52 protein-coding genes (2 of these 52 running past the window's edge) are annotated in these 57,193 nt (G+C 70.4%); 38 read left to right on the top strand and 14 right to left on the bottom strand.

The genetic code is table 11. The features are described 5' to 3' along the window. The 4 genes in view from QQX02_RS01330 to QQX02_RS01315 are tightly spaced (at most 43 nt apart) and all read right to left on the bottom strand, a layout consistent with a single transcriptional unit that may run on beyond the window. Window positions 1–352, bottom strand: the 5' portion of a protein-coding gene (locus QQX02_RS01330) for a GNAT family N-acetyltransferase (protein WP_301140733.1). The gene continues 284 nt to the left of window position 1, outside the view; only the first 352 of its 636 coding nucleotides appear in the window; its start codon is at window positions 350–352; the stop codon falls past the left edge of the window. Further along, entirely contained in the window at window positions 349–972 is a 624-nt protein-coding gene (locus QQX02_RS01325) for a GNAT family N-acetyltransferase (protein WP_301140732.1), read from the bottom strand. Before QQX02_RS01325 ends, QQX02_RS01330 begins: the two co-directional genes overlap by 4 nt. Before the next feature lie 43 nt (window positions 973–1,015). Further along, window positions 1,016–1,522, bottom strand: a complete 507-nt coding sequence (locus QQX02_RS01320) for a dihydrofolate reductase (protein ID WP_301140731.1) — start codon at window positions 1,520–1,522, stop codon at window positions 1,016–1,018. Between the two features lie 16 nt (window positions 1,523–1,538). Beyond that, window positions 1,539–2,342 (bottom strand): thymidylate synthase, encoded by an 804-nt coding sequence (locus tag QQX02_RS01315; protein WP_301140730.1) that lies wholly within the window; start codon window positions 2,340–2,342, stop codon window positions 1,539–1,541. Window positions 2,343–2,514: 172 nt separating this feature from the next. On the opposite strand from QQX02_RS01315, the gene QQX02_RS01310 reads away from it, so the two are divergent. The 5 genes from QQX02_RS01310 to QQX02_RS01290 all read left to right on the top strand — a co-directional run bounded on the left by QQX02_RS01310 (window position 2,515) and on the right by QQX02_RS01290 (window position 10,592). Then, window positions 2,515–2,853, top strand: coding sequence for a cupin domain-containing protein (locus QQX02_RS01310; protein WP_301140729.1), 339 nt, complete (start codon window positions 2,515–2,517; stop codon window positions 2,851–2,853). 137 nt (window positions 2,854–2,990) lie between these two features. Next, the gene (dapA, locus tag QQX02_RS01305) at window positions 2,991–3,887 is read left to right on the top strand and encodes a 4-hydroxy-tetrahydrodipicolinate synthase (protein WP_301140728.1); all 897 of its coding nucleotides are present in this window, start codon (window positions 2,991–2,993) and stop codon (window positions 3,885–3,887) included. Between the two features lie 103 nt (window positions 3,888–3,990). After that, on the top strand, window positions 3,991–5,577 hold the full coding sequence (locus QQX02_RS01300) for a ribonuclease J (RefSeq protein ID WP_436968520.1): 1,587 nt from the start codon (window positions 3,991–3,993) through the stop codon (window positions 5,575–5,577). Between the two features lie 132 nt (window positions 5,578–5,709). Then, window positions 5,710–8,334, top strand: coding sequence for an FtsK/SpoIIIE family DNA translocase (locus QQX02_RS01295; RefSeq protein WP_301140726.1), 2,625 nt, complete (start codon window positions 5,710–5,712; stop codon window positions 8,332–8,334). Next, window positions 8,319–10,592: a putative bifunctional diguanylate cyclase/phosphodiesterase gene (locus QQX02_RS01290; RefSeq protein ID WP_301140725.1), complete on the top strand. Its 2,274-nt coding sequence runs from the start codon at window positions 8,319–8,321 to the stop codon at window positions 10,590–10,592. Before QQX02_RS01295 ends, QQX02_RS01290 begins: the two co-directional genes overlap by 16 nt. A gap of 19 nt (window positions 10,593–10,611) precedes the next feature. Here the strand turns inward: QQX02_RS01290 and QQX02_RS01285 are convergent, their stop codons facing one another. Beyond that, the gene (locus QQX02_RS01285) at window positions 10,612–11,940 is read right to left on the bottom strand and encodes a CapA family protein (RefSeq protein WP_301140724.1); all 1,329 of its coding nucleotides are present in this window, start codon (window positions 11,938–11,940) and stop codon (window positions 10,612–10,614) included. A gap of 49 nt (window positions 11,941–11,989) precedes the next feature. Here QQX02_RS01285 and pgsA point away from each other — a divergent pair, with 49 nt between their 5' ends. The 11 genes from pgsA (at window position 11,990) to QQX02_RS01230 (ending at window position 21,158) form a co-directional block, all read left to right on the top strand. Then, entirely contained in the window at window positions 11,990–12,604 is a 615-nt protein-coding gene (gene pgsA / locus QQX02_RS01280; RefSeq protein WP_301140723.1) for a CDP-diacylglycerol--glycerol-3-phosphate 3-phosphatidyltransferase, read from the top strand. Further along, on the top strand, window positions 12,591–13,079 hold the full coding sequence (locus QQX02_RS01275; protein ID WP_301140722.1) for a CinA family protein: 489 nt from the start codon (window positions 12,591–12,593) through the stop codon (window positions 13,077–13,079). The genes pgsA and QQX02_RS01275 overlap by 14 nt, the downstream gene beginning before the upstream one ends. Window positions 13,080–13,203: 124 nt before the next feature. Continuing rightward, complete coding sequence (locus QQX02_RS01270) at window positions 13,204–13,515, top strand: helix-turn-helix domain-containing protein (RefSeq protein ID WP_301140720.1); 312 nt, start codon at window positions 13,204–13,206, stop codon at window positions 13,513–13,515. A gap of 8 nt (window positions 13,516–13,523) precedes the next feature. Continuing rightward, a complete protein-coding gene (locus tag QQX02_RS01265) occupies window positions 13,524–13,757 on the top strand; it encodes a DUF3046 domain-containing protein (protein ID WP_301140718.1) in 234 nt (77 codons plus the stop codon). A gap of 216 nt (window positions 13,758–13,973) precedes the next feature. Continuing rightward, window positions 13,974–15,071: a recombinase RecA gene (recA, locus tag QQX02_RS01260; protein WP_301140716.1), complete on the top strand. Its 1,098-nt coding sequence runs from the start codon at window positions 13,974–13,976 to the stop codon at window positions 15,069–15,071. Next, window positions 15,071–15,604 (top strand): regulatory protein RecX, encoded by a 534-nt coding sequence (locus QQX02_RS01255; protein ID WP_436968491.1) that lies wholly within the window; start codon window positions 15,071–15,073, stop codon window positions 15,602–15,604. Before recA ends, QQX02_RS01255 begins: the two co-directional genes overlap by 1 nt. 27 nt (window positions 15,605–15,631) lie before the next feature. Beyond that, window positions 15,632–17,092 (top strand): ribonuclease Y, encoded by a 1,461-nt coding sequence (gene rny, locus QQX02_RS01250; RefSeq protein WP_301140714.1) that lies wholly within the window; start codon window positions 15,632–15,634, stop codon window positions 17,090–17,092. 2 nt (window positions 17,093–17,094) lie between these two features. Next, entirely contained in the window at window positions 17,095–18,627 is a 1,533-nt protein-coding gene (miaB, locus tag QQX02_RS01245) for a tRNA (N6-isopentenyl adenosine(37)-C2)-methylthiotransferase MiaB (RefSeq protein WP_301140712.1), read from the top strand. 7 nt (window positions 18,628–18,634) lie between these two features. After that, window positions 18,635–19,609: a tRNA (adenosine(37)-N6)-dimethylallyltransferase MiaA gene (gene miaA, locus QQX02_RS01240; RefSeq protein ID WP_301140711.1), complete on the top strand. Its 975-nt coding sequence runs from the start codon at window positions 18,635–18,637 to the stop codon at window positions 19,607–19,609. 21 nt (window positions 19,610–19,630) lie between these two features. After that, the gene (gene dapF, locus QQX02_RS01235; protein WP_301140709.1) at window positions 19,631–20,545 is read left to right on the top strand and encodes a diaminopimelate epimerase; all 915 of its coding nucleotides are present in this window, start codon (window positions 19,631–19,633) and stop codon (window positions 20,543–20,545) included. A 31-nt stretch (window positions 20,546–20,576) separates the two neighbouring features. After that, complete coding sequence (locus QQX02_RS01230; RefSeq protein WP_301140708.1) at window positions 20,577–21,158, top strand: YdeI/OmpD-associated family protein; 582 nt, start codon at window positions 20,577–20,579, stop codon at window positions 21,156–21,158. 34 nt (window positions 21,159–21,192) lie between these two features. On the opposite strand, the gene QQX02_RS01225 is transcribed toward QQX02_RS01230, so the two are convergent. Then, the gene (locus QQX02_RS01225; protein WP_301140706.1) at window positions 21,193–21,819 is read right to left on the bottom strand and encodes a class I SAM-dependent methyltransferase; all 627 of its coding nucleotides are present in this window, start codon (window positions 21,817–21,819) and stop codon (window positions 21,193–21,195) included. 61 nt (window positions 21,820–21,880) lie between these two features. Here QQX02_RS01225 and hflX point away from each other — a divergent pair, with 61 nt between their 5' ends. The 3 genes from hflX to QQX02_RS01210 all read left to right on the top strand — a co-directional run bounded on the left by hflX (window position 21,881) and on the right by QQX02_RS01210 (window position 25,738). Further along, window positions 21,881–23,374: a GTPase HflX gene (hflX, locus tag QQX02_RS01220; RefSeq protein WP_301140705.1), complete on the top strand. Its 1,494-nt coding sequence runs from the start codon at window positions 21,881–21,883 to the stop codon at window positions 23,372–23,374. Window positions 23,375–23,384: 10 nt separating this feature from the next. Beyond that, window positions 23,385–25,430 (top strand): ATP-dependent DNA helicase, encoded by a 2,046-nt coding sequence (locus QQX02_RS01215; protein ID WP_301140704.1) that lies wholly within the window; start codon window positions 23,385–23,387, stop codon window positions 25,428–25,430. Window positions 25,431–25,507: 77 nt separating this feature from the next. After that, a complete protein-coding gene (locus QQX02_RS01210; protein WP_301140703.1) occupies window positions 25,508–25,738 on the top strand; it encodes a hypothetical protein in 231 nt (76 codons plus the stop codon). A 45-nt stretch (window positions 25,739–25,783) separates the two neighbouring features. On the opposite strand, the gene lexA is transcribed toward QQX02_RS01210, so the two are convergent. After that, a complete protein-coding gene (gene lexA / locus QQX02_RS01205; RefSeq protein WP_301140702.1) occupies window positions 25,784–26,497 on the bottom strand; it encodes a transcriptional repressor LexA in 714 nt (237 codons plus the stop codon). A gap of 183 nt (window positions 26,498–26,680) precedes the next feature. On the opposite strand from lexA, the gene QQX02_RS01200 reads away from it, so the two are divergent. Next, window positions 26,681–27,079: a LysM peptidoglycan-binding domain-containing protein gene (locus tag QQX02_RS01200; protein ID WP_301140701.1), complete on the top strand. Its 399-nt coding sequence runs from the start codon at window positions 26,681–26,683 to the stop codon at window positions 27,077–27,079. Window positions 27,080–27,158: 79 nt separating this feature from the next. Then, window positions 27,159–27,617 (top strand): transcriptional regulator NrdR, encoded by a 459-nt coding sequence (gene nrdR / locus QQX02_RS01195; protein WP_301140700.1) that lies wholly within the window; start codon window positions 27,159–27,161, stop codon window positions 27,615–27,617. Window positions 27,618–27,772: 155 nt separating this feature from the next. Here the strand turns inward: nrdR and QQX02_RS01190 are convergent, their stop codons facing one another. Continuing rightward, the gene (locus QQX02_RS01190) at window positions 27,773–29,962 is read right to left on the bottom strand and encodes a DEAD/DEAH box helicase (protein ID WP_301140699.1); all 2,190 of its coding nucleotides are present in this window, start codon (window positions 29,960–29,962) and stop codon (window positions 27,773–27,775) included. A gap of 71 nt (window positions 29,963–30,033) precedes the next feature. Beyond that, window positions 30,034–31,230: a phosphoglycerate dehydrogenase gene (gene serA, locus QQX02_RS01185; protein ID WP_301140698.1), complete on the bottom strand. Its 1,197-nt coding sequence runs from the start codon at window positions 31,228–31,230 to the stop codon at window positions 30,034–30,036. A 100-nt stretch (window positions 31,231–31,330) separates the two neighbouring features. Between serA and QQX02_RS01180 the strand changes: the two genes are divergently transcribed. Further along, the gene (locus tag QQX02_RS01180) at window positions 31,331–32,128 is read left to right on the top strand and encodes a matrixin family metalloprotease (protein WP_301140697.1); all 798 of its coding nucleotides are present in this window, start codon (window positions 31,331–31,333) and stop codon (window positions 32,126–32,128) included. A 111-nt stretch (window positions 32,129–32,239) separates the two neighbouring features. Here QQX02_RS01180 and QQX02_RS01175 read toward each other — a convergent pair whose 3' ends face one another. Beyond that, window positions 32,240–34,450 (bottom strand): HelD family protein, encoded by a 2,211-nt coding sequence (locus QQX02_RS01175; RefSeq protein WP_301140696.1) that lies wholly within the window; start codon window positions 34,448–34,450, stop codon window positions 32,240–32,242. 208 nt (window positions 34,451–34,658) lie between these two features. Between QQX02_RS01175 and QQX02_RS01170 the strand changes: the two genes are divergently transcribed. Next, window positions 34,659–35,582, top strand: coding sequence for a PAC2 family protein (locus QQX02_RS01170; protein ID WP_301140694.1), 924 nt, complete (start codon window positions 34,659–34,661; stop codon window positions 35,580–35,582). Window positions 35,583–35,724: 142 nt separating this feature from the next. Further along, window positions 35,725–35,928, top strand: coding sequence for a cold-shock protein (locus QQX02_RS01165; protein ID WP_062134680.1), 204 nt, complete (start codon window positions 35,725–35,727; stop codon window positions 35,926–35,928). A 73-nt stretch (window positions 35,929–36,001) separates the two neighbouring features. On the opposite strand, the gene QQX02_RS01160 is transcribed toward QQX02_RS01165, so the two are convergent. Beyond that, entirely contained in the window at window positions 36,002–36,634 is a 633-nt protein-coding gene (locus QQX02_RS01160) for a spermidine synthase (protein WP_301140692.1), read from the bottom strand. 233 nt (window positions 36,635–36,867) lie between these two features. Here QQX02_RS01160 and QQX02_RS01155 point away from each other — a divergent pair, with 233 nt between their 5' ends. Continuing rightward, on the top strand, window positions 36,868–37,257 hold the full coding sequence (locus tag QQX02_RS01155; RefSeq protein ID WP_301140691.1) for an SCO2097 family morphological protein: 390 nt from the start codon (window positions 36,868–36,870) through the stop codon (window positions 37,255–37,257). Window positions 37,258–37,367: 110 nt separating this feature from the next. Here QQX02_RS01155 and QQX02_RS01150 read toward each other — a convergent pair whose 3' ends face one another. From QQX02_RS01150 to QQX02_RS01140, 3 genes are read right to left on the bottom strand one after another with little or no spacing between them, the layout of a single operon-like run. Beyond that, complete coding sequence (locus QQX02_RS01150; protein WP_301140690.1) at window positions 37,368–39,551, bottom strand: transglutaminase TgpA family protein; 2,184 nt, start codon at window positions 39,549–39,551, stop codon at window positions 37,368–37,370. 2 nt (window positions 39,552–39,553) lie between these two features. Continuing rightward, a complete protein-coding gene (locus tag QQX02_RS01145) occupies window positions 39,554–40,867 on the bottom strand; it encodes a DUF58 domain-containing protein (protein WP_301140689.1) in 1,314 nt (437 codons plus the stop codon). Further along, on the bottom strand, window positions 40,864–41,901 hold the full coding sequence (locus QQX02_RS01140) for an AAA family ATPase (RefSeq protein ID WP_301140688.1): 1,038 nt from the start codon (window positions 41,899–41,901) through the stop codon (window positions 40,864–40,866). Before QQX02_RS01140 ends, QQX02_RS01145 begins: the two co-directional genes overlap by 4 nt. 231 nt (window positions 41,902–42,132) lie before the next feature. Here QQX02_RS01140 and mraZ point away from each other — a divergent pair, with 231 nt between their 5' ends. The 13 genes from mraZ to ftsZ all read left to right on the top strand — a co-directional run. Continuing rightward, window positions 42,133–42,600, top strand: coding sequence for a division/cell wall cluster transcriptional repressor MraZ (gene mraZ, locus QQX02_RS01135; RefSeq protein ID WP_062137020.1), 468 nt, complete (start codon window positions 42,133–42,135; stop codon window positions 42,598–42,600). 109 nt (window positions 42,601–42,709) lie between these two features. After that, complete coding sequence (rsmH, locus tag QQX02_RS01130) at window positions 42,710–43,693, top strand: 16S rRNA (cytosine(1402)-N(4))-methyltransferase RsmH (protein ID WP_301140687.1); 984 nt, start codon at window positions 42,710–42,712, stop codon at window positions 43,691–43,693. Further along, window positions 43,690–44,154 (top strand): cell division protein FtsL, encoded by a 465-nt coding sequence (gene ftsL, locus QQX02_RS01125; RefSeq protein WP_301140685.1) that lies wholly within the window; start codon window positions 43,690–43,692, stop codon window positions 44,152–44,154. Before rsmH ends, ftsL begins: the two co-directional genes overlap by 4 nt. Then, the gene (locus QQX02_RS01120; RefSeq protein ID WP_301140684.1) at window positions 44,154–46,067 is read left to right on the top strand and encodes a peptidoglycan D,D-transpeptidase FtsI family protein; all 1,914 of its coding nucleotides are present in this window, start codon (window positions 44,154–44,156) and stop codon (window positions 46,065–46,067) included. Before ftsL ends, QQX02_RS01120 begins: the two co-directional genes overlap by 1 nt. Window positions 46,068–46,078: 11 nt before the next feature. Beyond that, complete coding sequence (locus tag QQX02_RS01115) at window positions 46,079–47,746, top strand: UDP-N-acetylmuramoyl-L-alanyl-D-glutamate--2,6-diaminopimelate ligase (protein WP_301140683.1); 1,668 nt, start codon at window positions 46,079–46,081, stop codon at window positions 47,744–47,746. Further along, window positions 47,743–49,143 carry a UDP-N-acetylmuramoyl-tripeptide--D-alanyl-D-alanine ligase gene (locus tag QQX02_RS01110; protein ID WP_301140682.1) on the top strand — a complete coding sequence of 467 codons (1,401 nt, stop codon included), beginning with the start codon at window positions 47,743–47,745 and terminating at the stop codon, window positions 49,141–49,143. Before QQX02_RS01115 ends, QQX02_RS01110 begins: the two co-directional genes overlap by 4 nt. Continuing rightward, the gene (gene mraY / locus QQX02_RS01105) at window positions 49,140–50,237 is read left to right on the top strand and encodes a phospho-N-acetylmuramoyl-pentapeptide-transferase (RefSeq protein WP_301140681.1); all 1,098 of its coding nucleotides are present in this window, start codon (window positions 49,140–49,142) and stop codon (window positions 50,235–50,237) included. Before QQX02_RS01110 ends, mraY begins: the two co-directional genes overlap by 4 nt. A gap of 3 nt (window positions 50,238–50,240) precedes the next feature. Continuing rightward, window positions 50,241–51,671, top strand: coding sequence for a UDP-N-acetylmuramoyl-L-alanine--D-glutamate ligase (murD, locus tag QQX02_RS01100; protein WP_367304221.1), 1,431 nt, complete (start codon window positions 50,241–50,243; stop codon window positions 51,669–51,671). Between the two features lie 9 nt (window positions 51,672–51,680). Next, window positions 51,681–52,895, top strand: a complete 1,215-nt coding sequence (locus QQX02_RS01095; protein ID WP_301140680.1) for an FtsW/RodA/SpoVE family cell cycle protein — start codon at window positions 51,681–51,683, stop codon at window positions 52,893–52,895. Then, window positions 52,888–54,003 carry an undecaprenyldiphospho-muramoylpentapeptide beta-N-acetylglucosaminyltransferase gene (gene murG / locus QQX02_RS01090; RefSeq protein WP_301140679.1) on the top strand — a complete coding sequence of 372 codons (1,116 nt, stop codon included), beginning with the start codon at window positions 52,888–52,890 and terminating at the stop codon, window positions 54,001–54,003. Before QQX02_RS01095 ends, murG begins: the two co-directional genes overlap by 8 nt. Further along, entirely contained in the window at window positions 54,000–55,394 is a 1,395-nt protein-coding gene (gene murC, locus QQX02_RS01085; protein ID WP_301140678.1) for a UDP-N-acetylmuramate--L-alanine ligase, read from the top strand. The genes murG and murC overlap by 4 nt, the downstream gene beginning before the upstream one ends. Beyond that, complete coding sequence (locus tag QQX02_RS01080; protein WP_301140677.1) at window positions 55,387–56,514, top strand: cell division protein FtsQ/DivIB; 1,128 nt, start codon at window positions 55,387–55,389, stop codon at window positions 56,512–56,514. Before murC ends, QQX02_RS01080 begins: the two co-directional genes overlap by 8 nt. Window positions 56,515–56,643: 129 nt before the next feature. Next, window positions 56,644–57,193, top strand: partial view of a cell division protein FtsZ gene (ftsZ, locus tag QQX02_RS01075; RefSeq protein ID WP_301140676.1) — the beginning only. It continues 623 nt past the right edge of the window; only the first 550 of its 1,173 coding nucleotides appear in the window; its start codon is at window positions 56,644–56,646; the stop codon falls past the right edge of the window.

Here is a 57,193-nt window from a genome sequence, read left to right as displayed (position 1 = left end):
TGGCGTACCCGCGCCGCACATGCGATGCGCCCACCCAGTATCCGATCTCGACGCGCTCCGGCGTCTTGCCCGTGACGAGCGCCACGCTCCCGAGCAGGCGACCGTCGTCGCGTCGGACCACTGCATAGTGCGCGGCCTCGCCGGCGGCGAACTGAGCGGCGAGCGTGTCGATCGCTTCTCGACGCTGCTCGATCGACACCGGCTCGTCAGCGGCCCACGGCTGCCACGGCGTCAGGTGGTCGATGCTCGCGGTGACCAAGGTGGTGAGCGCGTCGGCATCGGCCGCGTGAAAGGGCCGCAGCCTGAGTCGCGGCGTCTCGATGCGCGTCGGGGCGTTCCTGAGGAGAGTCACGCCAACCCCGGCTCGCGCTCGAGCGGCTCGAGGGTGGGGGTCGCGGTCGCCGCGACGGGTGACCCCGGGAGGTCCTCACGCCTCAGCTGCCAGATCTCGACGAGCTCGCGGTGCTGGTCGGCGCCACACTCATCGACCCGCGTGTCGACCAGGGTGAAGCCGAGCGACTCAGGAACGCGCCGTGAGCGCGCGTTGGCCGGATCGCAGCGAATCTCGACCCAGTCGGCCTCGAGGGTCTCGAGGGCGACCCTGGCTTGGGCCGCGACTGCCTCGCTCACGAGTCCCTGGCCCTCGCGGTCGGCGCGGATCCAGTAGCCGATCTCGAACGCGTCCGGGCCCAGCCGGGTGTGCATGCCGGTGCCGCCCACGTACTCTCCGGTCTCACGGTCGAACATGCCGAACGTGAAGTTCTCCCGCGTCTCGAACTCCCGAACGAAGGTGGCGACGAGTTCCGCTCGCGCCCGCGCTGTGATCGGTTCGGCCCGGGCCCACGGCATGAAGACGGCGAGGCGATCGCGCTCGGCAGTGATGACGTCGCTCATGGCGGCGAGGTCCGTGGGCTCATAGCAGCGCAGCGTCAGGCGCTCGGTGTCGATGCGGCGCGGCACGGGGTGGGCCATGGGGACCATCCTGCCAGCGCTGCGGCGGGGCCGCGGGGTGGGGTCAGCGCCGCGCGTAGGTGAGGAAGCGGTACCGAAGGCCGGTGCGCGAGGTCTGCCAGGGCTCCTCGGCGGCGAGCACCCACACGTCCGGATCGACCGGCGGGGCGAAGGTGTCGCCATCGACCTCGAGATCGATCTCCGTGACCTCGAGGCCGTCGAGGAGCGGCATCGCCTCGGCGTAGACCCGTCCGCCGCCGATGACCCACGCATCGGCCCCGTCGCCTCGCCGGACCGCGAGCTCGATCGCGGCGTCGAGCGAGCCAACCGTCGCATCGGCCCCCTCGATCGGTCCGCCACCGGTGATCACGATGTTCACGCGGCCGGGGAGCGGCCGGAACTGCTCGGGGAAGGATTCCCACGTGCGCCTGCCCATGACGACCGCCGCACCGGAGGTGAGGTCCTTGAAATGGCGAAGATCCTCGGGCAGGTGCCACGGCATGTCGCCCTGCGAGCCGATCACGGGCGTGCCCGCAGCGTCGTGAGCCTGCGCCCAGATCGCCTTCAGCACCGGATGCCGCCCGGGGTCAGACGGCCACCGGGGCCTTGATGCCCGGGTGGTGCTGGTAGTTCTCGACGTGGACGTCGTCGATGTCGTAGTCCGTCAGCGATTCCTTGGCCTCGAGGCGCAGAGTCGGATAGGGGTACGGGTCCCGCGCGAGCTGCGTCTGCACCTGGTCGAGGTGGTTGGAGTAGATGTGGCAGTCGCCGCCGGTCCAGACGAAGTCGCCGACTCCCAAGCCTGTCTGCGCCGCGATCATATGGGTGAGCAGCGCGTATGAGGCGATGTTGAACGGCACGCCGAGGAACAGGTCGGCGCTGCGCTGATACAGCTGGCAGCTCAGGCGACCGTCGGCGACGTAGAACTGGAACAGGGCATGGCACGGGGGCAGCGCCATGTCCTCGATCAGCGCGGGGTTCCACGCGCTCACGATGTGGCGTCGTGAGTCGGGGTTGGTGCGGATGGACTCGACGACCTGCGCGATCTGGTCCACGTGCGAGCCATCGGGCGCGGGCCATGACCGCCACTGGTAGCCGTAGACGGGTCCCAGCTCGCCGTCGGCATCGGCCCACTCGTCCCAGATCGAGATGCCGCGCTCCTGCAGCCACCTCACATTGGTGTCGCCCCGCAGGAACCACAGCAGTTCGCCTACCACCGAGCGCACATGTACCCGCTTGGTGGTGATGAGCGGGAATCCTTGGGAGAGGTCATAGCGCAGTTGACGGCCGAAGACGGACAGGGTTCCCGTCCCGGTGCGGTCGTCCTTGCGCGTGCCGGTCGCGAGCACGTCGCGCAGCAGGTCCTCGTACGGGGTCGGGATCGGTTCCACGGCATCACCCTACGCCCGGTGCGCAGTGATCCGGAGGCGCCGTTCCGGGGCGTGCCGCACCGGTGGGTCGACGTGTCGCGCTCACAGCTCGGGCAGCCCCGCATCCTCCGTCGTCGAGCACTGAAGGGCTACGGTGAACTGACCGGGAACCACTGACGAGGGAGAGTCCGCCATGGAGATCGTCGATCTGGAGTCGCTGGTCAGCGAGCAGCTGGCGCTCGCGTACGAGGAATCCTCCGGTCGCCATGCCGTGACGCTCGTGGGAGATCACGATCACGACCTGCGTCAGACCCTGATCGCGATCGCGGGCGGCAATCGGCTCAACGAGCACGACAGCCCTGGCGAGGCGACTCTGCAGGTGCTGCGCGGCGAGGCGACCCTGACGGTGGGGGAGCACGAGCTGGCCATGAGCGCTGGCGATCACCTGGCGCTGCCACCGGCACGCCACGGTCTCACCGCTGTCACGGACTGCGCCGTGCTGCTCACGGTGGCGACGCGAGGAGAGCGGTAGCGGCCCCAGCCGCGACACGGCGAACCACGGGACGCGCGACACGCCGCCGGATTCTCGAGGAATGTCGCGGGCAGCGGAGTGCCGTCCGTGGCCTTGGTTCAGACTGCCGGCGCGCCGTGTCGCGGTAGGTTAGGCGCATGAACGATCCGCGTCCGCTGGGGACGGTGCTCACGGCGATGGTGACGCCGATGCACGCCGATGGCACCATCGACATCGACAGCACCATCGTCCTCGCGAATCACCTTCTCGACCACGGCTCCGACGGCCTGGTCATCTCCGGCACGACCGGAGAGGCGCCCACCACCCACGCCCCGGAGAAGCTCGAGCTCACTCGGGCGCTGGTGGATGCAGTGGGACATCGCGCCACCCTCATCGCGGGAGCGGGATCGAACGACACCGCGCACGCCGTGATGATGGCGGAGCAGGCCACCGAGGCGGGCGTCGACGGCGTGTTGGCGCTGGTGCCGTACTACTCGAAGCCCTCGCAGAAGGGCGTCGTCGCGCACCTGCGCGCCATCGCGGGCGCCACTGACCTGCCGGTGATGCTCTACGACATCCCCGGCCGCACCGGCATTGCTCTGAGCGACGGCTCCCTCGATGAGCTCGCCGAGGTCGCGAACATCGTCGCGAACAAGGACGCCACGGCCGACGTGGCGGCGGCCAAGGACCGCATTGCACGCACCGGACTGGCCTGGTATTCGGGCGACGACCCGCTGACGCTGGAGTTCATGCGTGCCGGCGCCGCCGGCGTGGTCTCCGTGAGCGCCCACGTCGCAGGCGAGCGCATCGCCGCCATGATCGCCGCGCACGACGCCGGCGACACCGGTCTCGCGGACAGCCTCCACGACGCGCTGCTGCCCGTGCACGACGCCATCTTCAACGGCCCCGGCGCCTCCAACGCCAAGGCCGCCATGCAGTTGCTCGGGGTCATCCCGAGCCGCCATATGCGCTTGCCGCTGCTGCCGCTGGACGACGACGAGCTCGATGCTCTCGCCGCCGCGTTGCGTGCCGCCGGCGTGCCACTGACCCCCTAGGAGAACCGTGAACTTCCATCCCGAACTGACCCTCCCGAAGTCGCTTCAGAACGGCACCCTGCGCATCGTCCCGCTGGGCGGACTCGGGGAGGTGGGCCGGAACATGGCGGTGTTCGAGATCGATGGCCGGCTGCTCATCGTCGACTGCGGCGTGCTGTTCCCCGAGGACCACCAGCCGGGCGTGGACCTGATCCTGCCCGACTTCGGCTACATCGCGGACCGCGTGGACGACATCGAGGCGATCGTGCTGACTCACGGTCACGAGGACCACATTGGCGCCGTGCCCTACCTGCTGCGACTGCGTCAGGACATCCCGATCATCGGCTCGCAGCTGACGCTGGCCTTCATCGAGGCCAAGCTCAAGGAGCACCGCATCACTCCCATCACCCTCGCGGTGAAGGAGGGCCAGCAGGAGCAGCTCGGCAAGTTCGGCCTCGAGTTCGTGGCGGTCAACCACTCGATCCCCGACGCCCTGGCGGTGTTCATCACCACGGACGGCGGCACCGTGCTGCACACGGGCGACTTCAAGATGGACCAGCTCCCGCTCGACGGCCGCATCACGGACCTGCGCGGCTTCGCCAAGTTCGGCGAACGCGGCGTGGACCTGTTCATGACGGACTCCACGAACGCCGAGGCGCCGGGATTCACCACCTCCGAGGTCGAGATCACCCCGGTGCTCGATCAGATGTTCGCCAACGCGACCGGACGCGTGGTCGTCGCGAGCTTCTCGAGCCACGTCCACCGCGTGCAGCAGGTCATCAACGCCGCCCAGGCGCACGGCCGCCGCGTCGCCTTCGTGGGCCGGTCGATGGTGCGCAACATGACCATCGCCGCCGAGCTCGGCTACCTGAACGTGCCGCCGAACATCCTGGTGGACGCCAAGAAGGCCGACGACATGCCGTCGCACAAGGTCGTCTACATGTGCACGGGATCCCAGGGCGAGCCGATGGCCGCACTGAGCCGCATCGCGTCGCTCGACCACAAGCTCCGCGTGGGCCCCGGCGACCTGGTGATCCTCGCCTCGTCGCTGATCCCCGGCAACGAGAACGCCGTCTACCGCGTCATCAACGGCCTCATGCGCCTGGGCGCGACCGTGGTGCACCAGGGCAGCGCCCGCGTGCACGTGTCCGGCCACGCCAGCTCCGGAGAGCTCCTGTACTGCTACAACATCGTCAAGCCGAAGAACGTGATGCCGGTGCACGGCGAGGTGCGTCACCTGCTCGCCAACGGCAAGCTCGCGATGAAGACGGGCGTGCCGGAGAAGAACGTGGTGTTCGCCGAGAACGGCGTGGTCGTCGACCTCAAGGACGGCCGTGCCCGAGTGGTCGGCGCGGTCGAGACGCACAACGTCTACGTGGACGGCTCGTCGGTGGGTGAGATCACCGATGCCGAGCTCAAGGACCGCCGGATCCTGTCGGAAGAGGGCTTCGTGTCCGTGTTCGCGGTCATCGACTCGTCGAACGGCAAGGTCGTCTCCGGTCCTGAGGTGCACGCGCGCGGCATCGCGGAGGACGACAACGTCTTCGACGCCGTGCTGCCGAACATCAAGCAGGCGCTCGAGGAGGCGGCACGCAATGGCTCCACCGATCAGCGCCAGCTCGAGCAGGTCATGCGCCGCGTGCTGGGTCGCTACGTGGGCAACAAGCTGCGCCGCCGCCCGATGATCATCCCCATCGTCATCGAGTCCTGACAGCCCGCTCCGCGCGCGACGCACGGGGTGCGGGGCCAGGTCGACGCGAACCGGGCAGGGCGAGGACGGATGCGGCGCCGATGCGGGGTGGCAGCGCCCCTCGGGGCCGATGCGCGGGTACCGTCTTGAGGCATGGCTCAGTCACGCTCCACGAGCACGCGCCCCAAGTCCCCGGCGTCGCGCGCGAAGGCGCCTCAGAAGAAGCGCCCGCCGGCGCTGCTGCGCGGTGCGGCGGCGATCGGGCGCGGCACCTCCCACGCGGTGGGCGGCGGCGTCCGTCGCATCGGCCATGGCGCCCGTGAGGTGAGCCCTGAGGTGCGCCGCGACGGCCTTGCCATCGTGCTGATCATCGCCGCGATCCTGATCGCCGCCCGCGAGTGGTGGGGACTGTCATCGTGGGCCGGCACCGCGATCCACTGGGTCGTGGCCGGTACCTTCGGCATTCTCGCCGTCGCGATCCCCATCGTGCTGGTCGCGCTCGCGGTGCGGCTCATGCGCGCCCCGCAGGAGGAAGCGGCCAACCACCGCATCGGCCTCGGTGCGCTGATGCTCGTCCTGATGATCGACGGGCTGGTCCACATCGCCGAAGGCCGCCCGAGCCCGAGCGATGGGCTCGAGCCGGTGCAGGCCGCCGGGGGAGTCCTCGGCTTCCTCATCGGCACTCCGCTGGCCGCCGCGCTGACTCCGCCGCTGGCCGTCACGGTCCTGGTGCTGCTCGGACTGCTGGCGATCCTGATCATCCTCGGCATTCCGCTGCGCGAGGTCATCGCGCTCGCTGGCGCCGGCGTGCGCCGGCTGCTGGGTCGCGACCGCGCGGATGACGACGATCTGGATCTGCCCGAACATGGCACCTTGAAGCCCTCCGGGAGCCGTGAGACATCGGGGAGCCGAGCCTCCCTGGGCCGCAAGCGCCGAGGCTTCGGTCGCGGCAAGGACCGTGCCGGCGTCGACCACGATGGCATCGACCGCTACGAGGCTGATGAGGCCTTCGCCGCTGCGGCGAGCGTGGATCGCACGGAGTTCGACGACCTTCTCGATCCCCGTACGCCGGGCGGCGACACCACGGAGCTGCTCGACACCGTGGGGGCGACGCGCGTCCACGAGGGGCCGGTGTCGCCCTACGCCCCGGAGGAGGCCGCCGAGGAGTCGGCGCCCACGGGCGAACGTGAAGCGCCCCGCACCACCCGCATCGTCCCTCCGGGCGAACAGGGCGAGCTCGAGAACTCCTCTCCGTATGTTCTCCCCGACCTGGACGTGCTCGTCAAGGGCGCGCCGCACAAGACCCGGTCAGCGGCCAACGACCGCGTGGTCGAGGCGCTCACCGCTGTGCTCACCGATTTCGCGGTGAACGCGGAGGTCACCGGCTTCACTCGCGGACCCACCGTCACCCGGTACGAGGTGGAACTGGGCCAGGGCGTGAAGGTCGAGAAGATCACGCAGCTGTCCAAGAACATCGCGTACGCGGTGGCGAGCCCCGACATCCGCATCCTGTCGCCGATCCCCGGCAAATCCGCGATCGGCATCGAGATCCCCAATGTGGACCGCGAGACCGTGTCGCTCGGTGACGTGCTGCGGTCGCAGGCGGCGATCAAGAACGATCACCCGATGGCGATCGGCATCGGCAAGGACGTCGAGGGCGGCTTCGTGCTCGCCAACCTCGCCAAGATGCCCCACCTGCTGGTGGCGGGCGCGACCGGTGCGGGAAAGTCGTCGTTCGTCAACGCGATGATCACGTCCATCCTGATGCGCGCCACCCCGCAGGAGGTGCGCATGGTGCTCGTCGACCCCAAGCGCGTCGAGCTCACCATGTACGAGGGCATCCCTCACCTCATCACGCCCATCATCACGGACCCCAAGAAGGCCGCGCAGGCCCTCGAGTGGGTGGTGAAGGAGATGGACATGAGGTACGACGATCTCGCGCTGTTCGGGTACAAGCACATCGACGACTTCAACAAGGCCGTGCGTGCGGGCAAGGTGAAGCCGCTGCCCGGGTCGGAGCGCAAGATCCACACGTACCCGTATCTGCTGGTGATCGTCGACGAGCTGGCGGACCTGATGATGGTGGCCCCGCGCGACGTCGATGACTCGATTCAGCGCATCACGCAGCTCGCCCGTGCGGCGGGCATCCACCTGGTGCTCGCGACGCAGCGACCGTCCGTCGACATCATCACGGGAACGATCAAGGCGAACGTGCCGAGCCGACTGGCCTTCGCCACCTCGTCGCTCGCCGACTCCCGCGTGGTGCTGGACATGCCGGGCGCGGAGAAGCTCATCGGTCAGGGCGACGCGCTGTTCGTGCCCATGGGCGAGTCCAAAGCGATGCGCGTGCAGGGCGCGTGGGTGAGCGAGTCCGAGATTCACGCGGCGGTCGCGCACGTGAAGAAGCAGGCGAACCCCGAGTACCGCGACGACGTGACGAAGCCGCAGGGCGGGGGAGCGACGGTGGCCGAGGACATCGGCGACGATCTCGACGATCTGCTGGCGGCCGCGGAGCTCGTCATCACGACGCAGCTGGGGTCCACGTCCATGCTGCAGCGCAAGCTCAAGATGGGCTTCGCGAAGGCGGGTCGGCTGATGGACCTGCTCGAGACCCGCGAGGTCGTGGGCCCATCCCAGGGTTCGAAGGCGCGTGAGGTATTGGTCACTCCTGACGAGTTGGCGTCGACACTCGCTATTCTCCGAGGGCAATCACCCACTAGCGTGGGGGCTCCGGCGTTCGACGACGATGCTGAGGGAGACGAATGGGCGGGGCCATAGAGCTCTTCGAGCAGCCCGCCGTGGGCATCACGGTGACGGCGCTCCTGCTCGCGCTCGCCGGTCTGGCGTTCTACTTCTTCTGGCGGTCGCACCGCGCACGCACCTCTCGCGACATCGCGCTGGCGCGGGAGCGGCATCTGCGCGGACAGTTCGAGGCGGTGCTGTCCTCCGCCCGCGACGGCGTTCTCATCGTGACGCAGGCCGACGAGATCGCGCTGATCTCCGATGTCGCGGCCACCATCCTCAACGTCACTCGTGCGGACGCCGTCGGCCTGCCGATCGCGCGCCTGAACCTGCGCGCGTTCGACGAGCAGATGCACCCGATCCTCATGCGCGAGGCGTTCGGGATCGGCCACACGGACACCAAGCCCCGCATCGTCGGCGTTCCCGGCAGGCGCGGGGCCGAGGACGTCCGCTGGATCCAGGTCCGCGCGCGGGTCGTCCCTGACGGCCTCGACGACGGCCCCGTGACCGTGGTCACCATGATGGACACGTCCGGTCTGCGTGAAGCCGCCGAGGCGCTGAACCGCTCTGACGCCCAGTTCCGCAAGGCGATGGAGAACGCGCCCGTCGGCATGGCGCTCGTCGACCTGGAGTGGCGCCTCATGGAGGTCAACCGGGCCTTCGCCGAGATGATGGGCTCCACCGTCGCGGCGCTGAGGGGAACGCCGTTCTCGGCGCTCAGCCATCCGCATGACCTCACTGCCGAGCGCGATCAGCTGCAACGGCTGTACGACGGGCACCAGAGCCAGTTCACGTGCGAGAAGCGGTACGTGCGCGCGGACGGCAATGTCGTGTGGGCCGTCCTCGACGTCGGTCTCGTCCGCTACGCCGGGGGAGCGCCCGATCACTACGTGGTGCAGGTGCGGGACAGCACCGACGACCGCATGCACTCCGAGCTGATGGCCCACCGGGCGATGCACGACCCGCTGACCGGCCTCGCGAACCGCACTCTTCTCCAGGACGTCCTGCAGCAGGTGCTCGAGCAGCCCGATGCGCACACCCGGGTGGGCGTCATCGCGGTCGACCTCGACGGGTTCAAGGCCCTCAACGACCGGTTCGGCCACGCCATCGGTGACAACGCCCTCGTCCACGTCGCGGGGGTGCTGCGCACGGCGACCGCCGGACGCGGCACCGTGGCGCGCATCGGTGGCGACGAGTTCGTCATCGTGGTGCAGGACGCGGACTGCTCCAAGGCGCTCTTCGAGATCGCGGGAGCCATCCATCAGGGCCTCAAGCGTCCCGTTCAGGTCAAGCGCCACCAGATCACCCTGCACGCGTCGCTGGGCATCGCGATGGCGGACGACGAGACCACCGTTGGCGGCGCGCCGAGCCTCATGAGCGCGGCCGACGCGGCGATGTACCGCGCGAAGTCGACGGGCAAGTCGCGCACGGAGGTCTTCGACCCGTCGATGCGCACCACCTCTGACACTCACTCCGCGCTCGCCTCGGAGCTCGCCGCCGCGATCGAGAACGGCCAGCTGGTGCTGCATTACCAGCCGATCCTGGAGCTCTCGACGCGCACCGTCGTGGGCTACGAGGCGCTCGTGCGGTGGCAGCATCCGGTGCGAGGGCTGCTGCCGCCTGCCGCCTTCCTGCCGCTCATCGAGGATAAGAACCTGTCGGTGGCGCTCGGCACCGCGCTGGTCGACCAGGCTGCGCAGTTCCTCGCGCACAGTCCGTCGCCCTCCACCTGGGTCTCGCTCAACGTCTCCGCCGACCAGCTGGGAGACTCCGAGTTCGCCGACCGAGTGCTCAGCGCGATCGGTCGCTACCACCTCAGCCCTCAGCGGCTGGTGGTGGAGCTCACGGAAGCCTCGCTCGTCGCTCCCAACACCCGCATCCGCCACGAGCTCACGGAACTGCGCAACGCGGGTGTGCCGATCCTGCTCGACGACTTCGGCACCGGCGTCTCGCCGCTGTCGTATCTGCGCGACCTGCCGGTGTCCGGGGTGAAGCTCGACATGTCCTTCGTCGCGGGCATCCCCGAGGACCCGGCCGGCGCTCGCGTGTCACGAGCGCTCGGCGCCCTCGCGCGCGAACTCGGCCTGGCGACCATCGCAGAAGGAATCGAGACGGAGGCGCAGGCCGAGTTCCTGTCGCGGTGCGGATGGCGCTACGGCCAGGGATGGCTGTTCGGCGTCGCGCAGCCGGTGGGGGCGCTCCACGAGACCTCACCGCAGTTCACTGCGAGCCTCATCGACCCGCGGCCACAGGAGAACGACAGTCCCCTCGAGATCGACGATCGCACGTTCTGAGCGCTGACCGCGCCGCTGCTCAGGCGCTCGGCTCCCACCACCGGGTGACGCGGAACGCCGAGTCAGCCAGCTGCTCCGGCGGCGTGGTGCGCTCGGACGCCTGCGTCCCCGCCGCATCGGCCACGCGCTGGTGGCGTGCCTGGGCCTCGGCCGCCGAGAGGTCGCCGGCTCCCGTCTCGACGATGTCGTTCAACACGTGCATCGTGTGGCGACCGGTGCGGTCCACGGTGGTCGCCACCCACTCGGCCGTGACCTCGACCGCTCCCTCGGGCGCGATGCTGAAGGTCGTCACGCCGAGGTACCCGGAGTTGGTGTCGGCGCGGCAGCACTGGGTGTCCTGGTTCGACAGGTAGTTGCCGTGGCCGAAGTACGTCCACATGCCGGCGCCGTCCACCCCGCCGTCCAGCAGCTCCACCGGCTGTGGCACGTGCGCGTGATGCCCCACGTACAGGTCGACGAGGCCGGAGTCCGCGATCTGCTGCGCGATGTCTCGTTGCGCCGCGTTGGGCTCCGTCTGGTACTCGACGCAGCAGTGCGTCGAGGCGATCACGATGTCGGCGCCCTGGTCTCTGGCCTCCTGCGCCGCGGTCAGCACGGGGGCGACGTCCTGAGCGTCCGCGTCGAACGTGTCGACGGCCCACGGCATGCCCTCGGGCTTGGGGAGCCCGTTGAGTCCGTACGTGAAGGAGATGGTGGCCACCCTGATCCGTCGATCGTCCACGCGCACGGTGTACATCTGGGTGCTCGCCGCCTCCTCCTCGGTGCGTGCCATGCCGGAGTGGCCGAGGCCGGCGTCGTCGAGGGCGTCGAGCGTCGTCTCGAGACCCGCGTACCGGCGGTCCATCGAGTGGTTGGAGGCGGTCGAGCACCCGTCCCAGCCCTCAGCCGCCAGCGCCGGGATCAGTTCAGCGGGCGCCCCGAAGGTGGGGTATCCCGACGGCTCCGTGCCCGCCGGCGCTATCGGCACCTCGAGGTGACACAGCGCAAGGTCGGCGCCTGCCACGTACGGGCGCACGTTCTCCATGAGCGGGGCGAAGTCGTATGCCCCGTCGCCCGCCGCCCGTGCCGACGAGAGCACCGGACCGTGCGTGAGCACGTCTCCGCCGGTGACGAGGGTGAACTCGACGGTGGGGGGCGGTTCCGGAGGCGTCGGCGAGGGGGCGGCCGATGCGCTCGGCGCCGGGGTCGGCTCGGTTCCGGATGGAGTGGACGAGGCCTCGGGGGCGGAGGAGGTCGCACCGTCGACCGGCCACGCGACAACGGCGCCGATGGCGAGGACCGCCGCGGCCGCAGTGGCCACCGCAAGCGCAGGCAGGGCGGAGGGCGTGCGTCGCGAATGGGAGGGCATGCGGTCCATTATCGCGGAGCGCGCCGGGTGCCAGCGCTAGGGTGAACACGTGAATGCGACCGTCCCGAACCTGCTCACCGGAGCGCGCCTCGTCGCCGTGCCGGTGGTGCTGTGGCTGCTGGTGGCCGACGGGGGAGAGAACGGGGCGCTGCGCGTCTGGGCGCTGATCGTGTTCCTCGTCGCCGCGGCCACGGACTACTGGGATGGCTACCTCGCGCGTCGTTGGGAGGTCGTCAGCCCCTTCGGCAAGCTTGCAGACCCGATCGCCGACAAGGCGCTGGTGCTGTTCACTCTCGTGGGCATCGTCATGGTCGATGGCATCCCGTGGTGGCCCCTCGCCGTGTTGGCGTTCCGGGAGATCGGGGTCACGGTGGGGCGGCTGGCGGTGGCCCGGGACGCGGTGATTCCTGCCTCGCGCGGCGGCAAGCTCAAGACCGTCCTGCAGCTGCTGTCCCTCACGGCGTACCTCATCCCCCATTCGGCGGCCTGGATCGACGCGGTGGCGTGGTGGAGCCTGCTGATCGCCGTCGCAGTGGCCGTCATCACCGGCATCGACTATGCGGTCCGCATCGCTCGCGTGGCACGGGCGCACGGTGAGCCGACCGCTCAGCACACCCGCGCATCGGGCTCCGACGATGTCCCGCCCCGCGATGTCCAGCCCTGACGCAGACGCCCTGCTGATCCTCGCGCGCGCCGCGGGCCTGTCCCTGGCGACAGCGGAGTCGCTCACGGGCGGGGCGCTGACCTCGGCGCTGGTCGCGGTCCCGGGGGCATCGGAGTCGCTGCGGGGCGGAGTCGTGGCGTACGCAGTCGACGTCAAGCGCACGGTGCTGGGCGTTCCAGGAGCGCTGCTCGATGACCCGGGACCGGTGTCCCGTGAGGTCGCACAGGCGATGGCGGCGGGCGCGAGACGGGTGTTCGGGGCGGACGTGGGCCTCGCGACCACCGGGGTGGCCGGGCCCGAGCCGCACGGCGGACAGCCGCCCGGCACCGTCTGGATCGCCGTGGACGTGGAGGGGGAGGCGACCGCGCGTCTGCTGCACGTGGATGGCGGCCGGGACGACATCTCCGGCGCCGCGATCGGCGCGGTCATCACGCTCGCTCGCGAAGCGCTCGCGGAACGAGTGGCACGCGCCTGACGCCGCAGCGAGGCGGGCCTGTGGCCCCACTGTGGCGCGGCCCGGTGACGAGGGGAACATCCGTGCGGTAATGTGCGTTGGGAGTGGCATGGAGACCGGAAACGCCACCGTGGGGAGACAACGCATGCCTGTGCTGCGCAACGAGATCGGCGACGTCCTTCGCAACGCCCGCCTGACGCAGGGGAAGACTCTGCGCGACATCTCGTCTGGAGCGCGCGTGTCGCTCGGCTACCTGTCCGAGGTCGAGCGTGGCCAGAAGGAGGCTTCCTCTGAGCTGCTCGCCTCGATCAGCGAGGCTCTCGACGTGCCCATGTCCACGATTCTCCGCGAGGTCTCCGATCGCTTCGAGAGTGCGGAGGAGTTCGGCCGCGTGCACGTCATGCCGTCGATCCCCGACACCGTGCCGGAGCTGCTGGGCGAAGTCCGCGCTCGGTAGAGCGGCTCTTGCGACACAGCCAGTTCTGGGTCCTTCTCGACGACGTGTTCGGCGTCGACTACTCCCGCTCTCTTGCGCGCGATCTCGCGCTCGACGATCTGCAGTCCCGCACGTCCGTCGAGGCGCTTGAGGCAGGCGTCCCCCCTCGCGACGTGTGGCACGCGCTGTGCGACCAGATGGACGTGCCCCTCGACCGGCGCGACGGCGGCGCACGAGAGCGGATGATTCCGCCGCGCCGCTGACGCGTGCGAGCAGACGATCCGTCAATCCGCGACACGCCCACGGCGATCCGCTTCCTTTCGAACATGCGTTCGATTACGCTGGTCCACAGGACAGAGCGGGACCACTTCCCTCCACAACGGAGGGCACGTGCGTTGCGCCAATGTCAGAGGCGCGTCATAGCGTCGTTCGTGGAATGGCAGACACGGCAGTAATGCCACTGACGATGGGATAGCGACATGGCACAGGCGGCAGACCGCTCCAAGGCACTCGAGGCGGCACTCGGACAGATCGACCGGCAGTACGGCAAGGGCTCGGCGATGCGCATGGGCGACCGCCAGGTGGTGGCCGTCCCGGCGATCCCCACGGGCTCCGTGGCGCTGGACATCGCGCTCGGCATCGGCGGGCTCCCGCGCGGCCGCGTCGTCGAGATCTACGGACCCGAGTCCTCGGGAAAGACCACGGTCGCGCTGCACGCGGTCGCGAACATGCAGAAGCAGGGCGGCACTGCCGCGTTCATCGATGCCGAGCACGCACTCGACCCCGCCTACGCCAAGAAGCTCGGCGTCGACGTCGACAACCTCATCATCTCGCAGCCCGACACGGGCGAGCAGGCGCTGGAGATCGCTGACATCCTGATCCGCTCCGGAAGCGTCGACGTGCTCGTGATCGACTCGGTCGCGGCACTCGTGCCCAAGGCCGAGATCGAGGGCGAGATGGGCGACAGCCACGTGGGACTGCAGGCGCGCCTCATGTCGCAGGCGCTGCGCAAGATCACCGGCGCCATCGCTCAGACGGGAACCACGGCGATCTTCATCAACCAGCTGCGCGAGAAGATCGGCGTGTTCTTCGGGTCGCCCGAGACCACGACGGGCGGCAAGGCACTGAAGTTCTACGCCTCCGTGCGCCTCGACGTCCGCCGCATCGAGACCCTCAAGGAGGGCACCGAGCCGGTGGGCAACCGCACCCGTGTCAAGGTGGTGAAGAACAAGATGGCGCCGCCGTTCAAGCAGGCCGAGTTCGACATCCTGTACGGCCATGGCATCTCGAAGGAGGGCGGCATCATCGACCTCGGAGTGGAGCACGGCTTCGTCAAGAAGTCCGGCGCCTGGTACACGTACGAGGGTGACCAGCTCGGTCAGGGCAAGGAGAACTCGCGCAACTTCCTCAAGGACAACCCTGAGCTGGCGACGGAGATCGAGAAGAAGATTCTCACCAAGCTTGGCGTCGGAGCAGTGCCGGCCGAGGAGGGCGACCAGACTGCTGCGGTGGCCGCTGAGGACGAGCCGCAGGCGCCTGCAGCCAAGGCCGCGAAGAAAGAGCGCGCCACCTTCTGATGTCAGCGCGCGCTCGACAGGACGGTGCCCGGCAAGGCGTGGGATCCACGACTCCGACCGATCCTGGCGAGCGCGCGCGGGACATCGCGCTGCGCCTATTGACGCACTCGCCGCGATCGGCGGCACAGCTGCGAGAGGGGCTGATGTCACGCGACGTGGAGGACCACGTCGCCGATGAGGTGATCTCGCGTTACCGCGAGGTGGGGCTGCTCGACGATGCGGCTCTGTCGGCCGCGATCGTGCGCACCCGGCACCATGAGCGCGGCAAGTCCCGCCGCGCGATCCTGGCGGAGCTGCGGCGCAAGGGCTTCGAGCAGGAGGACATCGACTCCGCTCTCGCGCAGATCAGCGACGAGGATGAGCAGGACGCGGCACGCACCCTCGCCCTCAAGCGTTGGAACCAGTTGGACGGCGTCGAGCGCGACAAGCGAGTGCGCCGGGTGGTGGGCATGCTGGGGCGCAAGGGATACTCGCCCTCCGACGCTTTCGCCCTTGTGCGAGAGTTCGAGAATGCCGATAACTCGGGCACGTAGCATGTCGAGCGTCAGAAAGGAGGGCACGTGGCCCAGATCATCGCCACTGTGGCGACCCTCCTGCTGCTCCTCGCATCCGTGCTCGTGGTGCACTTCGCCCGACGCGAGGCCGCGGAGATCCGGCGCTCGACGAGCGATGAGACTCAGGCGACCCGCGAAGAGGCACGCGACCTCCTGAGCGAGGCCCAGCGCCGCGAGGAGCGGGTGGCGCAGCGCGAGAAGGAGTTCTCGGCCGACCACCGCACCGCACAGATGTATGCGCGCTCGCTCGACGAGCGGGCGGCGGTCATCGCCCGGGATGAGAAGCGACTTCATGCCGAACGCGGCGAGATCGACCTGCTGCGCGAGAGGCGCCTCGCCGAGATCGGCGGCCTCACCCCGGAAGAGGCGCGCGCAGAGCTCATGGCTCAGCAGGTCAGGAAGGCGCGCGACGCCGCAAGCGGCGAGCTCAGGCGTCTCGAACGAGCCACCAAGGAGACCGCGGACCAGCGCGCGCGCGAGATCCTCGTCTCGTCGATGCAGCGCCAGGCGGCGCGCGTCGCCTCGGAGACCTCCACGACCTGGATCGACCTGCCGAGCGAAGAGATGAAGGGCCGGATCATCGGCCGTGAGGGACGCAACATTCGCGCCTTCGAGTCCCTGACCGGCGTCAACGTGATGGTCGAGGAGGGCGTGAACGCCGTTCAGCTGTCGTCGTTCGACGTCGAACGACGTGAGATCGCCGAGGTGACGCTGCGCGACCTCATCGAGGACGGTCGCATCCAGCCGCAACGCGTCGAGGCGGCCTATGCCCGAGCGGTGGCGGACACCGAGCAGCGTCATCTCGACGCTGGTCTCGACGCGATCGACGCCGCCGGCGTGCGTGGCATCCCGCACGAGATGGTGTCCGTCCTCGGGCGACTGCGCCTCCGCAGCTCCTACGGACAGAATGTGCTGGCACATCTCGTCGAGTCAGCGCAGATCGCGGCCGACATCGCGACGTCGCTCGGCGCGGATGTGGAGCTCGCGCGACATGCTGCGTTCCTGCACGACATCGGCAAGGCCTTCACCCATGAGCGGGAAGGCACTCACGCCGCGATCGGAGCGGCTCTCGCCGCCGAGCACGGCGAGCCTCCCACGGTCGTCAACGCGATCGCCGCCCACCACGACGAGGTGCCGCAGACCACCCTGGAAGGTGTGATCGTGCAGGTGGCTGACGCCGTGTCCGCCTCGCGCCCCGGTGCGAGGCGGGAGGATGTCGACGGGTACCTCGAGCGCATGGAGGGCCTCGAGCGACTGGTCGCCGAGCACGAAGGCGTCGTGAAGGTGCTGGCGATGGCGGCCGGGCGTGAGGTGCGTGTGGTCGTCGAGCCCGAGACGGTCGATGACGAGGGCACGCATGAGCTGGCGCGTACAATTGCTCAGCACATCAGCCGCGACTTCAGCTTCGCTGGAGAGATCAAGGTGACCGTGATCCGCGAACTCCGAGCGGACGCCGTCGCAGGGTAGGAATGTCAGAGACCACGCTCGCCCCCACGTACGTCGTCCGGACCCTCGGGTGCCAGATGAACATTCACGACTCCGAGCACATGGCCGGACTCCTCGAGAAGGCTGGCTACACCGCCGCTCCGCAGGGCTCTGACATCGCCGACGTGGTCGTGATCAACACGTGCGCGGTGCGCGAGAACGCCGCGAACAAGCTGTACGGCAACCTCGGGCAGCTCGCCCACGCCAAGTCCGCGCGCCCCGGCATGCAGATCGCCGTGGGCGGCTGTCTGGCGCAGAAGGACCGCGGCACCATCGTCGAGAAGGCCCCGTGGGTGGACGTCGTCTTCGGCACCCACAACCTCGACGTGCTGCCGGCGCTCCTCGACCGCGCTCGCCACAACGCCGAGGCGCAGGTCGAGATCGAAGAGTCTCTGCAGGTGTTCCCGTCCACGCTGCCGAGCCGTCGCGATTCTGTCGCGTCCGCATGGGTGTCGATCTCCGTGGGGTGCAACAACACCTGCACGTTCTGCATCGTGCCGAGCCTGCGCGGCAAGGAGCGCGACCGCCGCCCAGGCGAGGTGCTCGCCGAGATCCAGGCGTTGGTCTCGCAGGGCGTGGTGGAGATCACCCTGCTCGGCCAGAACGTCAACTCGTACGGCATCGAGTTCGGTGACCGAGGCGCCTTCGCGAAGCTGCTGCGCGCCTGCGGGGAGATCGACGGCCTCGAGAGGGTGAGATTCACCTCGCCTCACCCGGCGGCCTTCACGGACGACGTCATCGAGGCGATGGCGGAGACGCCGAACGTCATGCCGAGCCTGCACATGCCGTTGCAGTCCGGCTCCGACGCGGTGCTGCGTGCGATGCGACGCTCCTACCGATCGGCGAAGTTCCTGGGGATCCTCGACAAGGTTCGCGCAGTGATGCCCGATGCGGCGATCACCACCGACATCATCGTGGGCTTCCCGGGTGAGACCGACGAGGACTTCGAGGACACCTTGCGCGTGGTCGAGCAGTCACGCTTCTCGAGCGCCTTCACCTTCCAGTACTCGCCGCGCCCCGGCACGCCCGCCTTCGAGCTGCCTGAGCTCCCCAAGGCGGTGATCACCGAGCGTTTCGGCCGGCTCAAGGCCTTGCAGGAACGCGTCTCGCTCGCGGAGAACCAGGGCCTGGTGGGTCGCACCGTGGAGCTCATGGTCCTCGACGGCGCCGGGCGCAAGGACGACGCCTCGGCGCGGCTCAGCGGCCGGGCGCCCGACAGCCGCCTGGTGCACTTCGCCGTGCCTGAGGTGGCAGGGGACGACATCCCGCGCCCCGGCGACATGGTGACCGTCGAGGTGACGCACGCGGCCCCCCACCACCTGATCGCGGACAGTGCGCTGGAGGGCGGCACGTACACCGTGCGTCGCACCCGCGCGGGCGACGCGTGGGACGCCGCCAACGGCGACGGGCACGACCACGGCGCCGGGGGATGCGGATCCTCATGCGGCACGGGTGCCAGTGCGCCCGCAGGGCCCGTGGGGCTCGGCATCCCGTCGCTGCGCCCGTCCCGGACCTGAGGCGCCGGTGACAGGTCACCGCACCCCCGCATCGGCCGCATGGACGGACGATGCGGTGCGCTCGGACGCGCCCGCGGCCATCACCCTGGTCGGCTCCACGGCGACCGGGAAGTCCGCCGTGTCGCTCGCGCTCGCCGAGCGGCTCGACGGCGAGATCGTCAATGCCGATGCGATGCAGTTCTACCGAGGGATGGACATCGGCACGGCCAAGCTCACGCTCGCCGAGCGGAAGGGGGTGCCGCACCATCAGCTGGACACCCTCGACGTCCAGGAGGACGCATCGGTCGCTGGGTTCCAGAGCGCCGCGCGCGCCGACATCGACGCGATCCACGCGCGCGGTCGTCGTGCCATCGTGACCGGCGGCTCGGGGCTGTACGTCCGTGCGCTGCTGGACACGTTCGAGTTCCCGCCCACCGACCCTTCGGTGCGGGCACGTCTCGAGGCGCGCGCTGACACCGAAGGTCCGGGCATGCTGCACCGCGAGCTCGCGGCCGCCGACCCGGTTGCGGCCGCGCGCATCCCCGCCCAGAACGCCAAGCGCATCGTGCGCGCGCTCGAGGTGATCGAGCTGACGGGCCAGCCGTTCTCGGCGACGCTGCCGACCCACCAGTACGAGATCCCGGCGGTGCAGATCGGGCTCGACCTCGGCTATGACGTGCTGGACCCACGCATCGACGAGCGCGTCGACCACATGTGGGAGTCGGGGCTGGTCGATGAGGTGCGCACCCTGGCCGACCGAGGCCTGCGCGACGGGGTCACGGCGCGGCGTGCCGTGGGATACGCGGAGACGCTGCGATACCTCGATGGCGAACTCGACGCGGATCAGGCACGGGACCTCATCAAGGTGCATACGCGGCGGCTGGCTCGCCGTCAGCGCAAGTGGTTCCGCCCTGACCCCCGCGTCCGGTGGGTGGCGGCGCCGGTCGATGCGGCGGATGTGAGCCGTGCCGCCGACGACGTCCTGGCACTGCTCGACGTCTGAAGGCACGGGTAGCCTGGGCGCATGGTCAGACTGCATGTCACCCCAGGGCTGCGCTTCACCAAAGGGCATGGCACCGAGAACGACTTCGTGCTGCTGTTCGACGAGCACGGTGAGATCGACCTGACGCCCGCGCTGGTGCGCTACCTGTGCGACAGGCGTGCCGGCATCGGCGCCGACGGAGTGATCCGCGCCGTACGCGCCGGGTCCGTGCCTGCGGGTGCGGGCCTCGACGCGCGCACCTGGTTCATGGACTACTGGAACGCGGACGGCTCGACGTCGGAGATGTGCGGCAACGGCGCGCGCGTCTTCGCCGCACTCCTCGAGAGGGACGCGGGCGTCGACCTGGCGGGCGGCCTCACGATCGCCACCAGGGGCGGCACCCGCACCCTCAGCTCTCTGGGTGGCGGCCGCTACGCCGTGGGCATGGGGGAGTTCCGCCTCGGTGACTCCGGTGGCGGCTTCGACGCCGAGGTGGAGGCGCGCGGCCTCGTGCCGGCGCGCCCGGCGCTGTCGGTGGACGTCGGCAACCCTCACCATGTGGTCGCGCTCGCCTCGACGTCAGAGCTCGAGGCGCTCGACCTCACGGAGGCGCCGCGCGTCACCCCCACGCCGCCCGCGGGTTCCAACGTCGAGTTCGTCGTGACTCGCGGCGGCGAGGTGCGAGACGGCATCGAACGTGGCCGCGTGCGCATGCGCGTGCACGAGCGCGGGTCGGGCGAGACCCGCTCGTGCGGCACCGGCGCGTGCGCGGTGGCCGTGGCGGTCCGCTCCTGGGCCGGCGACGGTGCGCCCGACATCTGGGACGTCGAGGTGCCCGGCGGCATGGTCACCGTGCGGATCGTGGGGACGCGCACGGTGCTCGAGGGGCCAGCCCTGCTCGTCGCCGATGGCGAGGTCGACGTCTCCGGCGTCCCTGCGACCGCGCCCACCGTATGACGCAGCGCCCCGGTCCCTGACGATGCACCCCGTGGAGGCCGACCCGGACGGCAGGCCCCGGATCCACCCGGAGGACGCCGCGGAGTGGCGCGACTGGCTGGCGGCGCACCATGCGACGGCGGACGGCGTCTGGGTGGTGCTGTGGCGACAGGCCTCCGGGCGCACGGGGCTCACATATGACCAGCTGGTGCGGGAGTTGCTCTGCTTCGGCTGGATCGACGCGACCGCCCGCAAGCTGGACGCCGACCGCACGCTGCAGTACTGCTCCCCGCGCAAGCGCGGCTCGGGCTGGGCTCGCACCAACAAGGTGCGCATCGCGGAACTGGAGGCGGAGGGCCGGATCACACCTGCGGGCGCCGCGGTCATCGCCGCCGCGAAGGCGGACGGCTCGTGGACGCTCCTGGACGACGTCGAGGACCTGGTGGTGCCGGAGGACCTCCGCGCCGCCCTGGAGGCCCGCGACGGCGCGGCAGAGCACTGGGACGGATTCCCTCCGTCGGCGCGCAAGTTCATGCTCGCGCAGCTCGTGCTGGCCAAGCGCCCGCAGACGCGCGCGGATCGCGTGACGCGCATCGCCGATGCGGCGAGCAGGGGAGAGCGCGGGTACCCCTAGTCGCGCGTGGCGGGGCGGCCGCTCTGCAGGGCGCTCACTCGGGAGGGCGCGTCAGACGCAGCACCCGGAACCCCTTGGCGCTCGCGACCTTCTCGATCTGGCCCCAGGGCGAGCCCGCATCGTCGCGCTGGTCAGCAATCCAGCGGGCCAACGAGTCGGACCCGAGGTTGCGCTGCACCACGAGCCACGCCTCCCCACCGGGCGCGAGGCGGGGGAGCCACATGGCGAGCAGGTCATGAAGCGCGGCCTTGCCGATGCGGATCGGCGGGTTCGACCAGATCGCCGCGAAGGTCGCGTCCGCCGGGACGTCGCTCGGCCCGACGGCGCGCACGCGGTCCGCCACGCCAAGGCGAGCGGCGTTGCGCGTCACCAGGTCGAGCGCGCGCCGATTGACGTCGAGGGCCGTGACCCGCGCATCGGGCGTCTCCAGGGCGGCTGTGAGTGCCAGCGGCCCCCACCCGCATCCCAGGTCGAGTACCTCTCCCGCCGGAGCGGGGGGCAGGTGACGCAGCAGCACCTGGGTGCCGGCATCGATGTGGCCGGGGGAGAAGATGCCCGATGCGGTCTCGACGACGACGTCGCGGCCGGCCAGATGGACGGTCCGCTCACGGCGTTCGTCGGCAGAGGCGGGCTCTGCGGTGAAGTAGTGGTCCTCGCTCACGCATGCGAGCGTACCGTCGCTGGTGGTGCCTGTCGGCGGCCGGTGAGACAATGGACTCAGCATGAGCGACCTTGACGAGAACCAGCCCTCCGAGCCCACTCCCTCCCGCGCCGATGCGGTGATCGAGCGGGTCCTTGCACGCGCCAGCACCGTCCTCGGCAAGGGCGGCACGGCGCGCACCGACTACGACGGCGACCAGCTCGATCGTGAGGAACGCGCGGCGCTCCGGCGGGTGGGCAACCTGTCGACCGAGCTCGAGGACGTCACCGAGGTCGAGTACCGCCAGCTGCGGCTCGAGAGGGTCGTCCTCGTGGGTCAGTGGTCTCACGGCACGGCGGCCGATGCCGAGGTCAGCCTGCGCGAGCTGGCGGCACTCGCCGAGACGGCTGGCTCGGAGGTGCTCGACGGCGTGCTGCAGCGCCGCCCCAACCCGGACCCGGCCACCTACATCGGCAAGGGCAAGGCCATCGAGGTCAAGGAGATCGTCGCCGCGCTCGGCGCCGACACCGTGGTCGTCAACGACGACCTGGCGCCCAGCCAGCGTCGCGCGCTCGAAGACGTGGTCAAGGTGAAGGTCATCGACCGCACCGCGCTCATCCTGGACATCTTCGCCCAGCACGCCAAGTCCAAGGAGGGCAAGGCGCAGGTCGAGCTGGCCCAGCTCGAGTACCTGCTTCCGCGCCTGCGCGGCTGGGGTGACTCGATGTCGCGGCAGGCCGGTGGACAGGTGGGTGGCGCCGCCGCAGGCATGGGCTCCCGCGGCCCTGGCGAGACCAAGATCGAGCTGGACCGCCGCCGCATTCACACTCGCATGGCGCAGCTGCGCCGCGAGATCAAGGCGATGGAGCCTGCCCGCAACGTCCGGAGGGACCGCAGGCTTGCGCTTCCCAACGTGGCGATCGTCGGCTACACCAACGCGGGCAAGTCCTCACTGCTCAATCGCATCACCGGCGCCGGCGCGCTGGTCGAGAACGCGCTGTTCGCGACGCTCGACCCGACGGTGCGCAGGTCGCAGACCCCCGATGGCCGCGAGTACACCGTCTCCGACACCGTGGGGTTCGTCCGCGATCTGCCGCACCAGTTGGTCGCGGCGTTCTCGTCGACGCTCGAGGAGGTCGCGCACGCGGACCTGATGCTGCACGTGGTCGACGCGTCGCACCCCGATCCCGAGGGCCAGGTGAGCGCCGTGCGCGCCGTCCTGTCCGACGTGCCCGGCGCCGACACCGTCAAGGAAGTGCTGGTGCTCAACAAGGCGGACATCGCCGAGCCGGAGACGCTGATGCGCCTGCGCGCACGCCCGGAGATCACCATCGAGGTCTCGGCGCTCACAGGCGCGGGGATGTCGGAGCTGCTGGATCTGATCGCCCGCGAGCTGCCCCGACCCGAAGTGAGGATCGACATCGTGGTGCCGTACACCCGCGGAGACCTGATCCATGAGGCGCACCTGCACGGCGAGGTCATCGAGGAGTCGCACGAGCCAGAAGGCACGCGGCTGATCGCGATGGTCGACGATTCCCTCGCGGCCCGGCTCCAGGCAGCCGCCCCGGCCGCATGATCCTCGTCGCGTGACCGCGGCGAGGACGCCCGAGGCAGCGACCGAGGTGTCGGCCGCCACCGACCGCGAGACCATCGAAGCAGGCACCGCCGCGCCCACCGAGGCGACCCGCCTGCTCGGCAGGGCGGTCGCCGCGCTGGGGGGAGTCGAGCGCGAGGGGCAGACGGCGATGGCAGCCGCCGTCGAGCGTGCGCTCGGACACGGTGAGCACGCGCTGATCCAGGCGGGTACGGGCACGGGAAAGTCGCTCGCCTACCTGGTGCCAGCGGTCGCTGAGGCCGTGCGGTCCAAGAAGCGCATCGTGGTCTCCACCGCGACGCTCGCTCTGCAGCGGCAGGTGTTCACCAAGGATCTCCCGCTGGTGCTCGACGCCCTTGAGCCGGAGCTCGGGTCGCGTCCGGAGGTGGCGCTGTTCAAGGGGCGCAGCAACTACCTGTGCGTCCACAAGATGGCCGGCGGATACGGCGAGCCCGACGACGACATGCTGCCCGTCCCGACCGGACCGACGAGCGACCTCGGGAAGGAGGTCGCGCGCCTGCACGCCTGGGCGGACGAGACCGAGACCGGTGACCGGGACGACCTCGTGCCTGGAGTGTCGCATCGGGCATGGGCGCAGGTGAGCGTGAGCGGCCGGGAGTGCCTCGAGTCCAAGTGCCCGATGCTGAGCGAGTGCTTCTCGCAGACGGTGCGCGACCACGCCGCGCGCGCCCCCATCGTCGTCACGAATCACGCGGTGCTCGGCGTGCAGGCCGCCAGCCACGACATGCTCGGCGACCATCACGCGCTCATCGTGGACGAGGCCCATGAGCTCGTGGGCCGCATCACATCGGCGGCGACCCACGAGCTCACGCTCCAGCGCGTGGACCGTGCGGGCAGGGCCGCGCGCCGCTGCGGGGTGGCCTCCGAGGACCTCGACCGGGCCGCCAGGGCGCTGGACGGCGCACTGGGGGACTGCGAGCCGGGCCGACTGCGACTGGGGCTGCCAGAGGACCTCGCCGAGGCGGTGGACCTCCTCCGGGGCGCGGCTCGAGCGGCACTGACCCAGGTGCAGAAGACCACCAAGGACACCGCCGACGGCGCGCGTTCGGGAGGAAGCGCATCGGCCACCGCCAAGATGGCCACCGCCGCTCTCACGGAGGTCTTCGACGTGTGCGAGGAGCTGCTCGGCGAGCACGGTCGCTATGTGGTGTGGCTCGCGCCGCCCGACGGCGACTATGACTCTCGCCAGGCCGTGCGCATCGTGGCGGCGCCTCTGGACGTGGCCGGGCTGATCCGCGAGAAGCTGATCGCGGACAAGGCCTCCGTGTTCACCTCCGCGACGCTCGCGCTGGGGGGCAACTTCGACGCGATGGCACGTCACCTCGGCGTCGACGACCCGATCTCGATGGACGCCGGCAGCCCCTTCGACTACGGGCGCCAGGGCATTCTGTACGTGGCGTCGCACCTGCCGCGGCCGGGGCCGGGAGGGATCTCGGAGGAGGCGCTCGACGAGCTCGCGGCTCTCATCGAGGCGGCGGGCGGGCGCACGCTCGGGCTGTTCTCCTCGCACCGCGCAGGCCAGGCCGCCGCGGAGGCGATGCGTGTCCGGCTCGACGTGCCGATCATGTACCAGCTCGATGATCAGCTGCCCACCCTCGTCGAACGCTTCCGCGAGGACCCGCGCGCGTGCCTGTTCGGTTCGACATCGCTGTGGCAGGGCATCGACGCCCCCGGCGAGACGGCATCGCTCGTGGTGATCGACCGCATTCCGTTCCCTCGGCCGGACGAGCCCATCTCTCAGGCGCGCACCGAGGCCGTGGCACAGCGCGGCGGCAACGGCTTCATGGCGGTGTCCGCGACCCATGCCGCGCTGCTGCTGGCTCAGGGAGCGGGGCGGCTCATCCGCTCGTCGGAGGACCGCGGTGTGGTGGCGGTGCTCGACTCCAGGCTGGCCACCGCACGCTACGGCGGGTATCTCGCGCGATCGATGCCACCGCTGTGGGGCACCACCGATCGAGACACCGTGCTCGAGGCGCTGCGGCGTCTCGACACGGCGGCGCGCGAGCGCGGCGTCTAGCGCCAGTCGCGCCGCCGCAGACCCTTCGGGGCCGTACGCTGGGGTCGCAGACTGCACGCACCGGAGGTGGACCCACGATGACCGATACGACCCCGTCTGAGGAGTTCGTTCGCGGCCAGGAGGCCGAGCGCGAGCGCTTCGCGGAGTACCTCGCGCACTTCGAGGCGGGCTCGCGCCGCATGGCGGACGAGGCCGAATCGGAGCAGTCCAGGGTCTACCAGACGACCATTGCCAATTCCATGAGCGCGATGCGCCGCGCCATCAAGGGCGGCTTCCATTGGCAGGACGGCTGGCGCAGCCAGCAGTAGGGCGGCGTGGGCCGATGCGCCGGGGGAGTGCGCCGACCGGCAGCGCTAGATGCGGCGCATCACCGACACGACCTTGCCCATGATGCGGGCGTGCGTGCCGTCGATCGGCGTGTAGTTCGGGTTGTGCGGCATGAGCCAGACCTGACCGTCCCTCCGACGGAAGGTCTTGACGGTGGCCTCGTCGTCGAGAAGTGCCGCCACGATGTCGCCGTTGTCGGCGGTCTGCTGGCGGCGCACGACCACCCAGTCCCCGTCGCAGATGGCGGCGTCGATCATCGAGTCGCCCACGACGTTGAGCATGAACAGCTCGCCGTCGCCCGTGAGCTGCTTGGGCAGCGCGAACACATCCTCCACTGACTGGTCCGCCAGCACCGGGCCACCTGCGGCGATGCGTCCCACCAGCGGAACCATCGAGATCGTGTCATCCTGCGGCGCCTCTGCTGGAAGGCCGGCCGGCAGGGTGACGGTCGAATCTGCCGGGCTGGAGTCGGGAAGCACCACCTCGATGGCGCGCGGGCGGTGAGGATCGCGGCGGAGGAAGCCCTTGGTCTCGAGAGCCGAGAGCTGGTGCTTCACCGAGGACGTCGACGTCAGCCCCACGGATTCGCCGATCTCGCGCATCGACGGTGGGTAGCCACGCGACTCGACCGACTCCTTGATGGTCTCGAGGATGCGGCGCTGCCGGTCGGTGAGCCCGCCGGACGCGCCGCCCGGGAACTGGTGGATGGTGGCGCCGCCCTCGCTGGTGCGCTCGTCCATGACTCCTCCTCGCGGGCCGGGCCCGTGTCGATGTCAGACCTCGGTGATGAAGTGACACTCATGACGCTAGGGCACGGACGCATCGAAATCAAACATATGTTCGAGCGTGTCTTGCGTGACAGACGGCCGAGTGCTACTAATAGAACAAGTGTTCGACGAACACATGTTCGAATGGAGGGTGACATGACTGCATACGCGATGACGGCGCCAGGAGTGGTCCGGGCACCAGGAGTTGTCCGGGTGCCACGTGACACCTCCGTGAAGGTGCGGCGGGTCGTGAGCGTCCGTCCGCTGCCCACCACCGCCGGGCGTGCACGTCGCGTCATGCTCGTGCTTGTCGTCCTGGCCCTGATCGCGCTGTTGGCGCCTCGCGCATTCGCCGGCTCCGAGTCGACCGACGCCATCGCCTTCGACACCTACACCGTGGCCCAGGGCGAGAGCCTGTGGTCCATCGCCTCCGCGATCACGGGCCCGGGCGAGGACGTCCGCGACACCGTTTCTCAGCTCCAGACGCTCAACGCCATGGACGACTCGTCGCTGCGTGCCGGCGAGCAGATCCACATCCCCGCTCTGGAGCGCTGACCGTCAGGCCCCGCTGACCGCGAGGCGCCGTCACGCCTGAGGCAAACCGGTGGTGGGGTGTTCGTGGGAGAGTAGTGCCATGCACTGCCCGTTCTGCCGCCACCCCGACTCGCGAGTGGTCGACTCCCGCACCTCAGATGATGGTTCGTCGATTCGGCGACGGCGCGAGTGCCCCAACTGCGGCAAGCGCTTCTCGACTCTCGAGATTGCGAGCCTCACGGTGCTCAAGCGCAGTGGGGTTGCGGAACCGTTCAGCCGGGAGAAGGTCGTCAACGGCGTGCGCAAGGCGTGCCAGGGCAGGCCCGTGAGCGACGACGACCTCGCGCATCTCGCGCACAAGGTGGAAGAGGCCATCCGCGCCTCTGGCCAGGCCGAGATCGACGCGACCGACATCGGGCTCGCGATTCTGCCGCCCTTGCGCGAGCTCGACGAGATCGCCTACCTGCGGTTCGCAAGCGTGTACCAGGGATTCGACAGCCTGGACGACTTCGAGAGTGCCATTGCGCGTCTGCGTGCCGAGGACGCCTCCGACTCCTGAGCGCGCGGCTCGCTCTCCGCAGGGACCTCCGCTGTCGCCTGCTGTCGTGTGGCGGCGTCCACGCGCGACCGGCGCACGGCGGCGCCCTGCGCCACGCGACCGGGTGGGGCCGGTGAGTGCCGGCTAGCTCGAGTGCCGGCTAGTTCGAGTGCGGGCTAGTTCTTCTTCTTGGGCCGGGGCTTGCCGCGGCGTCCCGCCGCAGGTGCACCCTTGCCCTTCTTCTTGTCGCCCTTGCCGGCCTTCTTGGCGCCGGTCGAGGGGCGCTTGGGCCGGTCGCTGCGCTCGGGTCGGGTGGAACCGGAGTCCCAGGAGCCATCGGTGCGATCATCGCGATCGGAACGGTGAGGCTGCTTGCCGTCTTCCGCTCCACGCCGTACGGCGCGTGCGTCCGCGGGCCCGGGGCTGCGACGCTGAGGGCCACGGCCCCGCGTGTCGGGTGTGCGCTCGCCACGGTCGTCGCCGCGGTCTCGGGGACCGCTGCGGCGGGCGCCGCTCCACTCGCTGCGCTCGCCACGATCCTGACGCGCGTCGCGCTCTCGCCCGCGTGACGGTGTGCCACGGCTGTCACCGCCCGGGCGGTCGGTGCGGTCGGTGCGGTCGGTGCGGCGGTCGCTGGAGGGACGCTCGTCACGCCAGCCGGTGGTGGGCCGTTCACCGCGCCCACGCGTGGAACGCGCGTCACGCGGACCACTGGTGGGACGCTCATCGCGTCCGCGTCCAGGGCGCTCGCCGCGTCCACGGCCGGGACGCTCATCGATCCAGCCGGTGGAGGGACGTTCGTCGCGCCGTCCGGTCGCGTTCCGCTCGTCGCGCGCGCGGCCCGGGCGTTCGTCATCCCTGCGGTCGCGCTTGCCGCCCGGCTTGCGCTTCCACGCGTCGCGCCCGCTGGGCGACTTGGTGGCCCAGCCCTCACGGCTGCGGGGTGTGCGGTCGTCGCGCGCGTTCGTCGTGCGTGGCTCAGCGGCCGGTGCACCCTGATCGCCGAGGCGCTGCTCGCGCAACGCGATCTCACGTTCACGCGCCTGCAGTTCGCGTTCGCGACGTTCGAGCTCGTTCCGGGCCTTGGCGTGCTCGTGCTGCGGGGTCGGTGCGACCTCCGCAGCGCGACCGTGCACCGGCCGGCGGCCGCGGTCGCCTCGCGAGGGGCGTGCGGACCGATTCCCACGATCCGGGCGACCCGAGTCGCGCGTGCGTCGTCCGGCGCCGCCCATGTACGGCTCCGCCACGGGCTCCCCTGAGGGTTCCTTGGCGCCTGTCAGCCCGGACAGCGTGGTGAACGCGGCCTCGTCGGGCTGGCGCAGCACGGTCACCGTCGCGTCGATCCCGGCGCGGTCCATCAGACCTTCGACCGTGCGTCGCTGATGGGGGAGTGCGAGGGTGACGACCAGGCCGTCCTCGCCGGCACGCGCCGTGCGTCCCGCGCGGTGGGTGTAGTCCTTGTGGTCCGCAGGCGGATCCATCTGCATCACCAGGTCGACGTGGTCGACGTGGATGCCTCGAGCGGCGACGTCGGTCGCCACGAGCACAGGAATGGTGCCCGCGCGGAAGCCCGTGATGGCCGCGTTGCGCTCGTTCTGAGACTTGTCCCCGTGGAGCGCGACGGCGAGCACTCCCGCCTCGCGCATCTGGGCCGCGATCCGGTCGCATCCGAGCTTGGAGCGCACGAACACGATCGTGCGGCCCTTCCGCGCGGCGATACGAGTGGCGAACTGATACTTCGCGTGCGGCGGGACATGCAGCACGACGTGATTCATCGTCGAGGGGCCGTCGTCTCCACCGGTGACGTCGTGGCGCGCGGGGTCGGTCATGGAGGTCGCGACGAGCTTGTCGACGTCGCCGTCGAGCGTCGCGGAGAACAGCAGTCGCTGGGCGCCGCCGGGAACGCGCTCGAGGATCTCCTCGATCTCGTCCATGAAGCCCATCTGGGCCATGTGGTCGGCCTCGTCGAGCACGACGATGCGCGTCTCCGACAGGTCGGCCTCGCCGCGGCGCACGAGGTCCGCGAGCCGCCCGGGGGTCGCGATGACCAGGTGCACGCCGCGCTCGAGGGAGCGGATCTGCTTCGACATCGACAGCCCGCCGGCGATGAGTCGCAGCGACACGTGCATGGAGTGGGCGAAGGGCTCGAGAGCGTCGTTGACCTGCATCGCCAGCTCACGCGTGGGGACCAGCACCACGGCACGCGGCCGATGCGGCGTCGGCCGGCCGGTCTGAGCGAGCAGTGCGATGGCGGGCAGGCCAAAGCCAAGCGTCTTGCCCGAGCCCGTGCGGGCGCGACCGAGAACGTCGCGTCCGGCGAGCGCATCGGCGATCGTCGCCGACTGGATGGGGAAGGCAGTCTCCATGCCCGCGCTCTCGAGCGCGGCGACCAGGGCCTCGGGAAGCCCGAGGTCGCGGAATGGGACGGCGCCGGCGGCTATGAGAGCACCCGCAGGCGCACCGTGCCGGGCATCGCGCCCAGCGCAGCGACCGCATCGTCCGTCAATCCGGACGCGACGTCGGTGACCACGTAGCCCAGGTCCCCCCGCGTCGCGAGCAGCTGGCCCTCGATGTTGACGTCGTGCTCGGCGAGCTCGCGGTTGACCGCAGCGAGCACACCGGGGATGTTGTCGTGCAGGTGCGCGATCCGGTGGGCGCCCTGGGGGAACTCCAACTGCAGGTTCGGCAGGTTGACGCTCAAGGAGGTGGACCCCGTCTCGACATAGTCCCGCAGGCGGGTCGACACGAAGATGCCGATGTCCCGCTGCGCCTCTTCCGTCGAGCCGCCGATGTGGGGCGTGAGGATGACGTTGGGAACGTTCTGGAGGGGCGACACGAACGGGTCGCCCTTCTTCTTGGGCTCCTCGGGGAACACGTCGATCGCGGCGCCGCCGATGGCACCAGATTCGAGGCCCTCGCGGAGCGCCTCGACGTCGACGATGAAGCCGCGGGACAGGTTCAGGAACAGCGCTCCGGGCTTCATCGCCTCGAACTGGGCCCGGCCGAAGAAGCCCTGGTTCCCGGCGCGGCCGTCCACGTGAAGCGTGACGATGTCCGCCGCCTGGAGCAGCGACTCGAGGGTGGGCATGCGCGTCGCGTTGCCCAGCGCCAGCTTCTCTGCGCTGTCGAAGAAGATCACATTCATGCCCAGCGCCTCGGCGACGACGGACAGCTGCGAGCCGATGTTGCCGTAGCCGACGATGCCGAGCGTGCGAGTGCGGATCTCGTGTGCGCCGTCGGCGCTCTTGTTCCACACCCCCTCGTGCATCAGCCGGTTGTGCACCGGCAGGCGGCGGGTGAGCGAGACCATCTCGGCGATCGCCATCTCGACCACGGACCGCGTGTTCGAGAACGGCGCGTTGAACGCCGCGATGCCGCGACGCGCGGCCGCGGCGAGGTCGATCTGGTTGGTGCCGATCGAGAACGCTCCGACGGCGCACAGCGACGGGGACGCCGCGATCACCCGCTCGGTGAGCTGGGTCTTCGAGCGGATGCCGAGAAGCTCGACGCCGTCGAGGGCCTCGATCAGTTCGTCCTCGTCCATCGCGCCGCCGTGGTTCTCCACAGCGACGTCGGAGGCTTCGAGGATGGCAGTGGCCTGGGGGTGGAGGTTTTCCAAGAGAAGTGCGCGCACGTGCCGAAGTATCTCGCACTCGCGGGGGTGTTACCAACTCCACAGTCCCGGTGGGCCCGACGAGGGTCCCCGGAGTCGGGCTCCGTGGCAGTCTGGGGACATGAGAACTCTCGGCCGGCTGGCCGTCATCCTCGGGGTCGGCGCGGTCGCGGTCGTGGGGACCGCCTACGCCACCGGCTTCGACCTGTCGGAGTGGCAGCACCTCGGCAAGCCGCGCAACGTGCTGGTCGTGGAGGGCGAGCAGATCCGCATCCCGATTCCGGACGGCCCCTCGGAACGTCGGGCCTCGAGCCTTCCTGTCACCACGGACGGCAGCCATGCGTTCATGTTCGAGGAGACGGCCCAGGGACCCACGCGCTATGACCCTTGTCGGGCCGTGGAATGGACCCACAACCCCGCCGGCATGCCGACGGGCGCCGAGGAGCTGGTGCACGACGCCTTCGCGGACGTGGCTCGGCACACGGGGCTGGTCTTCGAGTACGTGGGGGAGACGGACGAGGTCGCAGGGTTCGATCGCCCGCTGTTCCAGGAGCGGTATGGCGAGGGGTTCGCGCCGGTCATCGTCGGCTGGTCCACCGAGGAGCAGACGGCCGAGCTTGCGGGCTCCGTGACAGGGCTCGGCGGCTCGAGCTCCGTGAACGGGGCGTTCGGCGACCAGCGCTTCCTGGCGGCCGGCGTGGTGGTGCTCGACACCGAGGACGTGACAGAGCTGATGGAGTCGCGCCGGGGCACGGCGCTCGCCACGGCGGTGATCATGCACGAGCTCGCCCATGTCATCGGACTCGCGCACGTCGACGACCCCACGGAGCTCATGAACGACGAGAACAGCATGCTCATCACCTGGGGTCCAGGTGACAGGGCCGGATTGGCGATCGCAGGCGCGGGGCCGTGCCAGTAGAGCGGCCCTGCCAGTAGAGAGGCTCTGCCACCAGGGCACCCCCGCCAGGAGACGGATCGCGCCGCACCGGCGACGTTCGGACCACGGCCGATGCGCGTGTCGAGCAGGCGGTCAGGCCAGGCCTGCGGGCAGCGCCTCCGCATGCACAATCTCGAGGCGTCGGGTGGGACGCGTGAGCGCCACGTAGAGGTCGCCGGGACGCGCAGCGATCGCGGCAGGCTCGACCACGACGGCGACGTCGAACTCGAGTCCCTTCGTCTCTCGCGCCGTATGGACCTCCACATCGGCTCCGTCGACCGCTGACGCCGCGACGGCCGCGCGTGCGCTGGCCGCCATCGTGTCGGGGACGATCACGGCGACGAGACCGCCCTCGCCATCCGCCATCTCGCTCGCGTGCTGAGCCGCCACACGTGCCGCGGTGCTCATCAGCGCATCGACGCCGTCGACCGCCGTGGTGGCGACGGCATCGTCCAGCTCTCGCGCCGCGCGCAGTTCGCTCACGGGCAGGCGCGCGGCCGTCGCGAAGGCCTGAGCGACCTCGGCCACTGCAGCGGGGATGCGATACGAGATGGTGAGCTCGCGCATCTGCCAGGAGTCGCCGAACAGCGGGTCCATCGTCTCCGGCCACCAGCGGGTGCCGGCGGCCGAGGCCACCTGCGCCACGTCGCCCACGATCGTGAAGGAGCGCGTGGGGCACCGGCGCAGCAGCATGCGCCATGCCATCGGGGAGAGCTCTTGGGCCTCGTCGACCACCACGTGCCCGTAGGTCCAGGTGCGGTCCCGCATGGCGCGCTCGGCCACGGACATCCGCGTTTCGCTGCCCTTCATGCGCGCGGCGAGCGATTCGGCGCTCACCATGCCGTCGCCGCCGAACGTGTCGAGGACGGACCGCGCGTAGTCGAGCTCCTCTTCGCTGGCCTCGGAGCTGGCGGCTCGGGGGGCGTCGCCGGGCATGTCGCCGAGCAGTTCGGCGGCCTCGTCGAGCAGGGGGATGTCCGCCTCCGTGAACGGCGCCGATGCGGGCCGCAGCAGCAGGTCTCTCTCGGCCTGGTCGAACGAGCGCGCGGCGTAGTCCAGCAGGTGAGGCTTGGAGAATAGGTCGCGCAGCAGCTGCGCGGGGGACACGGGCAGCCAGCACAGGTTGAGCATGACGCGGATGGGCTTCGAGTCGCGCACGTCCCGCTCGAGCTCGATGCGGTCGTCGGCGTCGAGGTGGGACTCGAGCTGCTCCATGAGCTGGTTCGTGAGCCGCGAGATCATGTCCTTCGCGAACGCGGCACGCGCATCGTTGTGAGGCCTGCCCTCGCGCCTCGCGCGCGACTGGGCCTCCTTGACGTCGGAGCGCCGGATCACCACGGTGCGCCCGTCGATCCGCACCTCCTGGTCGGCCTGCGGCACCCGCTGGCGCTCGCGAACCGCATTCTTCACGACGGTGGCCATCTCGGTGCGTCCCTTGAGGGCGGCGACCTCGTCCGACTCGACGCCGGTGATCGTCGCCTCGCGCACCAGTCCGGCGAGCGTCGTCGACACGGCGCCGGTCTCGCCCAGCGACGGAAGGACGTGGTCGATGTAGCGCAGGAACTGGCGCGACGGGCCGATCATCAGCACCCCTCGCCGCTCGAGCTGCTCGCGGTGGTGGTACATCAGGAACGCCGCGCGGTGCAGGGCGACCGCGGTCTTGCCCGTGCCCGGCCCGCCCTGAACGACCAGCGCGCCGGTGAGTGGAGCGCGGATGACCTCATCCTGCTCGGTCTGAATGGTCGCGACGATGTCGCCCATGCGGCCGGTGCGGCGCGCGCCGAGAGCGGCCAGCAGCGCGCCCTCGCCGGCGAGCCCCTCGTCGAGTCCGGCCTCGTGCAGGCGCTCGACGTCGAGCACGTCGTCCTCGACCGCCACGACCGTGCGACCGCGGGTGGTGAGGTGGCGGCGGTTGATGACGCCGCCGGGGTTCGCAGCGGTCGCGGCGTAGAACGCTTGCGCCGCGGGAGCCCGCCAGTCCGTGAGGAGCGGTGCGTGGTCGGCGTCGGAGAGCCCGATGCGCCCCACGTAGAAGCGCTCCCCATCGCTCATGTCCAGGCGCCCGAAGCACAGGCGGTCCTCGACGGCGTCGAGCTGCATGATGCGGTCCTCGTACAGGGTCGCGAACGCGTCCCGCTCCGAGCGGTTCTGGGGGGAGCCCGACGGCCCCTCGCGACGGATGCCTGCGAGCCGTCGGCCGGCCTCGTCCCGCACATCGTCGAGCCGCGCGTAGAGCGCGTCCACCACGTGCTGCTCAGCCTCCAGTCCGCGGCGTTCTGCGGCAAGGGTGCGGTCGTCGTGCATCGGCATACCTCTCGCTGTCTCGGTGTTCCCTGGCCGAGGCAGTTATCCATTATCCCCGTCGCCGCCGGTGCTGGCTACCACGAGGTGCGGGGCACCGTCCGGGACCAAGGCCGCCCGCGCATCGACCGCATGGCGCGGTTTCGCGCTCAGCGTGATGGGGCACTCGCGGCGGGGCGGCACGGCACTCGCATGAAAGAATGAGGACATCATGGATACCCCACTCGTCAGCTGGAACCCGGAAGGCGTCGACGCCTGGGCCACCACCGCGCCCAAAGAGGGTGCGGTGCTCGTGCACTCGCTGCGCGGCTTCATCGACGCCGGACGCGCCGGGGCGCTCGTCGCTCAGCACATCCTCGCCGAGTCCGAACCGGTGCGGGTCGCGAGCTTCGACATCGATCAGCTGCTGGACTACCGGTCGCGCCGCCCAGAGATGACGTTCTCGCTCAACCAGTGGACCGAGTACGACGAGCCTCACCTCGACGTGGATCTGGTCCACGACGCGGAGGGCCGTCCGTTCCTGCTCCTGCACGGCTTCGAGCCGGACATCCGGTGGGAGCACTACATCCGTGCCGTGCGCGAGATCGTGGATCGCATGGGAATCGAGCTCACGCTCGGCACCCACGGCATTCCGATGGCCGTGCCGCACACCAGGCCCCTCACCGCGACCATCCACGGCACCCGCCAGGACCTGCTGCCGGGCACACCGAGCGTCTTCGGCACGGTGACCGTGCCCGCAAGCGCGCAGAACCTCATGGAGTACCGGTTCGGCCAGTGGGGGCTGTCCGCGATCAACGTCGCGGTGCACGTGCCTCACTATCTGTCGCAGTCCGCGTTCCCCCAGGCCGCCCAGAAGGCGATCGAGGAGATCGAGGGCATCTCGGGACTCGCCCTCGAATCGTCAGCCCTGGATGAGGGAGCCGCCCGCGCGGCCGAGGAGATCACGCGCCAGACCGCCGAGTCCGAAGAGGTGCAGGCGCTTGTGTCGCAGCTCGAGGAGCAGTACGACGCGTACCTCGAACAGCGCGAGAGCGGCATCCCACTGGACGGTCCGCTGCCCTCAGCAGAGGAAATCGGGGCCGAATTCGAGAAATTTCTCGCACAACACCGCCAAGACCCTCCCTCTGGGACGTAATCCGTGTCATGCTAGTGGTGGTTGCAAGAACGTAGTGTGCAAGAACCGGTCTGTTCAGACCCGGGGCGAGACATTGCGGCGACGAGCTCGGACACAGTGTCCTAGCTTCCCGTCACCCGGGCAGTACAGATAGGAAATTCGCATGGCACAGGGATCTGTTAAGTGGTTCAACGCTGAAAAGGGCTACGGCTTCATTGCACAGGATGGCGGCGGCGCCGACGTCTTCGTGCACTACTCCGCGATTGAGACCGACGGCTACAAGTCGCTCGAAGAGGCGCAGCGCGTCGAGTTCGAGGTGACCGAGGGCCCCAAGGGCCCCCAGGCCGAGGCAGTTCGCGCGATCTAAGCATCCGCTGACTTCACGTCAGAAGGCCGTCGTCCCGCAAGGGACGGCGGCCTTCTGTCATGTCCGCTGCGTGCTAGCCGGTCCAGTCTGGGTTCACGCCCGTGGGCAGGGGAGCCGATGCGGCGTAGCGACGCAGCGCGTCGACATCCACGGCTGACGCGGCCACCAGCACCACGTTGCCCCGACGCCGGCCCTTGAGCACGGCGGGCTCTCCCACCGCGACGACAGACCTGAATGACTCTCGTGCGGCCACCGCATCCTGGCGGTGCGTGGTCCCGCCAGGGATCGCACTCACGTTGGCCACCACAAGCCCGTCCGGACGCATCGCCCGCGCGGCGTGGCCCCACCAGGTGGGGTCCGCGAGCGAGGCCGGAGTCGTGTCGCCAGCGAACGCGTCGCGGAGCAGCAGGTCGAGGCTCTCGGGATGGCGGGTCGCGACGGCGTCGAGCCCGTCCTGTTGGCGCACCCGGAGCTGCGGGGAGCGCGGCAGATCCCACCATTCGCGGGCGAGTTCGGGAAGCGTGGCATCGACATCGACGGCGATGTGGCGGGAGTCGGGATACGCGGCGGACAGGTGTCGCGCCATCGTGCACACGCCAGCGCCGACGTGGAGAGCGAGCATGCGTGGCGGCGGGCCCCAGGCGCGGATCGCGGCGGCGAAGTGCCGCATGTATTCGAAGTCCAGCACGGCCGGATCAGTTCTCATCGTCGAACTGGGAACTCCATTGACCCATACAGTCGTTGACCCATCAGGATCATCAGACAGACGGACGGATCCGGTGGAGATGGACAGCGAGATGTCACGCGGAACCCCTGGGGCGATGCCGGTCACGCGCGTGCGTTTCGCCAACCTCGCCCCCTCTGTCTGTTTGACTAGTGATTGCCGTCTAGTGGAACTAGACTAGGGATATTCGCGGTCCGCGACGAAGGAGGTCAACCATGCCGCTGTCAGAATACGAGCAGCGCGTGCTCGAGCAGCTCGAGCAAGACCTCGGGCAGGATGCGTCGCTTCACCGTGCCATGAACCGGGGTCCGCGCACGCCCGTGAGGGTGATCGGTGCCGCCGTCGGAGTGCTCGTCGGTCTCGGCATCGTCCTCGTCGGCGTGATGACTCAGGTGGCGCTGCTGGGCATCGCCGGGTTCGTGGTCATGGCGGGAGTGGCACTGTGGGCACTGCTCGGCCCGAAGAAGTCCTCCGCACCCGCGGCGACGGCCCCGGCCGGGCCCGCCGGTGCCAAGGGCAAGGCCGCGCCCCCCAAGGCCAGCAAGGACTTCATGCAGCGCATGGAGGAGCGGTTCGACCGCCGTCGCGAGCAGGGCGAGCTGTAACGCTCACGTCCGCTCGACCCCGACGCTCGAACCTCCTGGCCTGCCTCCTGACCTGACGTTCGACCCTCACGACCGCGCTGACGGCGTCTGTGTCCCTCCGTGTGCTGCCGCTACGACCGCACTGACGCTTCCTTGCCGCGAGCGGACGCATCGTCCTCGACCTCCTGGACCACCGCGTCTGCCCACGCGTGAAGGTGCTCAGCGTCCACGGCGCTGCCACCGGGTGCATAGCGATGGTCCGCGACTGCATGCGCCAGTCGTGTCATGGACTCCGTGGCCCCGCCGGTGAGGCCCGGTCCCGTCTCCCTCATGGCGGACGCCACATGCTCGGCCGCCTCGTGTGGAGTCAGCGACGCCGGCCACCGCATGGGTGCGGGAAGCCTTCGTCGCAGCGACTCCCACGCGGCCTCGGGGCCGCGGCGGCGGGATCCTCGCAACGTGCCGCGCTGGCTCCACCACCAGAGCGCGCCGGCAGCGACCGCGAGCACCGCGACGCCGATGGCGATCCACGCCCAGAGTGGGACCGTGGGGTCCGGGGAGCTCGGTCGGCCGGGCGAGCCTTGGTCGCCGGGAGTCTGTCCGTCCGGAGCGACCGGGTCGCCAGGGACGATTCCGGGAATCTCTCCCGGCGTGAGGCCCTCGGGAGCGGTGGCGTTTCCCGAGTACGGATCGGCGTAGGCGGGCGGCACTCCCGACTGGATCGCGGGAGTCGGCTCGAATCGCACCCACCCTTCGCCAGGGAACCAGAGCTCAGGCCACGCATGAGCGTCGCCGCCCTGGACGACGTAAGTGCCCGAATCCGTCACCGACCCCGACAGGAAGCCCACAGCCATGCGCGCCGGGATGTTGAGCGAGCGCGCCATCACCACCATGGTGGTCGCGAACTGGACGCAGTAGCCCTCGCGGTCGTCGAGGAAGGTGCTCACCGCGTCGCCGCCAGTCGGGTCCACCGAAGTGTCGTAGGTGAACTCGGACCCGTCGCGCAGGTAGGACTGCAGCGCGAGAGCCAGGTCGTAGCGCGTGGTCGCGCCGTCAGTCACCTCCTCCGCGAGGTCGCGCACGCGCGTCGAGTCGATTGCCGGAGAGATCGACAGGTAGCGAGGGTCGGCCGGGCCCCCTCCCGCGGCGATGATCGACTGAGCGGCCTCCAGGTCCTCCTGCTGGTGGAACTCGGTGTCGGTGATGATCGAGTACCGCACGTCCCGCGCCGTCACGCCGTCGCCCACGACCTCGTCGCGCTCGGCGTCGTAGAACCATGGGCCGTCGATCTCGACGGTCCGGGGCGTCGGGGGCAGGGGGAGGTTGCGCTCGGGCAGGTCGAGCACCTGCATCTCGATGCGGGCGCGCTCGCGGTCCTCCCACGCGTCGACGGGTTCGGGCCACAGCGGCCCTGCGCCCGCGGGCTCGACGGGTGTCTCGGTGGCCTCGCGAGACCACCGCACGCCGTCGAAGTCCGTGAGGGAGTACAGCCGGAACGCGTCGGGTCGCCCGCCGGTCGTGGAGTAGACCATGACGGGCGTCGTGGAGTTCGCCGTCAACGACGTGCGCAGGTCGAGGGCGAGGTTGAGTCGCGTCGCGGTGTCGAGACCGGCGGGCGCGTCGATCCGCGGGATCATGCCCCAGCCGAGCCCGCCGAGCGCCGTGGGCGCGACGAGCAGCACGCCTGCGAGGGTCGCCGTCGTCGCGGCGACGGCTCCGCCGACGGCGGGCCTGCGCTCGACGGCGGATGGCCGACGGGTGAGCGCGAGCGCCACGAGCCATGCGGCGATCGCGCCGATGAGTGCGGTCGTCGACACGCGGTGCTGGAAGATCACGGCGGGCAGCCACGGTATGAGCAGCAGCAGGCCTGACGTCGCCGCGGCGCGCCATGACACGGCAAGGTGCTCCGCCACCAGGAACAGCGCGACGACGCATGCGGCGATCAGCGCGGTGAAGGAGGGGTCAGGCGCGGCCGGCGCGACCGTCGCGCCGGCATAGTCGACGCCAGCGCGAATGGCGGAGCCAAGGTCGCGCAGCGCCCCCGGCGTGGGCAGGGCCCGTGACTGGCCGTCCTCTGACACGGCGAACAGCGGCACCATGGTGACGATCGCGGCGATGGCGCCGGTCAGGGTGGGCAGCGCGCGCGAGCGGCTGAGCACGCGTGTGACCACGACTGTCAGGGTCGCGACCGCCAGGACGAACGCGACGGTGCGCAGCCACGATCCGAGCTCGATCATCACGCCGAGCCCGAACACGCCCAAGAACGTCGCCACGGCGATCAGCGGGGTGGCAAGCCACGGAGAGCGTGCGGCCATGGTCACTCGATCTCCCCAGCCGTCAGCATGCGGGTCCACAGCTCGGCGAGGTCGTCGGTGGGCGAGATCGTGGTGGCACGCCACCCCGCGCGGCGCAGTCCACGCACGGTGCGGCGCGCATCGGCCTCCATCGCCGGACCCGTGCGTACGAGCGCCCACGCTCGCCCGGAGTCCCCGATGGGCACGAGCGCGTCGAGCGCCTCCTGAGAGAGCGGCTCCAAGACGCCGACGGTCACCTCGCCCTGGCGCGCGTCGTCGGCGGCGAGCGCGGCCGAGCGCACCACCTGCGCCGTGGAGTCCGCCCGTGACGCGGGGGCGCGCAGGTCGATGGTCTGGTTGAGGAGCTCGTATCGCGCGGCTTCGCCGCCGCGCTCGCCGAGGTGCCGCACGGCTCCGGCGTCCAGGCCCGCGCCGATCATCCGCACCGGGTGTCCCGAGTCGAGGACCGACAACGCGATCGACGCTGCTGCGGAGATCGCCCACTCGAGTGCGATGGGCTCACGTGGTGGGTCGAGGATGACGGTCGCGGGCCTGCGACCCGCCCGCTCATCCGAGCGCACCAGCATGGTGCCCAGGCGTGCCGAGCTCGCCCAGTGCACGCGCCTCAGGTCGTCGCCCTCGCGGTAGTCGCGCAGGGAGGCGTCGTCGGGGGAGGGGGTGCGCGCCCCGAGGACCACGCGGTCCGCGTGGCCCATCAGCGCGCCGGCCGTTCCGGACAGGTCTACGACCGCCGGCCACACCGGGACCAGCTGCGGCTCGCCGACGGGGGTGTCGGCGTGGATCATTCCGAAGGGGTCGCCGGAGTGCACCAGCGCAGGACCGAGGGGCCAGCGCCCGCGCCGAGTGGGGTGCAGCGAGTACCGGAGAGTCAGGGTGCCGTCACCGCGGGTCACGGTCGCCTTGGTGCCGGCTCCGCCCGTGAGCTCGGCGGCGGCCTGCTCGCGCAGATCGAGATGCTCGGTCACGGACCGGCGCATCCGCACGTGACGCCCGCCCGCCCGGGAGTCGATGGTGACGCTCACCGTGCCCGGCACGCCTGCGGTGAGCGGGTGCGGAGAGACCTCTCGCCTGGTGGCGGGGATCACGCGCAGGAAGGCGTCGACCGCGATGACCAGCCAGATCCACGCCACAGCGACCGCACACGTCATCGCGACGCCGATGTACACCAGGATCGGTGTCGACAGGCCGACGCCCAGCACCGCGATCACGATGCCGGCGGCGAGCACGCCGACCCCCCGGCTGGTCATCTCGGTCTCGGAGCTCGCACGCCGCGTCTGCCGGGGCGGTGCCGCGCGGTCCGTCGCGGCGGTGCTCATGCCGTGGGCGCCGCCTGGTGTCGAGAGTGGTCCACCGCGGCCTCGCGGTGGGGAACGGCGTCGCGAGCGGAGATCGGGACGTCGGTGCGCGCGACGATGTCGCGGGTGAGCTGCTGCGCCGTGCGGCCAGACAGCCGTGACTCGGTCGACGGGATCAGTCGGTGCGCGAGCACCGCCACCGCGAGAGCCTTGACGTCGTCCGGGAGCACGTGGTTGCGGCCCGCCATCGCGGCGCGCGCCTTGGAGGCCGCGAGCAGCTGGAGTGCCGCACGGGGGGAGGCGCCGAGCCGCAGTCCCGCCTCATCGCGGGTCGCGCCCACGAGGTCGACGATGTACTGCTTGATCGCGGGAGCGACATAGATGCGGCGCGCGACGGCGATCGCGGCTGCGAGCGCCGCAGTGTTGGTCACGGGTTCGACGAACGCGAGAGGGTCCACGCCGTCGTGGCTGTCGAGCATCGCCATCTCGTCGCGGGGCTGCGGATATCCGACCGAGACCTGGGCCATGAAGCGGTCGCGCTGAGCCTCCGGCAGCGGGTAGGTGCCTTCCATCTCGATGGGGTTCTGGGTGGCGACCACCAGGAACGGGTTGGGCAACTCGCGGGTGAGGCCATCGACGGTGACGGCGCGCTCCTGCATGCTCTCGAGCAGCGCGGACTGGGTCTTGGGCGAGGCGCGGTTGATCTCGTCCGCGATCACGACATTCGCGAACACCGGTCCGGGGCGGAACTCGAAGCGGTGGTCGTCGGCGCGATAGATGCTGACCCCAGTGACATCGGACGGCAGCAGGTCGGGGGTGAACTGGATCCGCCCCACCGAGCAGTCGACGCTCTTGGCGAAGGCTCGCGCCAGCGTGGTCTTGCCGACCCCGGGAACGTCCTCGATCAGCAGGTGGCCCTGCGCCAGCACGGTGGACAGCGTCCCGGTGATCGCGTGATCGAGTCCGGACAGCACAGTGGAGATCGAGGCGCGAATGCGTGAGGTGACGTCCGCCACCTCAGCAAGCTCGCTCTCCGTGGGCAGTGTCTGGGTCATGAATGCTCCTTTGCAGCCTGCGTTCGAGCCTAGGCGATCCGACCCGTGGGCACATCCCTCTTGTCGTCACCGACACTCGGGGGCGCGAAATCCCCCCACTTCGCTCCACTGAGATATAGCAGGTGTGATGGTGTTCATGTGGAGGATTTCTCACAATCTCCGCATGTAAGTGGAGTGAAGTGGAGTAATGTGGGGCGCACTGGCGAGTCGTGGCGTGAGGAGGTGACCGACGTGTCCGAGCCCGTGGCGCACGGTCTAGGCCCCACCGGGGTCTTCCTCGGCACGTTCACGCCTCGTCTGGACGACAAGGGACGGCTGATCCTGCCGGCCAAGTTCAGGGGTCGTCTCGCCTCGGGACTGGTCGCCACGCGCGGCTTGGATCGATGCGTGTTCCTGTTCCCGCTGGACGAGTTCGCGGTCGTGCACGATCGGCTGCGCAAGGCCCCGTTGGAGAACAAGAGGGCTCGCGACTACCTGCGGAACTTCCTGGGTCACGCCCAGGACGACATTCCGGACAAGCAGGGGCGGATCCTGCTCAGCGGTGCGCTGCGCGGGTACGCCGGCATCGACCGGGAGGTCGCCGTGGTCGGGATGGGCTCGCGCGTGGAGATCTGGGACGCAGCCACGTGGGAGCAGTACCTGGTGGATGGAGAAGAGGATTACGCGGCAACCGCCGCCGAGGTGTTCGACGACATGTGAGATCACCGTGGCCTGCGGTCTTCCGCCGAGCGACTCTGACGGACTTCCCCCCGTCAGAGAGCCGGAGGGAGACCACAGATCACGGCGACACGAAGGAAGAGGAGGGGTGATGACCGATGCGGCCTCGCGGCACCAGCCGGTGCTGCTGCAGCGCTGCGTCGATCTGCTCGCGCCCTCTCTTGACCATGAGGGCGCCGTGGCGATCGACGGCACGCTCGGCATGGGAGGGCACACCGAGGCCCTGCTCGAGCAGTGCCCCGGCGTCACGGTCGTGGGCATCGACCGAGATCGTGATGCCATTGGCCTCGCCTCGCAGCGCCTGGCGCGGTTTGGCGGTCGGTTCGTGGCCCACCACGCCGAGTACGACGACATCGCCGGCGCGCTGGCGCGCGTGGGCGCCGAGCGATGCGACGGCGTTCTGCTGGACCTCGGCGTCAGCTCACTCCAGATCGACGAGGACGATCGCGGCTTCTCGTACTCCCGTGATGCACCGCTGGACATGCGCATGAATCGAGAGGACCCGCTCACCGCTGCGGACCTCCTGCGCGATGCCGATGAGCGCGAGCTCACCCGCATTCTGCGCGAGTACGGCGAGGAGCGCTTCGCTGCGCGCATCGCGGAGGCGATCGTGCGCCGTCGCGACGTCAGTCCCGTGGTGCGCAGCGCCGATCTCGTCGACCTCGTGCGCGCGTGCATCCCCGCTGCCAAGCGCGTGCCGGGCAGCAATCCCGCCAAGCGCACGTTCCAGGCGCTGCGCATTGCTGTGAACCGCGAACTCGAGGTGCTCGAGCGTGCCATGCCCGCGGCCATCGAGGGCACCCGGGTCGGCGGACGCATCGTGGTGATGGCATACCAGTCGCTCGAGGACCGCATCGTCAAGACTGCGCTCGCGGCCGGCTCCACGAGCTCGGCCCCGCACGGAATGCCGGTGGTCCCCGATGACGACCAGCCGTACCTGCGCCTCCTCACTCGCGGTGCCGAGAAGGCCTCGGCCGCCGAGGCCGAGGAGAACCCGCGTGCCACGTCCGTGCGCCTGCGGGCCGCCGAGCGCACCCGGCCCACGCCGCCCGCGCGCCTCAGGAGGGCCGCATGAGCGCCGCTCCGCTCCGGCGCGTTCAGGACGCCCCGTCGCGTCCAGGCGTCCCCGGCCAGACGAGGTCATCGGCGGCCGCTCGGGCTGCGACCGCTCGCACCGCGCCTGCCTCTCGCCCCACGTCCGACCAGCGCCCCCGCCTGCGCGCGGTCGGTGCGCCCGAGCAGGCCCGCTCGCTGGCACCGTTCGCTTGGGCCTGCATCCTCATCATCCTGAGTGCGCTCGCGGCGGTGCTGCTGCTGAACACGTCGATGGCGAAGGGCGCGTATGAGCGTCGCGACCTCAAGATCGAGATCGCGAGCCTGCACCAGGAGCGGTCCGCGCTCGTGACTGCGCTCGAGGCGAACTCGGCGCCGAACCTGCTCGCCGACGCCGCCACCGATCTGGGCATGCGCCCGCACGACACCCTGCGGTCGGTCTCGCTCGAGACCGGTGCCGTCCTCGAGCCAGGGGCCGGCTGATGTCGGACGACCGCCGCCGCGCGCCAGGAGGGCGTCCCGCGAGTCAGCGGCGCCCTTCCGGTCACTCGGATCGCGCCCGCGCGGGCGGTCCCACGCGCCGGCCCGCCACCGTCCGTGTCACCTCCGCCCGTGCCGGCACCCTGAAGGTGGGCGACCCCCGCACGCGCCAGCGAGTCGTGACGCTCGTCACGCTCGTGATTCTGCTGGTCTTCGCGGTACGGCTCGTGATGATCCAAGGAGTGAACGCGTCGGAACTGTCGGTCGCGGCACTCGAGAACCGACTGGCGACGTCCACCATCGAGCCGGTGCGCGCGGACATCGTGGATCGCAACGGCGACGTCATGGCGACGTCCGCGCAGCGCTATCACGTGTTCGTCAACCAGGAGACCCTCCAGGAGTTCCAGCGCATCGAGAACCGCCAGGTGGTGGCCGAGGGGCCGCTCGACGCTGCCCGCATCCTCGCGCCGATCCTCGGGGTCTCCGAGTCGGAGCTGGCGGCGGACCTGGTGGGCGACAAGACGTTCCAGTACATCGCCAAGTACGTGACGCCCGAGACGTGGGGGCTGATCAATGCCGAGGGCATCCCCGGGATCGACCGCGAGCCCGTGACGGAGCGCCAGTACCCCAACGGCAACATCGGTGGCAACGTGGTGGGCTTCGTGGGCGGCCGCGAGGACAAGCAGGGAGTCGACTGGGGTCTCGCGGGCGTCGAGGCGGCGTTCGAGGACGAGCTGCTCGGCACCCCCGGCTCCTTGACGTACGAATCCGACGCGAGGGGCGGCACGGTCATCCCGACCGGCGTGCTCGAGGAGGAGGAGGCGGTGCCGGGGTCGACCGTCATGCTGACTCTCGACCGCGACATCCAGTTCTATGCGCAGCAGGCCCTCGACGAGGCGCTCAAGGTCAACGGCGGCTCGCAGGGGATCGTGCTGGTGCAGGACGTGAAGACCGGAGAGTTCCTGGCGATCGCGGACTCGGGCGCGGTGGACCCGAACGACCCAGGTGCGACGGACGCCGCGGCACGGGGCTCGCGCGCCGTCGAGGACATCTTCGAACCCGGCTCGACGGCGAAGGTCATCACCATGGCCGCGGCGCTCGAGGAGGGCGTCGCGACGCCGACCAGCCGCTACATCGCCCCGTACCAGTACACGACCGAGAACAACCAGACGTTCAAGGACTCGCACGAGCACGAGGACCAGAAGCTCACGCTCTCGGGCGTGCTGGTGACCTCGTCCAACACGGGCACCATCCAGGTGGGCGAAGACCTCACCGAGGCGCAGCGCCACCACTACCTGGAGGCGTTCGGCTTCGGATCGCCGACCGGCGTGGGTCTGCCCACCGAGGTGGGCGGCATCCTTCACCCGTGGCAGCAATGGGACGGCCGCACCAAGTGGGCCGTGCTGTACGGCCAGGGCGTCGCGACGACCGCGCTCCAGACCAGCCAGGTGTACCAGACCATCGCCAACGGGGGCGTGCGGCTGCAGCCGTCGGTGGTCAATGGGTACGAGACCGCAGACGGCGAGTTCATCGCACGCGAGACGGACGAGCCCAGGCAGGTCGTGTCCGAGGAGACCGCCGACCAGCTGATGCTGATGCTCGAGGACGTCACCGAGTCCGGGACGGGCGGGCTGGCAAAGATCGACGGCTACCGCGTCGCCGGCAAGACGGGCACGGCGGAGGCCGCCGACGAGAACGGCGAGCTGAACCGACTGGTGTCCTCCTTCGTCGGCGTCGCGCCCGCCGACGACCCGCGTATCGTCGTCTCGGTGATCGTATGGGACCCCAAGTCCTCGATCTGGGGCGGCGAGGTCGCTGCCCCTGTCTTCAAGGACGTGACAACATTTGCCTTGCAGGCCCTCCGCGTCCCGCCCTCGGGACCGCGTGAAGAGATGTATCCGACGACCTGGGAGTGAACGTGCAGGAGATGGCGCTGCGTCCTTCGAGAGCGGTGCCCCGCACGCTCGCCGAGCTCGCTGACCGTGCGGGAGCGCGCCTGCGCGCGCGTGCTGGCCAGGCGGAGCCCGCAGGGGATGACCACCCCGAGTCGATTCTCGTGACCGGCGCCACCGTCGACTCCCATGTGGTGGCGGCCGGCGATCTGTTCGGCGCCTTTCCCGGGCTCAAGGTCCACGGCGCGCGCTACGCGGCCGATGCGGTCGCAGGGGGAGCGGTCGCGGTGCTCACCGACGAGGAGGGCGAGGCCCTGCTCGCCGAGTCCGGAGTCGACGTCCCGGTGCTGCTCGTGGACGATGCTCGCGTCGCGATGGGCGAGGCGGCGGCACTGGTCTACGGCGACCCGAGCCGCGAGCTCGTGTTCGTCGGGATCACTGGCACCAACGGCAAGACCACCACGGCGTACTTCGTCGACAACGCTCTCGCGCAGGTCCACGACCGGCGCGGCATCATGGGCACGGTCGAGCTGCGCATCCTCGACGAGACCATCGAGTCGCCGCGCACGACTGTCGAGTCGCCTGTGCTGCACGGGCTGCTGGCGCGCATGCGCGAGCAGGGCGTCACGGCGGCCGTCACCGAGGTGAGCTCGCACGCCGCCGCTCTCGAGCGCATCAGCGGCGTCGCGTTCTCGGTCGCGGTCTTCACCAATCTGCAGTGGGACCACCTGGACTTCCACGGCACCATGGAGGAGTACCTCGACGCCAAGGCCAAGCTGTTCGCCCCGGGGCGGGCGGCGCGAGGAGTCATCAACGTCGACGACGAGTGGGGCCGCCGCCTCGCCGCTCGCGTCGAGATCCCGGTCGAGACGGTGTCCACGCACGTCGACGACCCCCAGGACGCGGACTGGACCGTGACGTGGGCCGATGTGGGCCTCGATGGCGTGGGCTCGCGCTTCACGTTCACGGACCCGCGCGGTGCCGAGCACACCGCAGAGGCGCCGCTGCCCGGGCTCGTGAACGTCTCAAACGCCATGGTGGCGATCGCCGCAGCGCACGCCGCCGGGGTCCCGCTCCCGCAGGCGATCGCGGGCGTCGCCACCGCCCATGCGGTGCCCGGCCGCATGGAGCGCGTGGTCGAGCGCAGCGCGATCGATCCGCTCGCCATCGTCGACTATGCCCATACGCCCGATGCGCTCACGCTCGCTCTGCAGGGAGTGCGCCCCATCACCCCTGGCCGGCTCATCCTGATCTTCGGCTCCGACGGCGACCGCGACCAGGGCAAGCGCCCCGTGATGGGCGGCATCGCGGCGGACCTCGCGGACGTCATCGTGCTCACCGACGAGAACCCGCGTTCCGAGGAGCCGGCAGCGATCCGGTCCGCGATTCGCGCAGGGATCGAGCGGGCGCGCCCCGACCTGCACGACGTGCACGAGGTCGAGCCCCGGGTTGCGGCCGTCGAGTACGCGCTGAGGCTCGCGGGCCCGGGCGACACCGTGATCGTGACCGGCAAGGGCCACGAGCCCACGCAGGAGATAGCCGGGGTGTTCCACCGCTACAACGACCGCGACGCCTACCTTGCGGCACAGGCGCGCATCGTCGCGGAGCGCGAGGGGCGGACGGCCGATGCGGGTCCCGTCCCTCGGGTGACCGTCCACGGTCCTGTGACGTCGGCACAGCCGGGCACGGGGGAGAGCGCATGAGGGCCCTCACCGCTCAGTGGATCGCCAACGCCGTCGGCGGCGAGCTCGCGGCCGACGTCGACGCAGTGGTCACGTCGGTGCAGAAGGACTCGCGCGACGTCGTTCCAGGGGCCTTGTACGTCGCGTTCGTCGGCGAACGCGTCGACGGTCACGAGTACGCGCCCCGCGCCTTCGAGGCGGGGGCGACGCTGGCCCTGGTGTCGCAGCCCGTCGCGGGGCCGCACGTGCTGGTCGACGACGTCACGGACGCGCTCGGTCGTCTCGCCCAGGCGTATCTGGCGCTGCTGCGCACCGAGGGCGACCTCACCGTCGTCGGCATCACCGGCTCGAACGGCAAGACCACCACCAAGGACCTGCTGGCTCAAGTGCTCGACGAGGTAGTCGCGCCCGTGGGCAGCTTCAACAACGAGATCGGGCTCCCGCTCACCGTGCTCAGGGCCGATGCGGGCACGCGTCACCTCGTGCTCGAGATGGGCGCGTCGGCTCCCGGCGACCTCGCCTACCTGACCCGCATCGCACCGCTGGACGTCGCGGTGGTGCTGACGGTGGGCACGGCTCACCTGGGCGGCTACGGCTCGCCTGAGGGACTCGCCGCGGAGAAGGCCACGCTGCTCGACGGACTGCTTCCGGGCGGCATCGCGCTGCTCAATGCCGACGACGACCGTGTCGCAGCGATGACCGCGCGGCCCTCGTTGAGCGCCGACGGCAGACGGATCCGGACCTTCGGCACCACGGCGGGAGCGGACATCACCGCCACGCAGATCACGCTCGAGCGGGGTCGAGCATCGTTCACCGTCTCGAGCCCCGGAGCGGAAGCCGAGACCGAGGCGAGCGTGTCGCTGCGTCTCGTCGGTGAGCACCACGTCACCAACGCGCTGGCAGCCGTGGCGACGGCAGTGGCATGCGGGCTCCCGCTCGGCGACGCCGCGGCGCGCGTGGGCGACGCCGTCCCGCTGAGCGCCCATCGCATGGCGCTGACCGAGCGAGACGACGGCGTGTGGATCCTCGACGACAGCTACAACGCCTCCCCGGAGTCGATGCGCGCCGCGCTGCGCGCGCTCAAGGAGGTCGCGACCACGGGCCGATCCTTCGCCGTCATCGGCGAGATGCGGGAGATGGGCGATGCGTCGCGGGCTGGCCACGAAGAGATCGGCCTGGACGCGGTGCGGCTCCGCATCGACCACCTGCTCGTGGTGGGCGAGGGCGCCAAGCCCGCCCACGCATCGGCCGTCCGTGAGGGCTCCTGGGGCGACGAGGCCGCGTACGTCGCTACCATTGACGAGGCCCGCGCTTTCCTCGACGGGCGCGTCATGCCCGGCGACACCGTGCTCATCAAGGCGTCTCACGGTTCCGGGCTGTGGAAGCTTGCCGACGATCTGCTGGGAGTGCACGAATGAGAGCGGTGGTCCTTGCGGGAGGCATCTCGCTGTTCATCGCGCTGCTCGGCACGCCGCTGTTCATCCGCTTCCTCACCCGCCACCAGTACGGGCAGTTCATCCGGCACGACGGGCCCGCGACGCACCTCGTGAAGCGCGGCACGCCCACTATGGGGGGCGTGGTCATCATCCTCGCGACCGTGCTCGGATGGCTGGGCGCGAACCTCGCCACGGGGCGCACGCCGTATGCCTCGTCGATGCTGGTGGTGCTGCTGATCGTCGGTCTCGGCTTCGTGGGCTTCCTCGACGACTACATCAAGATTCGCCAGGAGCGCTCGCTGGGCCTCCGGGCGCGCTACAAGATCCTCGGTCAGGCTGTGGTGGGCATCGGCTTCGCCGTGCTCGCGCTGCAGTTCCCCAATCAGTACAGCGATTCTCCGGCCTCGACGTCGATCTCGTTCCTGCGAGACACCGCGATCGACCTCGCCTACTGGGGTCCCGCGATCGGCATCATCCTGTTCATCGTGTGGGCGAACTTCCTCATCACCGCGTGGTCCAATGCCGTCAACCTGACCGACGGCGCCGACGGGCTGGCGACGGGAGCGGCGCTGATCTTCTTCGGCGCGTACACCGTGATCGGCATCTGGCAGTACAACCAGTGGTGCGGCTTCACCTCATCCGAGAGCCTCTGCTACGAGGTGCGGGACCCGCGCGACATCGCGATCCTGTGCGCCGCCATCGCCGGCGCGAGCTTCGGGTTCCTGTGGTGGAACGCGAGCCCCGCGAAGATCTTCATGGGCGACACCGGGTCGCTGGCGCTCGGCGGCGCGATCGCGGGCGTCACGATCGTGACGCGCACGGAACTGCTGGGCGTGATCATCGGCGGGCTGTTCGTGATCATCGTCTCGAGCTCGGTGATCCAGATCGGCTGGTTCAAGATCTCCGGGGGCAAACGCGTGTTCAAGATGGCCCCTCTGCATCACCACTTCGAACTCCTCGGGTGGGGAGAGGTGACGATCGTGATCCGGTTCTGGATCCTCGCGGGACTCGCCGCGGCCGCCGGCGTGGGGCTGTTCTACACCGAGTGGATCGCCGCGCTGCCTGCGGGGGAGTGAGTCGTGGCCAGCGTGCCGGACGCCACCGCAGGTCCTGATTCCACGGCACCACCTGACGTCGACGCGTCGTCGCCGATCGCGGGCCTCACCGTCCTGATCCTGGGTCTCGGCGTGGCGGGGCGCTCCGCTCTCGACGCGTGCCGTGCCCTCGGCGCGCGCGCCATCACGGTCGACCCCGGTGCGGCCGATGCGGACCATGCCGACATCGATGCGGTCCCCTTGAGTGCGGTGGACGTCTGCATGTCCTCGCCGGGCTTCGCGCCCCACACCCGCGAGGTGCGCGCGGTGCAGGACGCGGGCGTCGAGATCTGGTCGGAGATGGAGTTCGCGTGGCGCGTGCGCCGCGAGGGCATCCCGTGGGTGCTCGTCACGGGCACCAACGGCAAGACCACGACCACCCAGATGGTGGGCGCGATCGCGGCGGCGGGCGGAATCGACGTGGCCGTGTGCGGCAACATGGGCGTCCCCGTGATCGCGGCGGCCCAGGAGGAACGCGGCCTGGTTGCGGTGGAGATCGCGAGCCTGCAGCTGCACTTCACCTCCACGCTGTCACCGCACGCCGCCGTGTGCCTGAACGCGGACGAGGACCACCTGGACTGGCACGGCTCCGTCGAGGAGTATCGCGCCGACAAGGCCCGCGTCTACAGAAACGTGCAGGTCGCGTGCGTGTACGGAGCCCACGACCCGCTGGTCGAGTCGATGGTCGCGGACGCCGAGGTGGTCGAGGGAGCGCGCGCCATCGGCATCACCCGCGGCTCGCCGGCGGTCTCTCAGCTCGGGGTGGTCGACGGCGTCCTCGTCGACCGCGCCTTCCACGCCGGTCGCCACACGGAGGCCATCGAACTCGGCCACGTCGAGGACCTCGCCCACCTCGTCGCCGGCGATGTTCCCCCGTATCTGGTCTTCAACGCCCTCGCCGCCGCCGCCCTCGCTCGCGCCGTCGGCGTCTCTCCCGAAGCGGTGGCGCGAGGCCTGCGAGTTTTCTCGCTCGACGCGCACCGCACCGCCCATGTCGCCACGGTCGACGGGGTGCACTACGTGGACGATTCCAAGGCCACGAACGCGCACGCCGCCCTCGCGGCCTTCGGCGGCCGCGCACCGGGTTCGGTGGTGTGGATCGCGGGCGGGCAGGCCAAGGGTCAGGAGTTCGATGGACTCGTCGCCGCGCTGCGCGACCGGCTCCGCGCGGTGGTGCTGATCGGCACGGATCCCGAGCCCCTCGCATCGGCGCTGGCGGGACACGCGGCCGATATCCCCGTGACGCGCATCGCGCCGGGCGACACTGTGATGCAGCAGGCGGTGCGCGAGGCCCGTGCGCTCGCCCAGCAGGGCGACACGGTGCTCCTGTCACCCGCTTGCGCCTCGTTCGATCAGTTCCGCAGCTACGCGGACAGGGGAGAGGCCTTCGCGGAAGCGGTGAAGGCGAGCGCTTAAGGAGGCGTCATGACGACCACAGCGTCGCGGCGCACCGAGCGAACCGCTCCCTCGGGCTCGCCTGTCGCCACCTACTACCTGCTGGCGGTCGCGAGCGCGATGCTCGTGGTGGTCGGCCTCGCGGTGGTGCTGTCGAGCACCGCCAACATCTCGCTTCAGCGCCCCGACGGCAACCCGTTCACGCTCTTCATGATCCAGGCCGTCGCACTCTTCATCGGCACCGCTGCGCTCGTGGTGGGCTCGCGCATGCCGGTCACCTTCTGGAAGCGCGCGGCGCCGTGGATCCTGTACGCGTCGATGGGCCTGTTGGTGCTCGTCGCCACCAGCGGCATCGCGTCAGGCGGCAACCGCAACTGGATCCGGGTGGGCCCGGTGACGTTCCAACCGTCCGAGGTCGCGAAGCTGGGGCTCGCGCTGTCTCTGGGCGTGGTGCTGTCGACCTTCCGGCGCGAGCTGACGTCGCTGTATCGCATTCTCGTTCCGGGCGGCATCATGGCCGCCGCAGTGCTCGGCCTCGTGATGCTCGGCAATGACATGGGCACGGCGATGGTGATCGGGCTCGTGGCAGCGGGCGCCTATTGGGTGGCGGGACTTCCGCTGCGGTTCTTCGCGCTCGGAGCCGCCGCCGCCGTCCTCGCCGGCCTGATCATGCTGCAGCAGGGTGTGACGCGCGGCGGGCGGATCGATGCGTGGCTGAACCCCGAGACCGCCGACCCCTCGGGCATCGGCCTGCAGGCGCTGCACAGCAAGTGGGCGCTGGCCTCTGGTGGACTGTGGGGGCTCGGGCCGGGCATGAGTCGCGAGAAGTGGGGCTACCTTCCGGTCGCGGACTCGGACTTCATCTTCGCGATCATCGGCGAGGAGTACGGCCTCGTCGGCACGCTGCTGATGCTGGTCGCCTTCGGCATGATCGCTGTCGCGGTGAACCGACTGATCCGCCGGCACAAGGACCCGTTCGTTCAGATCGCCGCCGCCGGCATCGGCGCGTGGATCGTCGGGCAGGCCTGCATCAACATCGCGGTCGTGATCGGCCTCGCTCCCATCACCGGCGTGCCGCTCCCGCTGGTGTCCTCGGGCGGGTCCTCGCTGATCGTCTCCCTCGCCGCGATCGGCGTGCTCATGGCGTTCGCGCGCCGAGAGCCCGGCGCTCCCGAGGCGTTCGCCGCCCGCCCCTCCGTCGTCAAGAAGTCCATCGCCGTGATCGCCAGGGGGCGCCGTGGCTAACGTACTGCTTGCCGGCGGCGGCACCGCCGGCCACGTCAATCCGCTGCTCGCGACCGCCGAGGAGCTGCGCGCTCGCGGCCACCGCGTCGAGGCGCTCGGCACCGCGGAGGGCCTCGAGCAGGACCTCGTGCCGCGGGCGGGACTGACCCTCCACGAGGTCCCGAAGGCGCCGATGCCTCGCCGTCCGTCCGGCGACCTGCTGCGCTTTCCCGGCCGTTTCGCCTCGGCGGTCCGCGCGGCTCGTCGCGCGATCGATGAGTCGAAGGCCGATGCGGTGGTGGGATTCGGCGGCTACGTGTCCACGCCCGCCTACCTCGCGGCGCGTCGCGCAGGCGTGCCGATCATCGTCCACGAGGCGAACGCGCGGCCCGGCATGGCCAACAAGCTGGGCTCCCGCATGACGGATCGCGTGGCGGTGACGTTCCCCGACACGCCTCTGCGGCATGCGCAGCTCACGGGCCTGCCGCTCAGGTCTGAGATCCGCGACCTCGCCGAGCTGCTGGCCGACCCGCGTGCCGCCGCCGACGCCCGCGAGGCCGCCCGCGCGGTGGTGGGGTGGCCTGCTGATGCGCCCGTGCTCGTGATCACCGGCGGGTCGCTCGGCGCGGCGAGCCTCAACGCCGCCGCCGTGGGAGCCGTGCCGAGACTGATCGGCCACGGCGTCCACGTGTGGCACCTGACCGGGGCGGGCAAGTCGGATGAGGCGCAGCGCGTCTACGGCGACCTGACCGCGGCGGAGCGTCCTCTGTACCGCGTCGAGGAGTACTCGCACGACATGGGCACCGTGCTCGCCGCGGCAGGCGCCGTGGTGTGCCGTGCCGGCGCCGCCACGGTCTCGGAGCTCACCGCGCTCGGACTGCCAGCGATGTACGTCCCGCTGCCGCACGGCAACGGAGAGCAGGCCGACAACGCGCGCCCGGCCGTCGACGCGGGCGCCGCCATCATGCTCACCGACGCCGAGCTCACTCCCGCGATGCTCGAGCAGCGGGCCGAGCACATGCTCCTCGACGATCGCGCCGCGACGGCGATGCGTGACGCCGCGCGCGGCATCGGCATCCGCGACGGCGCCGAACGCCTGGTCGACATGATCGAGGGAGCGCTCCGGTGACCCGCGTCCACTTCATCGGCGTGGGCGGCTCGGGCATGTCCGCGGTCGCGCGCCTCACCGCCGCGCGTGGCATCGACGTGTCGGGCTCCGACCGCGGCGAGAGTGCGTATTTCATGGCCCTGCGCGACGCCGGGATGGACGTGCGGGTCGGACACGACGCGCACGCCGTCGACGGCGCCGACGCGGTGGTGATCTCGACCGCGGTGCGAGAGTCGAATCCCGAGCTCGCCCGAGCGCGCGAGCTCGGCATCCCCGTGCTGCACCGGTCGGAGGCGCTTGCGCAGGCGCTCGCCGGCACGCGGCTCATCGCGGTCGCCGGCTCTCACGGCAAGACCACCACGTCGGCGATGGTCGCCCACGCACTGCATGGCGCGGGGATCGATGCGTCGTTCGCGGTGGGCGCCCGGGTCTTCGGTGTCGAGGGCGCTGTCGCGGGAGGGTACGCGGGCGCATCGGACGTCGCCGTGGTCGAGGCTGACGAGTCCGATGGCTCGTTCCTGCGGTACCACCCCGAGGTGGCGATCCTGCTCAACATCGAGCCCGATCACCTCGACCACTACGGCAGCGTCGAGGCGCTCGAGCAGGCCTTCATGGACTTCGCCCGCGACTGCCGCGTGCTGATCGCCTGCGCCGAGGACGCCACGGTCATGCGCGTCGCGCGGGCCGCTGCGGAGGCCGGCGTCGAGGTGGTCACCTACGGACGCCGCGGCATCGGCGAGACTCCCGCCCCTGACGTGGTCGTGACGGCCGATGCCGTCGTGCGCGACGGCGACGCCCATCCCTTGCACGTGCCGATCCCGGGGGAGCACCAGCGCCTGAACGCGGCGGCGGCCTGGGCGGCGGCGGTCGCGGTCGGCGCCGACCCCGCGCGCGCGGCCGATGCGCTCGCCACCTTCGCGGGCACGGGCCGGCGCTACCAGCTCCGCGGCGAGGTGGGCGAGGTGCGGGTGGTCGACGACTATGCGCATCACCCGACCGAGGTCGCGGCCGTCCTGGCGGCCGCGCGCGCCGCCGGCGCCGGTCACCTCGTGGTGCTGTTCCAGCCGGCGCTCTTCACCCGCACTCAGCTGCATGCGCAGAACTTCGCCACCGCTTTGTCGATCGCGGACGCGGACGTGGTCATCGCGGGCGTGCATGGGGACCGCGAGGACCCGATCCCGGGCGTCACCTCGGACACGATCCTCGATCGGATGGCGGTGCCGGAGGGCTCGACTGCGCAGGTCGTCGAGGACCTCGAGGCCGCGGCCGCGGTCGCCGCCTCACTGGCGCGACCGGGCTCGCAGGTGATGACGGTCGGATCCGGCACCGTGACCCTGGCGGCCGACTGGATCCTCGACGCGTTGCGCACGCGTGCGGCGGAGGACCCCTCGCGACGGGCTGGTCATGGCTGAGCCGCGTCGGCCTCAGGCGCCGGCGCGGCCCGCGCCTCCCCGGCAGGGATCGCCCCGCGCGGCGAACACGGGACGGCCTCGGGCCGGAGCCGATGCGCCCGCTCGCCGCTCACCCGGCGCCGCTGCCACCTTCGCGGAGCGTGCTCGCGAGGCCGGTCGCTCCATCGTCCGAACCTCCGGGAAGGCGGCGGACAAGACGTCGCGGTCACGCGCCGGAGGCGCCGCGAAGGCCAGCACCCGAGCCACGGCGCGCACCGACGTGCGCCGCGCGAGCCCGCGCGCGAGCTCGACCCTTGCCGCGCATCGGCCGGACCCGGGCACCTCACCCGTCCCGACGCCATGGGCCAAGGTGGCCGCCGGTTCCGCGTCCACCGTCACGACGCGCATGCAGGAGCGGCTGCGCGAGCGTCGCACTGCGCACACGCGATTGCTGGCGATCCGGTGGGGCAAGCGGGCGGCCATCGCGCTCGGCGCCTTCGGCGCGGTGTGGCTGGTGCTGCTCTCGCCGCTGTTCGCCTTCGACGCCCAGAAGGTCGAGGCGTCCGGTTTCGGCAGCGTCGTCGATGCCGCACAGGTGGACGAGGTGATCGCCGTGCACGACGGCACCTCTCTCGCCATGCTCGACACCCGCGGAATCGAGAGCGCGATCGAGGCGCTGGTCGGCGTGCGCGACGCCACGGTGCTGCGGGTGTGGCCGGCTGGCCTGCGCGTCGAGATCGAGTCGTCGGAGCCGGTCGCCGCGATCCCGCGTGACGGCGGCGGGTTCGTGCTGGTGGATGACCGCGGCGAACCCGTCGACTCCGCGAAGGAGCCGCCGGCGCAGCTGCCGGTCGTGACGATTCCGATCACCTCGGGAGAGACGCGCATCCTTGATGGAGTGCTGGGTGTCATCGACGAGCTGCCGCTCGCGCTGCGCGACCGCGTCGAAGGCGTCGAGGCCGAGACGGAGGATTCGATCCACTTCGTGCTGCGGGACGGCCCCAGCATCGAGTGGGGGAGCGGGGAGCAGTCCGCGCTGAAGGCCGAGGTGCTGCAGGTGCTGCTCGACTCGCCCGAGGCGTCGAAGGCGGACGTGATCGACGTCTCCGCGCCCTCGCTGCCGATCACGCGCGCGGAGTGAGTCGCCGCGATTATCCGCGCGACACGCGCCAGCCTGGAGCGATTTTCGGGCATCGGGACGTACCGTCATCGTGGACGAAGTTGACATAACTATAACCCTCAAGTAGAGGGTTAAGGTTGGGAGGGTCTCATGGCCGCACCGCAGAACTACATCACCGCCATCAAGGTCGTCGGCGTCGGCGGTGGTGGCGTCAACGCCGTCAACCGCATGATCGACGTAGGCCTCAAGGGCGCAGAATTCATCGCGATCAACACCGACGCACAGGCGCTGCTGATGTCGGACGCCGACGTCAAGCTGGACATCGGGCGCGAGCTCACCCGTGGCCTCGGCGCGGGCGCCGACCCCGAGGTCGGGCGGCAGGCCGCCGACGACCACGAGGCGGAGATCGCGGAGGCGCTCAAGGGCGCCGACATGGTGTTCGTCACGGCCGGCGAGGGCGGCGGCACCGGCACCGGTGGAGCGCCGGTCGTCGCGAAGATCGCACGTGACCTGGGCGCACTGACCGTCGGCGTGGTCACCCGTCCGTTCGGCTTCGAGGGACGCCGTCGCGCGGATCAGGCCGATGCCGGCATCCAGCGTCTGCGCGAAGAGGTCGACACCCTCATCGTGATCCCCAACGACCGCCTGCTCGACATCTCCGACAACGACCTGTCCGTGCTCGGCGCGTTCGCTGCGGCCG

It is taken from the genome of Demequina muriae, assembly GCF_030418295.1.
GTDB lineage: Bacteria > Actinomycetota > Actinomycetes > Actinomycetales > Demequinaceae > Demequina > Demequina muriae.
The sequence above is the reverse complement of the archived record's forward strand: the minus strand, read 5'-3'. Positions and strand labels throughout refer to the sequence as shown.

Excerpts from the sequence above, each read along its gene's own strand:
- QQX02_RS01325 (WP_301140732.1), bottom strand. The coding sequence starts at position 972 with ATGGCCCACCCCGTGCCGCGCCGCATCGACACCGAGCGCCTGACGCTG.
- QQX02_RS01310 (WP_301140729.1), top strand. The coding sequence starts at position 2,515 with ATGGAGATCGTCGATCTGGAGTCGCTGGTCAGCGAGCAGCTGGCGCTC.
- dapA (WP_301140728.1), top strand. The coding sequence starts at position 2,991 with ATGAACGATCCGCGTCCGCTGGGGACGGTGCTCACGGCGATGGTGACG.
- QQX02_RS01300 (WP_436968520.1), top strand. The coding sequence starts at position 3,991 with ATGGCGGTGTTCGAGATCGATGGCCGGCTGCTCATCGTCGACTGCGGC.
- QQX02_RS01295 (WP_301140726.1), top strand. The coding sequence starts at position 5,710 with ATGGCTCAGTCACGCTCCACGAGCACGCGCCCCAAGTCCCCGGCGTCG.
- QQX02_RS01290 (WP_301140725.1), top strand. The coding sequence starts at position 8,319 with ATGGGCGGGGCCATAGAGCTCTTCGAGCAGCCCGCCGTGGGCATCACG.
- QQX02_RS01285 (WP_301140724.1), bottom strand. The coding sequence starts at position 11,940 with ATGCCCTCCCATTCGCGACGCACGCCCTCCGCCCTGCCTGCGCTTGCG.
- QQX02_RS01275 (WP_301140722.1), top strand. The coding sequence starts at position 12,591 with ATGTCCAGCCCTGACGCAGACGCCCTGCTGATCCTCGCGCGCGCCGCG.
- QQX02_RS01270 (WP_301140720.1), top strand. The coding sequence starts at position 13,204 with ATGCCTGTGCTGCGCAACGAGATCGGCGACGTCCTTCGCAACGCCCGC.
- recA (WP_301140716.1), top strand. The coding sequence starts at position 13,974 with ATGGCACAGGCGGCAGACCGCTCCAAGGCACTCGAGGCGGCACTCGGA.
- QQX02_RS01255 (WP_436968491.1), top strand. The coding sequence starts at position 15,071 with ATGTCAGCGCGCGCTCGACAGGACGGTGCCCGGCAAGGCGTGGGATCC.
- miaB (WP_301140712.1), top strand. The coding sequence starts at position 17,095 with ATGTCAGAGACCACGCTCGCCCCCACGTACGTCGTCCGGACCCTCGGG.
- dapF (WP_301140709.1), top strand. The coding sequence starts at position 19,631 with ATGGTCAGACTGCATGTCACCCCAGGGCTGCGCTTCACCAAAGGGCAT.
- hflX (WP_301140705.1), top strand. The coding sequence starts at position 21,881 with ATGAGCGACCTTGACGAGAACCAGCCCTCCGAGCCCACTCCCTCCCGC.
- QQX02_RS01210 (WP_301140703.1), top strand. The coding sequence starts at position 25,508 with ATGACCGATACGACCCCGTCTGAGGAGTTCGTTCGCGGCCAGGAGGCC.
- lexA (WP_301140702.1), bottom strand. The coding sequence starts at position 26,497 with ATGGACGAGCGCACCAGCGAGGGCGGCGCCACCATCCACCAGTTCCCG.
- QQX02_RS01200 (WP_301140701.1), top strand. The coding sequence starts at position 26,681 with ATGACTGCATACGCGATGACGGCGCCAGGAGTGGTCCGGGCACCAGGA.
- nrdR (WP_301140700.1), top strand. The coding sequence starts at position 27,159 with ATGCACTGCCCGTTCTGCCGCCACCCCGACTCGCGAGTGGTCGACTCC.
- QQX02_RS01190 (WP_301140699.1), bottom strand. The coding sequence starts at position 29,962 with ATGGAGACTGCCTTCCCCATCCAGTCGGCGACGATCGCCGATGCGCTC.
- QQX02_RS01180 (WP_301140697.1), top strand. The coding sequence starts at position 31,331 with ATGAGAACTCTCGGCCGGCTGGCCGTCATCCTCGGGGTCGGCGCGGTC.
- QQX02_RS01175 (WP_301140696.1), bottom strand. The coding sequence starts at position 34,450 with ATGCACGACGACCGCACCCTTGCCGCAGAACGCCGCGGACTGGAGGCT.
- QQX02_RS01170 (WP_301140694.1), top strand. The coding sequence starts at position 34,659 with ATGGATACCCCACTCGTCAGCTGGAACCCGGAAGGCGTCGACGCCTGG.
- QQX02_RS01165 (WP_062134680.1), top strand. The coding sequence starts at position 35,725 with ATGGCACAGGGATCTGTTAAGTGGTTCAACGCTGAAAAGGGCTACGGC.
- QQX02_RS01160 (WP_301140692.1), bottom strand. The coding sequence starts at position 36,634 with ATGAGAACTGATCCGGCCGTGCTGGACTTCGAATACATGCGGCACTTC.
- QQX02_RS01155 (WP_301140691.1), top strand. The coding sequence starts at position 36,868 with ATGCCGCTGTCAGAATACGAGCAGCGCGTGCTCGAGCAGCTCGAGCAA.
- QQX02_RS01150 (WP_301140690.1), bottom strand. The coding sequence starts at position 39,551 with ATGGCCGCACGCTCTCCGTGGCTTGCCACCCCGCTGATCGCCGTGGCG.
- QQX02_RS01145 (WP_301140689.1), bottom strand. The coding sequence starts at position 40,867 with ATGAGCACCGCCGCGACGGACCGCGCGGCACCGCCCCGGCAGACGCGG.
- QQX02_RS01140 (WP_301140688.1), bottom strand. The coding sequence starts at position 41,901 with ATGACCCAGACACTGCCCACGGAGAGCGAGCTTGCTGAGGTGGCGGAC.
- rsmH (WP_301140687.1), top strand. The coding sequence starts at position 42,710 with ATGACCGATGCGGCCTCGCGGCACCAGCCGGTGCTGCTGCAGCGCTGC.
- ftsL (WP_301140685.1), top strand. The coding sequence starts at position 43,690 with ATGAGCGCCGCTCCGCTCCGGCGCGTTCAGGACGCCCCGTCGCGTCCA.
- QQX02_RS01120 (WP_301140684.1), top strand. The coding sequence starts at position 44,154 with ATGTCGGACGACCGCCGCCGCGCGCCAGGAGGGCGTCCCGCGAGTCAG.
- QQX02_RS01115 (WP_301140683.1), top strand. The coding sequence starts at position 46,079 with ATGGCGCTGCGTCCTTCGAGAGCGGTGCCCCGCACGCTCGCCGAGCTC.
- QQX02_RS01110 (WP_301140682.1), top strand. The coding sequence starts at position 47,743 with ATGAGGGCCCTCACCGCTCAGTGGATCGCCAACGCCGTCGGCGGCGAG.
- mraY (WP_301140681.1), top strand. The coding sequence starts at position 49,140 with ATGAGAGCGGTGGTCCTTGCGGGAGGCATCTCGCTGTTCATCGCGCTG.
- QQX02_RS01095 (WP_301140680.1), top strand. The coding sequence starts at position 51,681 with ATGACGACCACAGCGTCGCGGCGCACCGAGCGAACCGCTCCCTCGGGC.
- QQX02_RS01080 (WP_301140677.1), top strand. The coding sequence starts at position 55,387 with ATGGCTGAGCCGCGTCGGCCTCAGGCGCCGGCGCGGCCCGCGCCTCCC.